Raw genomic sequence first — 57,671 nt, 5'->3', positions numbered from 1 at the left:
GAGCTGCCCGCGAAGCGGGCAAGGTGGGTGACCTTGCCGCTATGCCATACCGGCCGCATCTGCCTTTCGTAAGGCAGGCGCGATTTACGCGGCAGCGGTGGAACAACTTGATCTATGCGTGGTGGCTACCGCGTTGTGCTGGCATATCCGACCGTAGGGCACCGAACCGTACGCGGTGGCCACCCACAGTGGCGTTGCGCTGGCGCCGCTCGTCAATTGGGTGGAAGCTGTTGGCGCGTTCGGCGGTGTGCCAAGGCGCAGGTTGCTATCGAGGCGATGCCGGCCAGTGGCCAGCCTGCGATGGCCACGAGTGTGATCGTGAAGGCTGCGAGGACGAGGAGCAGGACGAGTACGCGGCGGAACCGCCGGTGATCGCGGAGGCAACTGTCTACTATGTGTTTCCACGAAGTCGGCTCTTGAGTCCGGCTCATCGCTTCGCCTCGCCCGGCTCAGCGTGATTCGCTCTGGCGAAGTACTCGGACCTGGGGACATGGTGTACCTCTAGCGTCAGGCAAGCTTTTCGTAGGTGGACTTCGGCGCGCGTTTCGCCTGATCTCGTGGCGCGGGCGCCGAGGATTCCGACGACTGGGTGGGTGAGTGCTCGGGCTACGTCACTCGCCGGTACTGAGCCGTAGCCGCCCCACTGGAGTGTCCAGTGATCTTGGCCTCCCCACAGCTGAATGAAGTCGAATCCGCTCTGCTGGTGATAGGGGCGTGGTATGGGATCGCTAATCAGCCAGCCGACTGCCCATTGTTCCTCCTCGTGCCGACAGGTAAGCCTGGCGACTAAGCCGGCGAGCAAGTCCATGGCGTCCTCGCCCATCGGGGGGATCGTGTCGTGGGCGTTGCGTTCTTGTGGGCCCAGGACGAGGTCACGTCGTAGGCGTCGCCAGTTGGTGGGGAAGAACCATGGTGGCGTTCGCAGCTTAGGCGTGTAATGGCTGTGGTAGCGCATCCGCAACCACGCTGCGGTGGGAAGGTGCTTCATCAGCAGGGCGTCGCCACGTCCCTCCACCCCCACGGGGCGTAATCCGGGGATGCCGTAGATCGAGTCGCCGGTGGTGTCGGCGAGGCACTGCACCAGGTGATCGGGATCCTCAGCGAGGATGCTCAGGTCGTTGTATTGGGGGGAGACGACGACGTTGCTCCACCCGATCCGGGAGGCTCCCGAGCTGCTGGCGAGCTGGGCGTGCGCGTTCCGAAGTCGGATCGGCGCAGTTCCAGCGTTGAGCAAGAACGGTGCGGCGAACGCGCGGAACCGCTTCTGGGCAGGGTTGCAGGTGTCCAAACCCAATGCTGGCGGTGTAGTGCCGGGAGTGATCCGCGGGATAGCGCGTGCAGCGAGTGAGCGAGGTTCGCCAGTGAACTGGCCACGGAGGTCGGCGAAGTGCTTACGGGAAGTTTCAGGCATGGCGCGTCTCCTGCCGCCCAGACTCGACTATAGACACGTGCCAGACATGCTGACGAACCAACACTGATGAATTGCAAGGTGGGTGCCCCACACCCTCTTGCCGCCAGCGGGACCGTCTGGGTAGATCCGCCGCAGCCCCGGCTCCTTGCGCTCCGAGTACTCGGCAAGAGTATACGATCCCGCAATCGGCGAATGCGCGTCGTGCTCATGGGCGTTCGTACGGTGCGTACCTCAACGTCAGGTGGCACCCGTCGAGTGTTATAACCCATTCGGATGACGAGCGCTGTGCGGCAGTGAGATGCGGAACGCCGATAACAGGGGCCGTCAAACACGCGATGAGGTCTTCTGGCGACGGCCAGCCATTCCATCGAAGGTCCCAGGTCGAGCCTTGACCCCACAGCGCGATCTTGCGGCCGCGGCGATACTCCGCGGGACGAGGGCGTAGGAGCGGGTCGTACCACCACATCCCCATTGCCCACTTGCCGGAGGGGTCGCGGGTGTCGAGCCGGGATACAAGCGCCGCGAGAATCCGCTCGATTCCAGAAGACATCGAGGGAATGCGGGACAGGGCCTCGCGTTCAACTTCGGTGAGCGGGTTCTCGGCGCCAACGTAGTGCTCCGCGCTCCAGGTTTCGCGGTATGGGCCGACGCGCTGGATTTCGCTCACGGGCGGAAAGTCCGCCCGGGAGGCGATCACCATCTTCGCGCCGGTGGGCAGGTGGACGAGGTGGTACGTCCTGAAGTCGACGGCAGCGGTTACGCGTAGCCCTGGTACCCCGTACTGAAGGTCACGATCCGTGGGCGAGGCCAAAAGCCGGCCGACGACGTTCTCGACGGCACGAGGCACGACACAGACGAAGGCGTCGAACCACGGCGACACGGCCATGCTGTAGGACAGGAAGGCGTACGCGCTGTGCTGAGCATCGAAAGGCGTGTTGGCCATGTTGGCGTTGAATAGATAGATCGCCAGGAGTGCGCGGAATCGTCGCTGTGGAGGTGAGCAGCGATCGAGCCCGAGGTCGCCCCTGCCTACGCCAGCCTTCGCGCTTGCCTTGTCTTCGCCGGTGTACGAGCGCCGGATGTCTTTGAGCTTGCGACGGGGTGATGAGGGCATGCGTGATCCATTCCGCGTTCCGGCCCGCACATGGTCACGTTCCTGCGATCAGTTTCATCACTGCGCGCAAAGCGGGTGCCCCACACCCTTCGGCATCGCAAGCGGGGGTGCCGGAACCCTGCCGCTCATGCCATCGCAGCCCTTTACGCACGGCCGCGACCTCGCCAGGAGGATGGTATGAGCGTAGCAGAGGTTAGAAGTCACCACGGCCTCTGAGCCCAGACCCGACGTCGTGTCATGTGCTCGGCAGCTTGGGTCTAAGCAGGCCGACGCCGCCGTTCTCGCCAGGCTAGCCGGAGCGAGCTAACCGGGACCACAGGCTGCCGCAAGGCTGCAACTGGACTGACAATTCGAGTGCTCAGCTTCACGGCCTGACAGCCGGCGCAAACTGCGGCGAGCGCGTCAACTCGCCGCAGTTCGGATCCAGACGCTGATTGAGGGCTATCTGGGGCACGTAGCTGGGTGCCCAGTTCGGCATCAATCGGCGAACGGTCAGCAAGATTCTCCATCGCAACGGTGTGCAGATGCGCCGACGGGAGCTGTCGCCTGAGCAAGTCGATGAAACGATCCGTCTTTACTATCTCGGCTGGACCTGGCACGAGTTGGCGAACACTTCGACGTCAACCCGCCACCGTCTTGACCAGGTTGTGGGAGTGCGGTGTCCTGACCCGGGACATCCGTGGGTGGTGGCCACGGTCCTGAGCGGCGAGGTTCGCCTGCTTTCATGGCACCCGCGACCTCCAGTGACGGCCGCTCTGTCGCTCGGCGCCAACTGGACCGTCCTGGCCTATCTAAACGTGGTGCGCCGGATCGGTCTGCGGCGGGTGTCACCATCGAACACTCCCCCTCAGAGCGGCCCATGTGGCGTGTGTGCCGTCCGGCAAGCGGTCGGTACTGGCTCGGTGTAACACCTCGGCCTAAAGGTACGACTCTGTGTAACACCGATCATGGTGATCACACGTTCGGGCTGCGGCTCGGTGCAAGGAGTCGCACAGGTGAAGCTCGTTTCGGTCGAGGCTCGGAACTTCCGCTCGCTGAGGAAGGTGTGCGTGCCGGTCCGTGAGTTCCTGACCGTCGTCATCGGGGAGAACAACGGCGGCAAATCAAACCTCCTCGATGTGATCAGGCTGGTCACAGATCCGCTCGATGGTAGGCGAGACCGCTACTGGGATGCCGACGATGTCGCACGGATGCCGGGTGTCGACGAGGTCTCCTTGACAGCCACTTACGAGGTGACCGCATTCGAGCAGCGGGGCACGTACAGCCAAGGCCTGCTCGAGGACATGAAGTCTGTCCGATACAAGGTCTCGTACAGTCCACCGGTTGGTACAGAGATTCGAGGCAAGGTCCATTGGGTCGCGGGTCATGGCCGCTCGACCGACCGCGATCCGGAACCGGAGGCCCGCGGACGCCTGAGGCACGTATACCTTCCGCCGCTACGGGACGCGCAACGAGAGCTGAACTCCGGTTCGGGAAGCCGGCTGCGGGTGATCCTGAACTACCTCCTGGCGGAACTCAAGGTGGAGGAGCCCGAGTTCGTCGGCGAGATGCGGGAGACACTGGAGGCGATAAGAACCAGTTCTCGGGCCGGTAGCGTTCTCAAGGGAGTGGAGACCGCTGTGCGGACGCCGCTCGCGGACGTTTCGGCCGGTGCCAGTCCGCAAGACGCGGATGTGTCCTTCGCGGACCCGACGCTGCTCTCGATTGCCCGTTCGCTCCGGATTCGGATGGCCGACCAAGGTTTGGCACCGCGCGATATCGTGGGTTCGGGTTTGGGGTACGCGAACCTGCTGTATATCGCGACTGTCGTCGCGGAGTTGCGTGCCGCTCGGGATCATGATCTGACGGTGTTCTTGGTCGAAGAGCCGGAAGCTCACTTGCATCCACAGCTGCAGACGCTCTTGGTCGAATACCTGCGCGACGCTGCGGAAGCCTCGGCCAATGACCCCGTGTCGCCGGACCATGCCGGGCGGATCCAGGTCATCGTCACCACGCATTCGCCGCTCATTACCTCGTCTGTCGCCGTCGAGGACCTCGTTGTAGTCAAACGTAAGCGCCTCGATGCAAGCGCTGAACAGGAATGCCTGGACACTACATCGGCGCTAACGTCTGAGACCGGCCCGTCGCTGGGAGAACTCCTGAGCCTGTTCGAAACCAAGACGATCCCGTTGGCGAAACTGGACCTGGCCGGTGGACACGCGAAGTTGAAGCGTTACCTCGATGCCACGCGCAGCGCGATGCTGTTCGGCCCACGCGTCGTACTCGTCGAAGGCATCGCCGAGTCGCTTCTCCTCCCCGTGTTCGGTAGGCAAGTATTACGACGCCCGCCGGCGACGCCGCTCTTCCCGACCGGCCGCAACGCCAAGACAGTTGGCGACGAGCAGATGGCTCAAGACCGCGCAAGCTGGGCGCGCTTCGTCGGGACCACGGTCGTCGCGATCGATGGTGTCGACTTCGGACCGTACGTGCGAGTGCTGCTGACGGAGTTCGACGAGGGGCGTATCGCCGAGCGGGTCGCGGTGATCACCGACGAGGATCCGGCCGTTCTCGCAGATCGCCGGACACTCCTCGGTGACCTGGCTTCCGAACTCGGCGCCTCCGAGAGACTGAAGGTCTTTATGGCAAAACCGACGCTCGAACCGGAGTTGCTCGCCGCTTCTACGAGCAACAGGGACGTGATCGAAAAAGCATTCAACCGTCAGCGTCCTAAGGTCGGACCCGAAGTCTGGGAAGAGATTAAGAAACTTACGGACGGAGATCAAATCCTTGCGGCCTTCCTCGATGAGTTTCAGAAGAAGAACCTCCGCAAAGGCGACTTCGCCCAGGACATCGCCGAGCTGAGTGCACAGCAGGAAGGGTTCACCGTGCCCTCCTACCTGAAGGAGGCGATCATCTGGATCTCCGAGGCACAGCAGTGACGTCTCTGGAACAGCGACGTGCCGCGGCGCAGGAACAGCAGCGGCGGGCAACCACCCTCCCCGCGCCCCTGTTCGTACAAGCTTGTCCGGGGGCAGGCAAAACCCGGGTGATCGTGGACAGGCACCTCGCAGCGGCCGGTGGCCGCCGCGGCCGGGCCGTGGTGTCCTTCACCAATGTCGCGTGTGACGAAGTCACCAGGCGGTGCCGGGATGCAGGACGACCTCATCTCGCCGACTTCCCGAATTTCGTCGGCACCATCGACTCGTTCCTGTGGCGCTACCTCGTCCGGCCCTTCCTCAGCTCGGACCGGACCTGGAACCGCATCGACTCGTGGGAGCGCATCGGCGCGACGGTCGACGTATGGGACGGACGAAGGAAGCACATTCTGCGGTTGAGCGATTTCCAGTGGACTCGCGCCCCGGGGGCGGAGCATTGTCGGGCGCAACTCCAGTTCAGGACGAAGAACGCGGCGGCGTACAAGATCCTGGAGAGTCTGAGGATGCTCGACGCCGCGGCGGAACGAGCTGTTCGGCGACGTAACGCGCTGGCCAAGCAGGGGCACATTACCGGGCACGAGGCACGTATCCTTGCCCTCCGTGGATTGAGCCAACATCGACGCGACGTGACCTCCATCTTGACGGGACGCTTCGCCGAGGTCGTCATCGACGAGGCCCAAGACTGTTCAGCCCTGGATCTGGCCATCCTGGCCGAGTTGAGGGACGCCGGTATCCCACTGGTCTTCGTCTGCGACCCAGACCAGGCCATCTACGAATTCCGTGGTGCACTGCCCGACCGTGTCCGCTCGTTCGGCCTCACGCTCGGCGTTCGCGTGGACTTGGTGGGTAACTGGCGCAGCAGTCCCGCGATATGCGCGCTGGCCGCGACTCTTCGTCCGGCTCCTTCGAGGACAGCCGATGACCCGGTTGGCCCGAGTCACGACGAACGAGGGGGCGTTGTCCTCATCCGTGGTTCCGAAGCCCTAGGGGAGGAGATCCTCAACGTGTTTAACGAGTACGCCCAAGCCCGGGGCATCGCGCTGGAGCAGCGGCTCGTGCTCGCGCATGCTGCGGCCAAGCTGCCTGGCGGGGTGCGTAACACGGCGGTCATGCCTCCGGACAACCACTCGGCCCGAGCGGAATGGGCCGCACGCGTCCTGGTGTCGGACACCGTCACTCCCGCACAGCGCGAGACCGCCTGCGAGATCCTCGAACGCACGATTCTCCGCTACTGGTTCACCGACGCCGAGGTCGAAAACCGCACCGTGACCACGGCCTGCGAGCAGCTCGGCGTCGACCGTTCAAGGCTTCGACGCCAGGCCGGAAGGATGGCAGACGCATTATCCACCCCGGGCGAGACTCCGTCCGCTGACTGGTGCAAGGCCGCCAACACCTACTTGAAGACCACACCGCCCATTCCTGGAATGTCCCGACGCAGCCACACTGGCAGCCTCCAGGCACGTACCTCGACCACCAGAACTGCGAAGGGGACAAGTAGCGCCGGATCTCCGGCCAGCCCGCGTCCTCGTGCCAGCGTCGTACACCAAGTCAAGGGCGAGGAAGCGGACGCGGTGCTCGTCATCGTGCCCAGCGACAACCGCGCCGACGACCTCATCCGCGCATGGCAGTCTGGGGTGCACCCCGCTGAGACAGCCGAAAGTCTCCGAGTTCTCTATGTCGCGGCCACCAGAGCGCGGCGACTCTTGGCGATCGCGCTCCCCAACGCCCATTGCGACGACATCGCCGCTCATCTCGAAGCCGCGAACGTGTCCTGCGAGATCATCAATGTGGAGACTTATGTCCCAGTCACCGTTGGCAACCCCTAATGCCCTCGCCGTGTGCTGGTCGCCGCGCCGACCGTGACCGTGCACCTGACTCGATCCCATCAAGTCGTCATGACGGGCTCCTCTGGATATTTGAGGTCGCAGTACCAGTCAACCGCCGGGCCACGAGTGGGATCTCGTGAAGCTGTCCTGGCCTGGCCATTTATTCAACGTCTGATGTCGCGTTCCGCGTCGGTGAGGCGTGCGGGCCGGTCGGCGAGCGGACCTCGCGCGTGCAGCAGGGGAGCTCCAGTTTCAAGCGGTTCCGGTGCGACGGTGTACCAGGCGTACTAGTCGGCCGTGGGTTTGCTGGCCGGTCAGAGATCAAGTTGCGAACTGTCAATCGGTGGCGCATACCGGGTCTGTCCATTTTCGACGCTGGCGCCCGGGAGGTCAGTATGCGCTTGGACAGAGAAGATCGGCTCGCGCTCGTGGCGTGTCCGCTATCCCACGGCTTACGGCAGGATCGGGTCGCGTTCTGGCTTCGGTACTAAGAAGTTGGCCGATGACTATGCCAATCAGATTGAGGCCGATCAACGGCGTGGTATCTGGTTGGACCCGCAGGCGGCGAAGACCAGTGTGTCCGCCTGGGTTGCCTTGTGGACCGAGACTCTCGACGTGGAGGTCCGCGCCGAGGAGAACTATCGCAGCCGGGTCCGTACCCAGATCGAGCCGCGGTGGGGGAGTACCGCGGTCGGCGATATCACCGCCTTGGCGGTGACGTTGTGGGTCAAGGAGTTGCGGCGCCGTTACGCCCGGTCGACGGTGGCCGGCATTGTCACGGTGTTCTCGATGATGCTTGACGACGCTGTCGACGAGCGCCTCATCGCCGTCAATCCCGTGCGCAGGAGGGCGCGGCGTGGTCGGCGCCGCGAGCGGTCACCCGTCCCCGCGGAGAACGGGTCTGGGCCACGCCCGAGCAAGTCGTCCGGATCTCCGACAACGCGGAGCTGCTCGGCGGCCGCTGTTATGGGCTGTTGGTGGTGACCGCGGGCTGGACCGGGGCACGCTGGGGCGAACTGGCCGGTCTGCGCCGCGTCAACACGCACCTCGACGACGGCTGCATCGTCATCGATCCGGACACCGGCTGCTTGCATGAGGGCAACCATCGGCTCTGGCTCGGGCCGCCCAAGACGCCCGCATCGGCACGCACCATCACGCTGCCACCGTTCCTGATCGATCAGTTGCGGGATCACATGGACGGTCACGATGGTGACTTCGTGTTCGCCAGTCCGCGTCGCTGCTGGTTGCGCCGCAGTGACTTCGATCGGCGGGTCTTCCGCCCCGCGGTGGACGGAAACCTTCGACACCAGAGCTGCCCGCCAGCGCAGGAAATGCAGATCATCGACGTTCAACAGCCTGACCTGGCAGGCGAGCATGCAGTCCAGGGCGCGATGCGCGAACTGGGCCGTGGTGCCGCGCTGGTGGCCGGGATGACCGAAGCACTCCAGCATCGCCCGATTGAAATCCTTCATGCCGGTGTTGCCGGTCAGCCCGACCCGGCAGACCGGCCAGCGTTCGTGCCCGTCCTCGGTGAACTCGCCGTTCTCGGCGATCTCGCGGAGGTGGAACTGTTTGGCGAAGGCCAGCACCGAGGTCAGCTCGGCAACGTTCCAGCAGGTAGCCACACAGTCCCACTGGCAGCACCGGTTCAACCGGCACGCGGAATCGGCATGTCGCCGACACCACACGAACGGCCCAACATCAACTTGTTTGTCCGTTCGTATCCGACATGTCAGGCTGCCTATGGCTGACCTGCGGCGACCTCATCAACGACCTCCAAGCCGTCCTCGCTCAGCGTGGTCTGGATTGCGAGGGCCTCCTTGGGCGCGAGAGGGGCGTGTGCACCTGCGTTCAGAGCTTCATGCGCCGGGCTGTCAGGTCGGGCGGGTGTATGCCGTTCCGTTGGTCTCGGTGACGCAGACAACGGCGTCGAAACAGTCGAACGCGGGCTGGTCGCAGAAATAGTCCGCCATCCGCATCCGGGTGTACCTCTCAGCGTCGGAGACTGTACTCGCCGCGCGTAGGTCGGCGAGCGTCCATGGCGCGGAGTCCGGGAAAGCCGACTCGATGGCCGCGTCCTCCAGCGGGGGAAGGGACGCTTCCTGGAAAGGGAAGCCAGTGGATCCGGTGAGGTCGCCGCTCGCGACCGCGGTGCGACCGCCACGGGAGGTCACTCCGATGGCCCGGTAGTCCGCGCCGAGTTCGGCGGCGAGGTGGTATCCGGCGGGGAACAGCTCGCCGGTGCCGAATGGTTCCGGAGCCTTCTTCAGGTGCCAGTTGTGCGCGGCTAGGACGATCCGGGCGCTGGAGTCCTGTTCCAACTGGTGCAGCATCGACTCGGCCAGGTAGACGTCGCGGAAGGTCGAAGCGATCTCGATTCCCTCTGCGGACATGGCGCGGTGCACCTGGTCGAGCAGCCACGCCCCACGCAGGTGGTGTGCCGCCACGGCGTGTTCGGCCGCTCGGCCACGGGCACGTTGCCGATGCGCCAGCCGCTGCATCCGCGCGACCAGTTCGGCCAACACCGCGGTCAACGTGTCCCGCTCCGCCTGGTCTGCTGAGGGGTATCCGAACAGGACCTTCATCGGCGCTGGATCGTGGAAGCGTCCGACGAGTTCGCGGGCCCGCGTCAGCGTAGGCAGGGCGTCCGGGTCATAGGCCTCGATGTACGCCGCGATCGCCTCGATCCCCGGCAACGGTGACCCCAGAGAGCCGGGGAGGTCGGCACCGGCGTACCGCACCGGCGCACCGTCGGTCCGCTGGTTGTACGCCCGCAGCCAGCGCAGGACATCGTGCAGTTCCGGCACGTCGCCGAGACTGAGGGCGATCGCGGCGGCCGCGACATCCTCGACCGCACCGGAACCACCACCGAGCCAATCGTCCAGCAACCCGCCCTCGGTGAATGGCGCCTCCACGGCGAAGACGGTGAACCCGCATCGTTCGACGAGGAACCGCAGCATCCGATGACGAACCTGATAGAACTCCCGAACGTGGTGGGAGCTCTCGCCCAGACCGACCACTCGCGCCGAACCGATGATCTCCGCCAACGGGGCGAGGTCGTCCAGGGGCGCCTCCAGGTCGAGTGCCGCGACCGAATGCCCATGAGCACGAATCCAGCCGGCCAGACCACCGTCCGTCATGTCGTCACCACTCCATCACTTCGGCCGCTCCAATGAGCGTACGCCGTACACCTACGCCTGTTAGCGTACACGATATACTTACGGGGATGCCTCGACCACGCTCCCTGACCACCGACACCATCGCGGCAGCCGCGATAGCCGTCGTGGACCGCGACGGCTACGCTGCGTTGTCGATGCGCACGGTCGCCCGTGAGCTGGGTGTGAGCACGATGGCGCTCTACCGCTATCTCGACGACCGCGACGAGCTGGAGCGCCTCATCCTGGACCACATGTGGGCACCGGTCTCCGTGGACGTACCCGCGGACGGCCCATGGAACGAGCAGATCATGGTCCTCACCGGACGCGTGCGGGATGCGGCCAAGGCGCATCCCGAGGCGGTCCCACTCCTACTGCGGCAACGACACAGCTCCCGCCGCTCACTGGAGTGGATCGAGGCCATGCTCGGCGTCCTCACCGGTGCCGGTTTCACCGGCAGCGCACGCGTCGTCGCCCAGCGCACCATCGTGAACTACCTCGTCGGGGCCATCCAAGCCGAACACCTCGCCGCGCTCGACGGCGCTGGGACCACGGCCATGGCGGCCTTGCCCCACACCGAGTTCCCGCACCTGCACGACACCGCGCGCACCGCCGGCGGACTCACGCCCGACACGGAATTCCGACGCGGTCTCGCGATCATCCTGAAAGGTCTGCGCACCTGAGCCGAGCTACCATCCGAAACCTCGCCGGTCGGCGCGGAAAGGACCGCGCGAGCAAAGAATCTCACCGCGATGTCGTATACGACATCGGTACGACATCGTTCGTGAGGTTACGACATCGGCCTGAGAACCTACATGCCAACCGCGGGGCCGCCGACCCGGCCTATCAGCTTCGTCCTCCGCTATCCGCCTAAGTCGGACCCCACGTGTCGGCCGTTCTCGCAGGTCACGCCCCCTGAAGGGGGTAGGCACAAGGTGAACCGGTGGCCGAGGATCAGCCCCTGGCCTCACCGGTGGCGGGGGCGAAGATCACCGTCCAGGCCGGTGCCAGGAGACTCGTTCTGTCCAATTTGGACAAGTCCTTATATTCGGACGGGTTCACGAAGGGGGAGGTGATCAACTACTACTCGCGTATCGCGCCGGTGTTGCTGCCGCATCTGGCCGGGCGTCCGGTGACGTTCATCCGCTTCCCGGACGGTGTGGGCGGTGAGCAGTTCTTCGAGAAGAACGCCCCGCACGGCGCGCCGGCGTGGCTGCCGACCGTCCGGATCGCTCGCAGCGGCAGCCGTGGTTCGGGTGAGCCGATCACGTACGCGTTGCTGGACGAGCTCGCCGCGGTGGTGTGGGCGGCGAACATGGCCGCACTCGAACTCCGCGTTCCACAGTGGACAGTCGACGGCAGCGGTAAGCGCCGTCCGCCGGACCGGCTGGTGTTCGACCTCGATCCCGGGCCGGGAACCTCGATCGTGCACTGCTGCCGTGTCGCCGAACGGCTGCACGACGCCCTGACCGACGACGGGTTGGCGCCGTGGGCGAAGACGTCCGGCTCGAAGGGCATGCAGCTCTACTGCGCCATCACCACCGACGATCCCGCTGCACCGTCGGCGTATGCCAAGAAACTCGCCCAACGCCTGGCCCGGGAGACACCGGACCGGGTGACCGCGGTGATGGCCAAAGCCCAGCGGACCGGGCGGGCATTCATCGACTGGTCCCAGAACAACCCCGCCAAGACCACCGTCGCCCCGTACTCGTTGCGCGGCCGCGACCACCCGACGGTGTCTACCCCGGTCACCTGGGAAGAAGTCCGTGCCTGCCGCCGTCCAGCACAGCTGGTGTTCACCGCCGACGGCGTCCTCGACCGCGTCGACGACCTCGGCGACCTCCTCGCCGATCTCGGCACCACCCGGGCGGCATTGCCGTAACGCGCGGCCGCGGCCCCGTCTCGACGAGCGGGGCGCGAGCCGAGCCGCCCAGGACGAACACCTCAAATGGCTCTCCCAAGCGGGAAAACTGCACCTCGCGCCCGAAAGCAACCGAAAAGCCCTGCGCGATCCCGACCACGACGCTGCCATCCACATCAGCGGCGAGGCCAACCACCTCGTCATGTGGAACGGCGAGTGACGCTACGCCCCGCCGAGCCCCTTGGATCAGGAAACGACCGTCAGCGGCTCGCCGCCGTGATCACCGAACTGGAAAGCCGCGAATACAAGATCGACAACTAACCGAAAGCCCCGGCCGAGTTCGGCCAGGGCTTTCGTGCGTTCAGGGGCGGTTGAGCCGGGTCAGCGGCCGTGGTTGACGAAGCGATGCCACCACGGGCTGGGCTGTTCCTCCTCGTCCGTGACGACGCGCAGTGCCGGGCGGGGCGTGACGTCATCCTCTTCCTCGTCTTCGGGGTGGTCGAGGTCATGCAGTGTGGAGCGGATCGCCAGCAGGGCGGCGGTGACCCAGCCGTCGCCGATTTCCGGGCGCTGGTCGCGGTCGACGTCGATGATGCGCTGCAGGAGCGGGCGCGGCAAGTCCAGTCGTTCGGCCAGACTGAGCAGCGCACCCGGCGAGGGTTAATTGCAGACTCTGCGAGCTTTCTGCAAGCTTTCTGCGAGTAGCTGTGAATACTGTCGCTAGCGCAAGTTCACGACTCTCTTGAGTGAAGGATTCCAAATGCACTTTGGAGTGCGAGTCATATGAGGAAACGTGCAATTCTGACAGGAGCGGCTTCGGCATTTGCCCTAACTGTGGCCATTGCTGGCCCCGCTGGGGCTTCGGCTGGAACCGAGAAATCCGAGGAAGCTTATCGAAATCTTGAATCGCAAGGTGCCACAATAATGGGGTGGCCGACCAACTGTCAGGCAAAGGTTCAACCGAGAGACTACACGGAAGCTTGGTGCTTTGAGCACAACGGCGGGTCGTGGCAGGCAATCGCTGTCTGCAGGAATGATGAAGGGAAGCTAATCCACCGGCATGGCCCGTGGCGGCAAATCGGGTCGTCGTTGGCATATTGCCGAGGAACCGAGAAAGCCGTATATGCAACCTGGAACGAATCCGCAAATAACGAAACTCGTTAAAATGAGCCAGGAATGGGGATATTTGCAATGACGAGAACTTGGGTAAATGTATTATTTTCTGGCTTGGCCGTGGCGTCTGTTGGCCTGCTCTCCCCAGCGGTCTCCGTAGCATCTACGGCAGAACCGCAGGCTCGGCCAGCAGTGTCGCCCCGGCCGTGGCCGGAGGATTGCGTCGATCATCGCGCCAGGCTCTGGGAGGGCTGGGAGGGCGTCTGTCATTCAGGCACAGGTCACTACAAGGCAACAGTGGTTTGTAGGGCTCTGGTCGGCGGCGAACTAATTGACCGGGAGCCACCGAACTGGACGTCGATCGGCAACCGATCCTATATTCGTTGTCCTCCGATGACCGTGGCTGAGTACGGCACACTCCTCATGAAGAACAACTAGCAAACCGTCGTTCGGTGTCGAGGTGCGAACCGTGCTAGCAACGCTGCCGGTTCGCGCCCCGATGTTCGCGAGCAGAGAACAATGATCCCATCAGGCTCGCATCGAACTTTGCGCAAATGGCGACGTCAGGCTCGAATCACTGAACGCCGCGACAGCGACCAAGCTCGAGACACCGCCGCTCAAAGCGGATGCGGTGAGGTCTGGCAGGCGACCAGGGACGCCTATTTCCGCGAACATCGACTCCGGGCGCAATGCCGGTAACCGGCCGCAGTGGCCGACCGCCACCCCGAAACGCTCCCTCGTCGCCCCGGTGGGCGCGATACGCCCGGTGTCCGGCGATCGCTGGGTTCCTTCCGTCCTTCAGTCTGAGTGATGGTTCGGCGGTGTGGATGAAGAGCGCAGCCGCGGCGATGGGCGACTACGATCGCGGAGTGGTGGACTCGACCTACGACTGGCTTCCTGAGCGTCATCTCGGCGTCGCGGCGACGCTGGCGCACGCGGACGAGTTGATCGAGCAGATCAGCGATCTACTCTTCGAGTACCACACGCAGTCCGACGGCGTGTTCTGCCTGCGCGAGGTGCCGGCTGGGCCAGTCAGTCGGACTGTGGTGGATCGCGTGGCCCCTATCCCCCGCAAGGTGCCGCTGCTGGTGGCTGACGCGCTGGTTGCGTTGCGTGCCGCGCTCGAGCACGCGCTGTTCGCCGAGGTCGAGTTCGCAGACGGTGCGCCACTCGACGAGAAGGCGGCTCAGCTCGTGGAGATGCCCGCGTCGCACGCGTACGAGAAGTTCGAGAAATGGAAGAAGAATCGGGTGAGGCACGGACCTTTGTCACTGAGAGCGGGAAGCGAACTTCTTCGGCGCGTAGCTGGCCTGCAGCCCTTCCAACGCCCGGCGGAACCGCAGATGCACCCGCTGGCTCGTCTGGTTCTCCATACGAACCACGCGAAACACAGGACCCCGGTGGTAACGACCGTTCGCTTGGCCGCCATGTACCGCGACGATCAGGTGCTCCGCTCGATCGAGGACCTACCGAAACAACCCGAGAAACCACTATGTGTGGGCGATGTCATCGCGGAGACCCCGATCGGAACCAAGGTCCCCGTCACCCTGTTTCCGACAATCGGGATCAACAGACCACGCACGGATCGGTGGCCCGTACTCATGCAGGAGCTCGACGAGATCTCCCAGTGGGTCCGCTGCCAGGCGCTACCACGCCTGATCACAGGGTCGGAACCGCCCCAGCCGCCACTTCCCGCGCGCTACGAAATCAGTGTCGGACACGAGGATGAACGCCGTGCGGTAGTTGCGGGATCGTTGACGTCAGCTGCGAGCCGCTACAAGCGACGTCTTAGTGCCGCATCGGCGCGGATCAACCTAGTCGAACACCTCGGCCAGATCTACGACTTCCCTAACGGCCAACAGGTGTCGGCATGGCTGGCGCACCTGACCGACGAGGAAGTCCTCGGCAAAATCTCGGCCTTGAAGCAGAACCACAACTACGACCCGCGTGTGATGCGGCACAACGCTGAAGTCCTGGCCCGGCTGCGCGACGAGATCCTGAACTCCCCTCATGAAAACAAGCCTGCCGACGAGCAGTGGACGTGACAGGCGCTAGCTGGCATCTTCCAGCGCTAGTTGACTAGCTAAGGCGGACCCGGTTCAGAGAGTGAATGACTGAACCGTATATACGATCAGCAGCAGCAGAACGACGATCAAGATCGGTGTCGTAGTCGCCCAGCTGCCGATGTTTGACAGCGCGATGGGGACCGACACCACGACCGGGGAGCCCGCGATCAGAGCCAGCGGGATCCGGAAGTTGAGTGTCTGGAGGCCGAACCTGTAGGCGATGCGCATGTTCGAGGCATGCCACCCGATCTGCTTGTGCCGGGGGGCGAGGAGCGGGTCATCGAACCGCGTGCGCAGGTAGTCCGAGGCCATGCCGATCTGCGAATTGGTGAACAGGATGAGGATGCCTAGCAACAGCGACACCAGCGGTGACACCAGCAGGAGCGGTGCGCTCTTGCGGTCGATCCCGAAGCCGAGCACGGCGGAGCTGACCGTCACCGAGCACACCACCAGGGCCGTCCGATGATCCATCTTCTTTACGATCTCATCGCGTAGTGCCTTGTACTCCGCGAGAAGCAGCTCAGTGGCCAAGTCCGGATCGTCTACAGCTTCGGCTGGCATCGGTTCCGAACACTTCGCGTCGTTTCCTGTCACGTCCAGCTCCGTTCCTGTTGCCGTCTGAATACGAGGAACACTCGGGTGCGCTGCTGAGCGTGTTACAGCGGAGCGCCCATACGGACGTCGAGCTCGACGGCAAAGGCGGACTGGCGGCCCCCGCCGTGCCTCGTCGGTCATAGCCTTCGTCGTCGCACACGCGGGGCTGGGGACGGTTCAGATCGACGCGCTGGCGGAGTTCGGGCGGGCGTCGAGCTGGATCGTGATTTCGGCGCGAATGGCTGTCGTGCGACAGAGCGGTGTGCGCCAGGCGGACAGAGCCCTCGGGCGCGAGGTTAGCTCGTCACCTCGGTCCAGGTGGGCATGTCGCGCAGTGTGGAAGCCGGGACGAGGGCACGGCGGGGAGTGCTGCCGAAGGGTTGGTAGTAGGTGGTGTCGTCGGGCAGGACGTACCAGCGGCCGCCGCCGAGAGTGGGCTTGTCGGCGGCTTCGTACACGGTCGCGCCGGTCAGGTCGGGTTCGTCCACTGTGCCTCCCAGGTCACTCTTACGGCCTAGCCTGTTATCAAGTCGAGTCAACCATGCCAGTCGCTGCGATGGTTCACTGGTCGGGGTGGTGTCGGGTTCACTACCTGGTGTTATGTCAGCCACTACTGGTGCAGTGCGCATATTCGAGTGTGCAGTATTCGGCTGCGAGCGGCTGCGTCTCGAACACATGTTTCCTGCTCGGTAGGACGTGGTCGGGCGTGGGAACGGCCGCGGGAGACCCGTGATCGCGAGCTGGAGCCTTGTCGATGCCCGTGTGGTCGCGTGCCGTTTCCGTCACGGCTAGTCGGGTGGCAGTTTGTGACAAGGTGTAACGGTAAAGAGGTGGTTCGGGTTATGCGTGATGTGACCGACACCAGTGCGAGCGAGGCCTTACGGCCCGGGATGCTGACCGATCTCACCGATACCGAGCGAGCCTTGATCAACTCCACTTGCGCCGGTGAGTTACTGAGGTGCAGCGAACTGGACGTCTGCGACCTGCGGGACTCGGATGACCCGGCGCACCAGGTGCGAGCCCGGGTGCTGCGAGAGTTGCTGCTCGGCCGGCACGGTGAGCTCGACCCGCGCGGTGTGCGGCTGGGCGGAGCGCGGATCACTGGCGAATTCGACATGAACCGCATCGAGGCGAGCGTGGGACTCTTGCTCGATCGTTGTGCGGTCGACCAGACCGTCCAGCTCGTGGGCGCCCGACTGCCCTGGCTGCACATGCGGGGCTGCCACGTACCCGCTCTGCGCGGGTACGCGATACGGGTCGAGGGCGACCTGGTTCTACGGGATGGGTTTACCGCCACCGGCCCCGGCGAACGGGGCGCGGTCGACCTGCACGGTGCTCACGTCACCGGGCAGGTGGATCTCTGCGGAGCGCGGCTGGCCAACGAGATCGGGCCCGCGTTGCACGCGCCAAAGCTGCGGGTCGAGGGAGACCTGTTCCTGCGGGATGGGTTCACCGCCACCGGTCGTCACGGCGAGTATGGCGCCGTCGACCTGCGTGGTGCTCGTATCGCCGGGCAGGTGGATCTCTGCGGAGCGCGGCTGGCCAACGAGAACGGGCCCGCGTTGCACGCGAATAGGCTCAGAGTCGAGAGCGACTTGCTCCTGCGGGACGGGTTCACCGCAACCGGCCACCGCGAGCGGGCCGCGGTCGACTTGAACGGTGCGCACATCGCCGGGCAGCTGGCTCTCGACGGGGCGCGGCTGGCCAACGAGATCGGGCCCGCGTTGCACGCGCACGCACTGCGGGTCGAGGGAGACCTGTTCATGCGGGACGGGTTCACCGCAACCGGCCACTGCGAGCGGGCCGCGGTCGACCTGCTCGGTGCTCGGATCAGCGGTGAACTCGACCTCACTAGGGCACAGGTGACCAGCAGCGCCGGCGTGCTGCTGGCCTTGAACGATGTCCACTGCGAGCGGGTCTTCCTGCCCCCCGAGGTGGTCTGTCCGTCCGGCGCCCGCCGGGTCTGCCCGGATTCCCGCCGCACGATGTTCCTGGATGGATTCGTCTACACCGGACTGTCCAGAGTGACGTGGGAGCAGTGGCTGCACCTGCTGCGCCACCACACCGAGGACTACCGGCCCCAGCCCTACCAGCAACTCGCAGCCGCCCGCACCGCCGTCGGACACGACCGTGACACCCGCCGCATTCTCGTCGTCCAGCAACAGGACCGTCGCTCCCGCGGCGACATCGGCAACCGGCTCCGCCGCCTCGCCCACGCCATCTGGGGCGGTTTGGCCGGGTACGGCTACCGCACCGGCCGCACCGCTCTCGCCCTGCTCGCCGTGCTCCTCGTTGCCGGCGCGCTGGGGGTCTGGGCCGGCAACACCCCCACCGCCAACGGACACCACGCCGCCCAACGCACCCAAAACACCCTGCCGCAGCAAGCCAGCCCGCTCACCGGCAATTCAGCCCCACCTCCGCCGATGTGTTCGTTCGTGGAACAGGTCGGCCTGGGCGTCGACCGCGGCCTGCCCCTCGCTTCCACCGGCGTGCGGTCCCGCTGTGACCTGGACACCGCCAGCATCGCCGGGCAATGGTTCACCGTCGCCATCTGGGTCTTGCAGGCTGCGGTGTGGGCGCTGGCCACCCTCGCCGTCGCCGGGTACACCGGCCTGGTCCGCAAGATCCGCTAACCATGACGACGCAGCGGTCGGGACTGTAAAACGCGGGGTGTAACTCCCGACTCGCTCATCCCGTGTTGAAAACCTTGCGATCTGCACAAACACTGCACCGCTAGCTGTTATGACAGATGCGACTCGGCTCAGTCTCGGCTTGACGGGAGCGTGTTCGGCGTTCAGGATCGTCGACAGAGTTCGTGCGTATGTTCGAGTGTTTGTCGCTGGCTTCCCCCCACGGCAGAGCGTGTGGTGTGGAGCTGGTGTGGCGTTCAACAATCCTGCTGTCCCGTGGTCGGAGATCGCCCGTGTGGCCTCCGGCCAGCCGCGCGTCCACGGGGACGGGAATGATTCGCCCGCTTGGTCGCGTAAGCGCGAGGGCTACGCCGGGGCGCCGGTGGGCCTGCGGGTCCGCGAGGGCGACGACGACGGCGGCGCGGTGCCACGGGTTCCGTACGCGGAGTTGCACGCGCATTCGAACTTCAGCTTCCTCGACGGCGCCAGCCACCCCGAGGAGCTGGTCGAGGAGGCCGCCCGCCAGGGTTTGGATGCGATCTTCCTGACCGATCACGACGGCATGTACGGGGCGGTGCGGTTCAACGAGGCCGCCCGCGAGCTCGGTGTCCGCGTGGGTTTCGGTGCGGAGTTGTCGCTGGATCTGCCCGCACCGCAGAACGGCGTCGCGGACCCGGGCGGGGCGCACCTGCTGGTGCTGGCCCGCGGCCTGGAGGGGTACCGCCGGTTGTGCCGGGTGATCTCGCGGGCGCAGCTGGCCGGTGGGGAGAAGGGCCGTCCGGTGTACGACGAGACCGCGCTGGTCGATGATCTGGCGGGGCATGTGCTGGTGCTGACCGGCTGCCGCAAGGGCCGGATCCGCCGCGCCCTGGCCGCCGACGACAAGGTCACGGCGATGTCGGAGCTGATGTCCCTGGTGGACAAGTTCGGACACGACAACGTGGCGGTCGAGTTGATCGATCACAGCCTGCCGCTCGACTCGACCTTCAACGACACGTTGTCGTCGATGGCGTCGATGGCAGGGGTGGTGACAGTGGCGACGAACAACGTCCACTACGCCCACCCCGGCCGGGGCCCGCTCGGCGACGCCGTCGCTGCGGTCCGCGCCCGCCGGTCGCTGGATGACATGGAGGGCTGGCTGTCGGCGGCGCACATGGCGTTCGTGCGCTCGGGCGCCGAACAGGCCGAGGTCTTCGCCCGCTATCCCGGCGCGGTCACCCGCGCCGCTCTGCTCGGCGTCGAATGCGCCTTCGACCTGAACCTCGTCGCACCCGACTTGCCGCCGTTCCCGGTCCCGGCTGGGCATGACGAGATGTCGTTCCTGCGGGAGCTGACGTGGGCGGGGGCGGCGAAACGCTACGGGCACCGCGAGGACTATCCGAAGGCCTACGCCCAACTCGACCACGAGCTGAACATCATCGAGAAGCTCGGGTTCCCGGGCTATTTCCTGGTGGTGTGGGACATCGTCCGGTTCTGCCGCGACGCCAACATCTTGTGCCAGGGCCGGGGATCCGCGGCGAACTCCGCGGTCTGCTACGCGCTGGAGATCTGCCACGCCGACCCCGTGAAATGGGGGCTGCTGTTCGAACGGTTCCTCGCGCCGGAGCGGAACGGGCCGCCGGACATCGACATCGACATCGAGTCCGACCGCCGCGAAGAGGCGATCCAGTACGTCTACGACAAACACGGCCGCTTCCACGCCGCCCAGGTCGCGAACGTGATCACCTACCGGGCGCCGTCGGCGATCCGGGACGCCGCCAAAGCCCTCGGGTATAGCCCCGGCCAGCAGGACGCCTACAGCAAGATCGTCAACCGCTGGGCCGGCGTGAAAACGACCAGCGAGGAAGCCGCGGGGGAGATCCCGGCCGAGATCCTCGAACTCGCCGACGCCCTCGAAGACTTCCCCCGACACTTAGGGATCCACTCCGGAGGGATGGTGATCTCCAAAGAACCGGTGTCGGAGGTGGTGCCGGTCGAATGGGCCCGCATGCCCGGACGCAGCGTCCTGCAGTGGGACAAGGACGACTGCGCCGCCGTCGGCTTGGTGAAGTTCGACCTGCTCGGCCTCGGCATGCTCTCCGCGCTGCACTACATGATCGACCTCATCGCCGAACACCACGGCGAGACGGTCGACATCGGCAAGCTCGACCTCGCCGACTCCCACGTCTACGACATGCTGTGCGCCGCGGATGCGATCGGCGTGTTCCAAGTGGAGTCCCGGGCGCAGCTGGCGACGCTGCCGAGGCTGCGGCCGCGGAAGTTCTACGACCTCGTCGTCGAAGTCGCGCTCATCCGCCCCGGCCCGATCCAGGGCGGCTCCGTCCACCCCTACATCGCCCGCCGCCGAGGAGAGGAAACCTGGAAACACAAGCACCCCCTGCTAGCGCGGAGTCTCGATAGGACACTCGGGGTGCCGCTGTTCCAGGAGCAGGTCATTTACCGGATTAACTGTAAGGCCCTGGAAGGTCTTTTGTAGCCAGGGTTTAGCCGTGCCCGTTGACCATTCTGATGTGTCGCCGCAGCCGGGTGCTGGATGACCTGGCAGAACGATGGCGTTGCGCCATTGTCGTTGGTCTCCGGGTTGTCGTGCGACGTTGGTTCGATCCAGCGGGCGGGTGAATCCGTGGCGGCGGGCCACTGGTCGTCGGCGCGTGGTGCGGCGCCGATAGCGACACCGGCCCGGGCCGCGTGGGACCACCGGCCCGCCGAATCTCACTGAAGCGTGGTCTCCCTCAGAGCCTCAGCGATCAAGGGGAGACGAAGTGGCTCACTGAGGTGCGGCTCCGACTTGGGCGTAGTTGGGGCCGGCCCGGCTGTTACTGGCCCGAAATGCAGAGGATGAAGTCCTCGGCTTCCTTGTTGAGGCAGGTCAGTCCGACAGCCACGTCGAGAACGGGCTTCGCGACGGGGGCGATGTCGAAGATGGTGCAGTAGAAGCCACCGTCGGCCGGGTCGGTGTGGCATCCGTTGTTCCCGAGCGGGCTGGACTGGCGTTCACTGCCAGCCGCCGTGGCTGCGGCGGCTGACGGCGTCATCAGTCCCATGGCCCCGATCGCCAGGCCCGTGGCGGCGAGCGCGGCGGTGACTCGGGCGCGGGTCAGCATGCTTTTACGTTGCGACATTCTTGTCCTTTCAGCAGAGTTCGCGCAGAAAGCGCGCGGACACAGCCTTCCAGCTTGTATCGCACAATGATCAAACAGCAGCGCAAAGTCACCTCATCGTGTGGGCTCACCGTCCGCGCGGGCAGTGAGCCGCCTAACTCGTCGCGGCGACCCGTCATCGTCCTCAGCGTTCAACACTGCGGCAGGTGTAGCCAGGAGTCGAGGTCCGTCGCGGCCAGGTCGGGCCGTAACCGGTGCACCCTGGGCCGCAGCCGGTTGGTGAACTTCGCGACGGAGGCCTCGACTTCGACCTCCAGCGCCACATCGGGCTTCACTGGCCGGAACTTCGTCTGCCCGCGGGACGACCGGTTCGCGAGCCTGACACACCGACTGATGCTCGAGTTCCTGACCGGCAAGGGCAGAGAGCGCAACAAGTCTAATGGTGCAGTGCACGTATCCGAAGCTGCAGGATTCGTCACCGAGGGCTGCCTGGCCGAGATGGTGACGCAACCGTGAGCTCGTCCCAGTAGCAAGGAGGGGAACCGCCCGATCGGTTGGCGGTCACGCCAAACGCGACGCTGGCACCGCGACACCATCACGCAGCGCTGAGCACGACTCCGTCTTCTGGCAGGATTCTCGCGGAGCCACTCTCGCTGCAGGACTCCACGGGGTTCGTCCGCCGGATGGCCGACGTGGTCGGCGACCTGAGCGGGCGGACCGGGTCCTGCCCGCCAGATCAGGTCTGGTCGTGGCTGCACCTGGATTACATCGATGCGCGGAAGACCACCCCGGCGGACGATACACACGGCTGGTTCCACGGCACCGCCATCGCCGATGACGCGATGCACGACAATCCTTGGTCTCCGGTGGTACCCGTCGACGCATCGGACTTCAACTACTGACCTTCCCTTGCCACGAGTCCCGTCGCCGATCCCGTCGGCAACAGTCCCGTACCCGGTGAGCTCTCAGCGTGTGCGCGAGCAGGTTCGTATCGGTGCGGTGTCATGCCCCGATCGCGGCCGCCACGACGGCACCGGTCCGCGCCATGCCTGTCGCGTTGGGATGGAACGGGGTGGCCGGCGAGGTCGGCAGGGTGCCTTCCATCCATTTCTCCGCGATGCTCTCGCAGATGCCGTGACCCATGCTGGGTGTGCGGACATCGACGAACTCCGCGTTGTGCGATCCGGCTTGTGCGGCGAGTGTGGCGTGCAATCGGTCCCAGGTCGCTTGCAGGTAGTCGGCGTCGACGCCCCAGATCAGTTCCTTGGGGTAGCAGCCGCCCGGCTTGAAGTAGGTGGCGTAGCTGACCACGACGACCAGGGCGCCGGGCGAGCGGCGGTGGATCTCATCGAGGACCGCGCCGACCCTGGGGGCGATCGCGGCGATCCGCCCGGCCAACTGGTCCACGCCGCCCGCGGTGTAGCGGGCCTTGCAGGAGGATCCGATCGGCTGTGGGAGCGCGTTGTAGCAGGACGGCACCACGAAGCCGAGTCCGATGTCGTTGGCGCCGACGGTGATCGTGACCAGGTCGGTGTCCGGCCGCAACGCTTCGTACTGGGGCGCGACGAACCCGAGTTGCCTGCCCGCCATGTCGTCGATCGTCGCGGCGTTGCAGCTCACGTCGGTCAACTCCGCGCCGAGTCGCTGTGCGACCACGTTCGGCCAGTTCCGGGTCGACCGCAGACAAGGCGAGAAATCCTGGGGCAAAATCCCGGGCCCTGCCACCGACGAGTCTCCGAGCGCGACATACTTCACCGCCCCGGCCGTGGCAGCCGATGCGGATCCGGCGCCGACGGTCACGGTCAGCGCCAGCGCGGCCGCGATCAGCGCACTACCTAGTCTCATATACGGGTCTCCGTCTGATAGCCGCCGTCTCATCGAGTCAGCGTCGGGGCATGCCTGGTTTCGCACAACGGTCTACTCGGGACTCCAGCATCTGAATCCGGCGATCCGGGCTGTCCTCAGACGGTGATGTGGCTCCGCTGGCGGTCCACCTGACAGCCTCGCAACACGTCGAGCGTGTTGTCGACGCCCCGTTCGAGTGGTCGAACGCGACCTAGGCGGGGTGCTCGACAGGCTGGAGGCAAACCGTACGCGATCGACGCGCAAGGTCACCGGTAACCAGCCTTTCTGCCAACTCCGCAACCTCGATGGGGACTCATCAGCAGCTCAGCGTTCGACCGTCTGACTCGACGACCTGAGTTGGCGGGCAGCCGGTCATCGTGCCGTCTGATCTGGACTTTGACTGCTTGAGGGCCGGCTCGCTCGATGGGGTGACTGGAATGGCTCATCGGCGGCGCGCCTTTCAAGATCATTCGGAATCCGGGTTTCGGGCGGTGGAGGGGTGGGTTGATGGTTGCTCGGCAAGAGGAGCTGCGGATTCCGCATTCCCGGTGCCCGGTCACGGCCGGGCCCGGAATGTGGCCCGCGGGCACTCTGGCCCCGGGTGCCGAGCCGGTGCAGGCGGTGGTGGACGGGACCGCCGATCCCGCTTCGGCGGTGGCGTTCATTCGGCAGTACTACCGCGAATGTGCGCCGGCGGAGACGCCGGAGCCGCGGATCCGGCGAGTGATCGAGGAGATCGACGAGACCGGTACCTACACGCATACCCCCGAGGAGTTGCGGTTCGGGACGAAGGTGGCATGGCGCAACGCGGGGCGGTGCCTGGGCAGGCTGTACTGGCAGAGCCTCGTCGTCCGGGATCTGCGGCATGTCCGCGAGCCCGAGCAGATCGCCGCGGAGTGCGTCGCCCACTTGAAGCAGGCACACAATGGCGGCCGGATCCGGTCGATCGTGTCGGTGTTCGCGCCGGACCGTCCCGGCCGTCCGGGGCCACGGATCCTGTCCGAGCAGCTGATCCGGTACGCCGGCGTCCGCACAGGAGAGAAGACCTGGCGGGGCGATCCGCGCAACGCCGCGCTGACCGACCGTGCGCGTGCCGCGGGATGGACTGCTTCGGTCGACCGGTTCACCCCGTTGCCTTTGCTGATCCAGCCGGAGCCGGCGGCCGCGGTGCGCTGGTTCGGCTTGCCGCCCGGCGCCGTGGTCGAGGTTCCGATCACGCATCCGGTCTACCGCTGGTTCGCCGGGCTCGGAGCACGCTGGTACACGGTGGCCGCGGTGTCGCATCTCGCTTTGGAGATCGGCGGCGTGTGCTATCCGAGCGCGCCGCAGAACGGCTGGTATGTCGTCACCGAGGTGGGGGCGCGCAATCTCGGCGACGAACACCGCTATCACCTGCTCCCCGCCATCGCCGAGCGGCTCGGCCTGGACATCGGCACCGACGCGAGCCTGTGGCGTGACCGCGCGCTGGTGGAGCTGAACCTGGCCGTCCTGCACTCCTTCCGCGCCGCCGGGGTCACGATGGGCGATCACCACACCGAGAGCCGCCGCTTCCTGCAGCATCTGGACCGCGAGCGCCGCGCGGGGCGGACCGTGCCCACAGACTGGAGCTGGACCGTTCCGCCGATCTCCGGTTCGGCCACGCCGGTGTTCCACCGTTACTACGACCCCGTCCCCGCGGATCTACGCCCGGCGTTCGTCGCGCGCACACCGTGGTAGCCGAACTGTCCTGAAAGGACTGTCAACCGTGCCCCAGCAGTACACTTCCGGACATAGGCGTCGACGATTCCTGCAAGGCCTCGTGGCCACGGCGGGCGCCGCAGCACTTCCGGCCATCACCTCGACCGAAGCGCGAGCGCGGTCCACCACGGAGCCGGTGGCGTTCCACGGACGACACCAGGCCGGCGTGGTGACACCACAACAACCGGCAGGCCTGTTCGCCGCGTTCGACGTGCGCGCCACCGGCCGCGCCGAACTGGAGCGCCTGCTGCGGACGCTCACCGGCCGTGCCCGCGCCCTCACCACCGCGGGCGCCGAGGACAGCGGCGGCATGCTCGGCCCGAACCCCGCCGCGGACCACCTCACCGTCACCGTCGGGGTGGGCGCGTCCCTGTTCGACCATCGCTACGGCCTGGCCAGCCATAAACCCCTCGGTCTCACCCCGATGCGCGCGTTCCCGCACGACAGGCTCGACCCCGCTCGTTGCCACGGGGATCTGTCACTGCAGCTGTGCGCCGATCACCACGACACCGTCCTGGCCGCGCTCCGCGACATCACCCGGCACCTCGGCGACCAGATCACCGCGCGCTGGAGCATCGACGGGTTTCTCAACCCACCGCGGCCGACCGGGGTGCAGCGCAACCTCATGGGTTTCAAGGACGGCATCGAAAACCCGGACCCAGCCAGCACGGCGGAGATGGACCGCTTCGTCTGGGTCGACGGCGACGGCCACGAACCCGGCTGGGCGGTCGGCGGCACCTACCAGGTCCTCCGCATCATCCGGATGAACCTCGAACCGTGGGACCGGATGACCCGCGCCGAACAGGAACACGGCTTCGGACGGCGCCACGACACCGGCGCGCCGTTGAGCGGCGGCGGGGAACGTGAGACACCCGATTACACAGGCGATCCACACGGACGCGTCACGCCGCTGGATTCCCATGCGCGTCTCGCCAATCCCCGCACTCCCGAGACCGACCACCAGCGCATCCTGCGCCGCGGCTACAACTACGACCGCGCCCTCGACCACACCGCGACCCACGACCTCGGCGTCGCGTTCTGCTGCTACCAAAAGGACATCCAGCAGCAGTACGAACCCATCCAGACCCGCCTCGACGGTGAACGCCTCGCCACCCTGCTCACCCCGATCGGCGGTGGCTACTTCTACACTCTCCCAGGTCTCCGCGACACCGATGACTGGTACGCATCACGCCTGATGGCCGCGCCACACTGACACTTTCCTGCTGGTACGGCGTTCAGGCTTACGATCACCGGCAGCTCGTGCGCCGGTGCTGTGATCGTCGATCGAGCGCTAGTCAACGACTAAGGCGGTTTGACCACAAGAAACTCTGGAACGAGGCGAGGTCAAGCGGAATGTCACGCGCTCACCACGTCTGCGAGGACGACCAGATCGTCGCACCGGAGCTGTTTCACTTGCCAAAGTCAGGTACGGAGCCAAGAGCGAGCAGACTTTCTCACCCTAGCAATTAGTGCTTGAAGTAGAGCTCGACTGGGTTGAAGCCCGCGGGCTCGGGTACCCGTGGTGGGATTTGCCGGAATCCGGCGCGGCGCAAGGTGTTCCGGACCCGATGGCCGTCGATGTACTTGTCGTGTATTTCGAGCACGATGCGGTCCACCCGGTTCATCCATGGCGCTGTGTCGGCGAAGACGTCGAGTTCGCTGCCTTCGATGTCGACCTTGAGCAAGTCGACGTGGTCGATGCCGTGCCTTTGGAGCAGGGTTTCCATTGTGATGGCCGGGACTTGGATGCTGGGGCGGGCAAGGAGGTTCTCGGGCCGGTATGGGCGGCTGCGTCGTAGGTCGGCAACCGCCGGGACCGCGGTGCAGGTATCCCAGAAGGCGCTCACCGTGAAGTCGGCGGTACCGGTCGTGCCTGTGACTGCTGCCGGTTCGACGAGCCAGTCCATTCCGGACAATGCGGCATTGCGCCGCAGCACGGCGAGATTCTCCGGGATGGGCTCGACCGTCAGCAGCGTCTTCGGTCGATACCGTGCGGTGAGGTAAGCGGCGGCCAGGCCGGTGTTGCCACCCAGGTCCACGATGGTGTCGAGGGTGTCGATGTCTTCGCCGAGACGATAGTGTGCGCCGAGTTCGTAGAACCGGCGCAGGAACACCTGCCACAGGATCAGCAAGTCGCTCTGGTTCTGACGCAGGCAGACCTGAGCCGCGCCGGCCGGAGTGTGCCAGCTCATCAGCAGCGGCCGATCGGTGGCCAGCAGAGTGCCTGCCGCCCCGAGGAAGCGGCGGATCATCCAATATGGACCAGTGACCCGGCTGGTGCCCTGAGCGCGGTAAGCCGCCTGGATCGCATCTCGGCCGCAACTGAGGACCTCTCGCGCCAGGACGCGGTTGAGACTGATATCGAAGGCGCGGTCGGCGTCGCTTCGCAGATATGCCAGGCTCACCGAGGACCCCTTCCCTTTGTCGGTCGTGCTCAACGCTGTATGTGACCGCCGTCCCTGTGCGGTTCCACACCAGCGGAGAACGCTGATGCGAGACCGACAGGAACGGCGGTTTCGGACTTGGTGCGAATCGCACGAAGAATCAGGCTGGTGTGTCGCCTCGACACCTCACCTGGATTTCCGTGGGGGCATCGCCTGCGGACGTTCGGACCGGCTCGGCTCCTGAGCACCAGCGAGGTCACGTATCGACGACGCTCATCGTGGGGTTTGGAGGGGTGCGGGCCAGTGATCGGGATTCGGGCCGCAGTGGGAGAGGATCCAGTGTGCCCAGCGGTCGAGACCGAAGGCCATGCAGGAGCTTTGGGCTGGCTTGTTCTCGGCGGTGAGGTCGAAGGCCCGGCCGATGTGGTCGAAGTGGAAGTTGGCGGAGCCGACGGCGAAGTCGTTGTCGTCGGCGTCGCGGGCGACGATCTCGTATTTGAGATCGAGTGCGTTCTGCAGCGCGATTCGGGCGTCTCGACTGGTGGTGAAGAAGGGGTCGGTGGCTTGCACGATCCGGCAGGGGAGACCGATGTCGCGCATGAGATCCATGCACAGGTCGAGCTGCCGGTCGCGGAAGGCGAGAGTTTGGGTGCGGGAGCCGATGAAGATGATCTCGCGCATGCGGAAGGAGTGGAAGCGGATGGGTTTGGGGGTCCAGGCGAGTTCACGCCTGCTGCAGTGCGCCACGGCGGTGACGAGCTTCCCGGAGCCGACGTCCTGGCCGGCGAACAGAGGGTAGACGTGGTAGCAGGCCGCCGGTGACAGGCAGAGGTCCTGGGGTTGCAGGAGTTCGTCGGCGGCGTCGAGGGTGGTGGTGGCGCCGAGGCGGTCGACGGAGTCGAGGTCGGGCCGGACGTTATAGCAGGCGGTCAGATGCTGCGGGAACGCGGCGACGTAGCCGGCTCGCTGCAGCGAGTCCCACGGAATGAGGTGCGGGACGCTGTATTCCTCGGCGCCCTGCTTCAGGTTGATGCCGAGGAAGAGGGTGTCGAGGCGGCGTAGCAGTTCGGCGACCGCGGCCCGCCCGGCCCAGACCCCTGGCCGGATGGGGATGAACTGGTCGTCGCCGGTGGAGCGGGCCGGGCGTGGTGTGTCCAGCATGTCGAGCAGGACCTTGGCTGGTTCGGTGTGGTCGACGGTGGCTCGTTGGTAGGCCTGGTCGAGCAGACCGTCGATGCGTTGCCGGTCGTGGTCGTCGGTCACGGTGTATTCGACGGTGGTGTGCTGGGAGTCGTTGGTTACGCGGTAGGTGTCGGGGGTGAGGCCGCAGAGGGCGACCATGTCGGCGAAGTCCTTGCGTTCGTCGGGGGTGGTGAGTGCGGGGCGTGTCCAGTTCATGAGCTGCCGGCCTCCAGGGGCGTCGTGGTGAGGGCAGGTGTGGTGGGTGTTTCGAGGGTGTTCTTCAGGTCGCGCAGGAAACCGGTGGCGTCGCGGCCGTTCACGACGCGGTGGTCATAGGTGAGGCTGATCGTGGCGACCTGTTGCGGCAGGGGCGCGCCCTCGGGGGTGAGGGTGAGTTCGGTGCGGGTGCCTGCCAGCGTGACCGCGCAGGTGTGGCCGGGGTGGACGATCGGTCCGGCGAGGACGATGTCGGGGTCGTTGTGCAGTGACAGCACGATGTTCGCGCCGTCCAGGTCGGTCGTGGCGAAGCTGCCGTCGAGGGCTTTGGTCTTGTATCCGGCTAGGGTTTCGGCGATCTGCGGGCAGGTGAGGTTCTCGGCGTCGGGCACGACCGGGATGTAGAGCCCGTGGCCGAGGTCGAGGGTGACGCCGATATCGGCGTTGGCCGCGAGGGTGGCGGTGTGGTCGTCGACGCGGGTGGCGAACAGCAGAGGGTGCGCCCGGCGTTGCACGGCGAGTGCTTTGACGAGCAGGTCGGGCAGCCCGACGAACTGGGTGCTGTGCTTGGTGAGATGGCGCGCGGTGGCCAGCGCCTCTTCGACGCGGACGGTGACTGTGGCGAAGGCCGCGGGGATGGTCTGGTGGGACAGGGCGACCACGGCGGCGACGGCCCGCTGGTTGCGGGAAAACCGGTGCGCCTGCTGCTCGCCGCCCACGTCGGCGTGTTCGGCCATACTGTCGACGTCTGCGGATCGAATCACGGGTTTGCCCAGTGCGAGCAGCCGCTCTTCGGGGATGCCCAGTTCGGTGGCGCGGGCCAGCGCGGGCGCGGTGATGACCGAGGTGTCAGCGGTCTGCTTCCGTTGTGCCGGTACGGGCAGTGGCTCGTCCGGCATGGTGGCCGGGTCGGTGACGCGGCCGATGATGTCGCCGCTGGTGCATTCGGTCCCGGCCTCGATGGTGTGCAGCACGACGCCGTCGCTGGGGCAGGTGATTTCGTGGGTTGCCTTGGAGGTCTCGATCTCGGCGATGGCGTCCCCGTAGCTGGCGGCGGTTCCGCTGGGCACCAGCCAGTCGATCAGGGTGTAGGAGAGGTCGTTGTTGTTGAGCTTGGGGACGACGATGTCGGTCATTGGGAAGTCACCTCTTCCACGGCCTGAACGATGTCTCGGGTGCCGACGAGCACCTCCTGTTCGAGATGAGGAGCCGCCGGGATGATCGCGTCGGCGGAGTGCACCAGGCGAACGGGCGCGGCCAGCCGGTCCCAGAGGGCGGTGTGGATCTGGTGGGCGATGTCGCTGCCCCAGGTGCCCCCGGCGGTGCTTTCCTCGATGACGCAGACCCGGCGGCCGGCGGCCAGGGCGGGCAGCAGCGGCTCGAGGTCGAACGGGTACAGCCGGGACGGCACCAGCACCTCGCACACGATCTCCTGGGACAACAGCAGGGATCGTGCTGCGGCGAGGGCGCGTTCGGCGACACCGCCGGGGGCGATGAGCACGCAGTCCGGTGTGTCCGCGCCGGTGATCGTGAAGCGGGCGCAGGGGTCGGTGGTACCGAGCTGGGCGCGGTGGAAGATCGGGTCGTGGTCGTGCATGCGGCGGGTGTAGAGCACCTTGTCCTCGAACAGGATCGCGGGATGCCCGAGGCCCAGCGCGCGTTCGAGCAACGCGGTGTTGTCGTGGAATGCCGACATCTCGAACAGGGACAGGCCGGGGACTCCGATGAAGTGTTTCTGCGGGCTGCCGCTGTGGGTCGGGCCGTAGCCTCGACCCCCGCCGACCGGGCAGCGGATCACCAGATGCAGCGGAATCCGGCGGCCGTACATCGACACCGAGCGGCTCGCGAAGTTGACGATCTGGTCGAACGCGAGCGCGACGAAGTCACCGAACATCATCTCGACGATCGCCTTGTCCCCGGCCAGCGCGAGCCCCGCGCCGGTACCCACGATCGCGCCCTCGCTGATCGGGGTGGAACGAACTCGCTCGGGGTGAGCCGCGGATAGGCCACGGGTGACCTTGAACGCGCCACCGTAGGGGTCGGCGATGTCCTCACCGAGAACGTAGAGGCGCTCGTCGGCGTCGAGCACCGTGCGCAGTCCGGTGTTGAGGTTCTCCACCACCCGCGCGGTCATCGGCTACCTCGCGCCGTCCACTGCGAGCGGGGCCGGGCGGCCACCTCGCTGACGACCGCGGCGACCGTGGCGCGGAGCCGCTTGTCGGCACGCAGAAAGTGCTCGTCGCCGGTAGCGGTCGCGGCGGCGTACCAGTCGAACGCGGCCGCGGCCGCCACGTCGTCGGGCGAGCGGGTGTCGTCGCCCTTGCTGTGCGGACCCAGTCGGTGGGTCACGAACTCCACCACGAGCGGGCTCGGCCGCCGGCGGGCGGTGTCCACCAGCGGACCGAGCAGGCCCCGGATCCGCGCGAGATCCGTCGATGTCACGCGGATGTGGTCGACGCCGAACGCCGCTGCCCGGCCGGCGATCGACCCGGCCATCTGCGACGTGGTCGGTGTCGACTGTGCGATGCCGTTGTTCTCGACCACCACCAGCAGCGGCAGCCGCCACAACGCCGCGAGGTTCAACGCCTCGTAGACCGCGCCCTCGCCCCACGTGCCGTCACCGATGTGTGCCACGGCGAGCGAGCCGGGCCGCGCACGGGACAGGTGCAGCGCCATCCCCGCAGCCACGGGCAGGCTCTCGCCTTGTACTCCTGTGGACAGGTATCCCTCGCGCAGGATGTGCTGGCTGCCGCCGACTCCGCCGCAGACCGCGCCGTCGCGGCCCATGATCTCGGCCAGCAGTCCGGCCGGATCACCGAAGCGGGCCAGGTAGTGCCCGTGGCCGCGATGGTTGGAGAAGACGAAGTCGTCCTCCCTCAGCAGCGTGCGCAATGCCACCGGAATGTATTCCTGCCCCAGGCAGGTGTGGGTGGTGCCGCTCAGCTCCCCGGAGGCGAACAATTCCAGCAAGCTCTCTTCGACATGCCGGATCAGCAGCAGTGCGTCCAGATCTGCGGCGGTCGCACTCAATACCGGTGCGGTCGTTTCCCGGACATCGCTGCCTGTGCTCACTGCGCGCTGTCCATCGCGGTGGCGAACGCGCCGAGATCCGGCCCGATCAGCATGAGTTGTTTGGGCAACACCAGGCCGAAGTCACGTTCGACGGCGGTGAACAGGCGCACCTGTGCCAGAGAGTCCCAGTTCTCGGTGTCCTCCGGCATCGTCTTCAGGCCGTTGACCGGAGGCGTGCCCATGACGTCGGTGAACACGGCGCGAAGGCGTTCGGCGAGTTCGGTGTTTTCCATAATCCATCCCGCGGGTGAGGTGACAGCGAACAGAAAGAAACCAAGAACGAAGAGCCGGGCAGGCCGGCCGGGGGCGAAGGGTAAACGGTGCTCAGGCGCTGATCGTCGATGTTGGGGCAGAAAGGAATCCGGTCGACCTCAGGTGAGCGACGTAGCGATCCACGGTGGCTGTGTCGACCGTGGGGCACTGCAAACCCATTCCGCGCAGGAGCGCTTCGGTCCGCGGTGCCAGGAATTGCGGGTTGCCGCCGAGGACACGGCTCGCGATGACGGGAAGCAGCCGCATGACCGGGTCGCTGCCGGGTCTGTCACCCAGTTCCTCGAGCGCGGCCGACCACTCCGGCACCGGCAGGACCTTCGTCGGCCGGCCCGCGCTGCCGAGCACGGCCGCGATGTCGGTCATCGGCACCGGACATGGATGATGGATATGCGTGATCGGCCACCCGGCGGGCGGTGCCGTCGCGGCCAGTGCGAGCACCGCGCGGGCAGCGAAATCGACGGGCGTCACATTCACCGACGCCTCCGGGAGCACGCCCGAGTCCAACGCGGTCCGGACCAGCAGCCAGAAGTCATCGCCACGGGGCTGGCATGCCCCTGTGCGGCTGTCCCCGGCGATCCGATCAAGTCGATGCACTACGACCGGGAGCCCGTCGCGGTGAGCCTGCAGCACCAGCAGCTCGCCGGCACGTTTACTCTGTCCGTACCCGGACGTGGGCGCGAAACGGCCCTGCGGCACGGTGTCCTCATCGACGGAGCCATCGGCGTGCCCGAACACCTCCGACGTCGACAGGAAGTGCACCGTCGCGCCACGGTTACCGGCCAGCCGCAGAATCGTCCGGGTGCCCTCCACATTCACCGCGTCCAGCATGCGAGCGGGCAGCACGAGATTGACGTGCGCCGCCGCGTGGAACACCGTCGTGACTTGCTGCGCCAGCGCGGCGAACCGGCGCTGATCGAGCCCTAGATTCCGTGCCGTCAGGTCACCGGGCACCGCCTCGATCCGGTCCCAGTCCGGCTCGTCGAGCCCATAGACGGCTTGTGCCTGGCGAAGACGGTCGATGACCGCGACGCGCGATGCTGCACGAACAACGCAGTGTACCCGCGACGGTGTGCTTGTCAGCAGCTCGGCCAAGAGGAACGCCCCGATGAAACCGGTAGCCCCGGTGAGCAGGACATCGGCATCGGTGATGTCCGAGTTCCCCGCGGTCACCCTTGGCGACTTGATCATGACTTGAAGTTAACAGCGCCGCCGCGGTGCGCGAACCCGTCGTTCGCCGCCGTACCCGTTCGTGTGGCCCGGCTCATCATCGGTTCATAGCCACGCCGGGCACCGCGGAGGCGTGGGCGGGGGTGGAATCGCGGAGCGCTATGACTGCGTATGCGCCAGATTTCGCACTACGACACCCATCCGTCCTAATAGGACTCTTCAATGTCGCGCACTTCTCGCGGTGTCACCGTGAAGCGCGAATCCGCTCCAAGGTCGTGCCGAAATCACGCCGCCGCTTGTAGTGTCGGCGGCATGGCACCTCTCGATGCTGACACTGTGCTCGTCGATCTGCCCACGGCCGCGGAACAACTTCCCGCGGCCTTCATGGACGCCTTCAATACCGGCGACGCCCAGCGGCTCGGAACCCTTTACGCCTCCTCAGCCATCCTCGTTCCCAGCCGCGACCATCCCGTCGCGGGGAGCGAACTGCACGCCGCAAACCAACGCCTCCTCGACTACGGCCTTCCCATAGAAATACGGCTGCGGCACGCCTACGTCACGGACGACATCGCACTACTCATCGCGGACTGGGCACTGCGCGGTGTCACCCGCAACGGCGACACCGTCGACCTCTCCGGAACCGCAACCGATGTCGCCCAGCGCAGCACCGACGGACGGTGGCGCTACCTCATCGACAACCCCTACGGCACGCAGTAGAACACTGTCATAGCCTGGCGTCGGGCATGCCGATGGTGCGGAACGCCGCGGCCCGCGCATTGGCCTCCGCGACCTGCGGGGTCCGATGGTGTCGGCCTTCTCCGCCTGCTGCCCGCCACACGCGGTGAGCAGGCACGCGGCGGTGAGTCCCGCCGCGAGCCGCATGGCATACCGTTGCGCAGGCGATGTTTCGCGACCCCGCCCTTTTCTTCAGCCTGGCGCCGGTGGTGAAGGTCGCATCGCGCGAGGGACGGCTGCTCCGCTCTCTAACGCTGCGCCCCCAAGGCTGTTCGACGCACGCGCCTACAAGGAGGCTAGACGGTTCTTTGCGCCGCCTGAATTCGGCGCTAGTCGCCTGTGGACGTAGCCGGGCAATGTCGTTTGCAGCATGCTTTCGGTTAGCCGTGCGGGAACCGATCGGTGATGACGGGCATGCCGAGGTTCACCGGCTGCGGGTCTCGGCGGACGAGCGTCTTGTCGAGTGTGACGAGTTTGCGGGTGGCTTCGTGCAGGCTTGTTTGCAAGCCTTGGACTTCTCCGAGCCACCCGTTGAGTGTGGCTTCGGTGATCCGATCGCCGAGGTTGCTGATGATCGCGGTGAGCCGGGGGCGTTGTGCTGGCGCGATGCGCAGCATCGGGCAGCGGACGCAGGCGTGTTCGTGCTGGCATGGCGTCCCGTAGGGGCGTGCGCAGTCGCCGAGTTCGACCTTGCGCTGGTGAAAGTGCTGCTGGAAGTCCCGCCATTCCTCGCTCGTGGGGTTTCGGTACTCCTCGGCAGGACGCGTGGCTCGGCGTCGTTCGAGGAAGCCGCGGTAGGTGCGGATCAAGTCGTCCTGGAAGACGGCCAGGTATGCCTCGGTAGTGGCGATGCTTGAGTGGCCGAGCAGACGCGCCGCGATGTGCACAGGCAGGCCACCGGTGACCGCTTCGGTGGCGAACATGCGCCGGAAGTCGTGCGGGGTGTACCGCAGCGGCTGCCCGGCGGCGTCGACGACAGCGGCCTCGTCCAGCACCGTGGTGATCAGGTCGTACACGGTGCGGGGGCTCAGGACTTGCCATCGTGTGCCGACGCGCCGCTGGAACAGGTGCGGCAGAGGCGGGCCGGTGAGGCGTTCGTGCGGGTCGTAACGGCACACGAGCGGCACGCGTCCTGCCGCGGTGGCGCGCAAGCGGCCGATCACGGTGGCCAGCACACTCGCCAGCTCCGGGCTGACCAGCAGCAGCCGCTCCTCGTTGCCTTTGGACGGCACGATCTGCAGAAGTGGAACCGTCTCCCCGGTGTCCTGCATCGCGTAGGCGACAAGTGCCAGGTGGGTGAGTTCGAGCAGTTCCTCGAGCCGGATGCCGGTGTGACGGAAGGTTTCCACTACTGCCCACGCCCAGAACGCGTCGTCCTCGAGCCGGGTCACGTTCACGTCCTGCCCCGTGGTGAGGTCTTCTACGATGATCGGGGCCGGTCCCTGGTTGCGCTGGGTCTGCCGCGCTGTCGTGCGATCGTGTCGGCGGTACCGGCGTCCGGCGTGCGGGAAGACCTCGCCAGCGGAGGCTTCGGCGGCTGTGGTGAGCAGCGCGGCCGATGATTCACGACAGCGTTCCGCAGCGTCGGCGACCGCGGGCAGGTGGGGCAGCCGTTCGCGGACGCGCTGATGCATCGCGGCGCGAATCTGCTTCTGGTGTTTGCTCCACCCTTGGAGGTCCCGCTTGCGCACCGGTGATGGGACTGCCCAGCGGACCCAGCTGGGGTCCTCGAGCGCCCACTGCTGAATGTCGAGATACAGCGCGCGGACCCGGACGAGCACGGTGTGGGTGTTGCGCCGCGGTCGTGTCTGGCCATCCGCGTCGACGAGCGTGGCCAGCCGCGCTTTCCAAGCCTCCGCGACAGGCTCGTCGAGCTGCAGGGAGTCGATGCCCGGGTGGTGCTGTTCCAGATCAGCCCAGAACGTTCCGGCGAGCATGCCCGCCAGGCTCCGGAATGAGCTGTGGTCCAGGGATGGCCTGCGTTCGTCGAGATAACGCACCAACAGGTCCCGGACGTCGCCGCAACGGATGTCGTAGTCGCCGACGAGTTCTACGGTGGTACGCGGCCCCTCGCGCAACGCTTCCCGCAAGGGCAGATCCGCTGGAGTCACGCCGATGACGGCCAGCAAGTCCCACGCGGTGTACAGCCCGGCGCCCGCCCTACCTTCTCGAGCGTGATCCCAGGCGTAGAGCTCGAAGACGTCGTCGAGATCGAGGTCCTGGAGTTCTTTGCCGGTGTGCAGCAGAATCCTTGCCAGGACTGACATTGCGAGGGACTGGTGCCGTCCGCTCATGCCCTGGTCGGCCACGTGCTGGCGGATCTGGTCGAAGCAGGCGGCACTTCCGGCGAGCTGCACCCGGTCGAAGAGGCGGCACGACTTGTAACGGGCCAGAAAGTCGTAGCTGGGAAGGACGGTCTTGCACAGCAGCAGCGCGGCGAGCCCTTGCATGTGTTCGGTCCGGCGGGTTCCCGCACTGCGCGTGTCCTCGGGTGCCAGGCTGTCGACCCAGCCGAGGCCGTGATCGGCGCCGGCTCGCAGCCACCGTTGCTGCCAACCACTACCCGGATATGCGCTCAACCAGTTCAGAATCGTGGCGGCCCCCCTCGCGGTCAGATTCTGCTGGGTCACGGTGCCCGGCCAATCCGGCAGCGTCGGCAACAGAGCCAGCACCTCATCGGCCGAACTCGTGTCGATCGGCCCGACGTGCCGACGGTTCAGCAGATGGCTGAAGTCTCGAAGGTAGGGCTGTGCCCGTTGTCGTCGCTCGATCTGCACCGCAGTCAACTTCACGGTTGAAACCCTCCGAACAGGACGGACAGATCCGAACTGTCGTAGCCGAGCGCGAGCGGTTCAGCCGGCTGCTCGGGACGGTGCTGACGGTCCGCCAAGTGAGTCGCGACGCGGCGGACGACAGCCTCGTCTTCTTCCCAGAGATAGACGTCCGCGGTGGTCGACAGGTGCGCGTGGCCGAGAATGACCTGGACGTCCTTGAGCGTGAGATGCTGGTCGCGGGCCATCCGCAGCGCGGCGGTGTGCCGGAGATCGTGCATGGTCCAGTTCGTTTCCAGCAAGGCGTTGACCCGTCGGAATACCGCCCGGAGCGCCTCGTAGTTCAGCGGGTGCCGGCGCAGCCCATCACCACGGTCACGGCGCCGCAGCGTCCACCACAAGGGCTCCCTCAGCCCGGGTGTCTCACCCAACGCAGCCAGGTAGAGCCGAATCCACATAAACGCGTCCGGGCTGGCCGGCAACCACTGCTCAGCACCTGTGCCCTTCCTCACGACCCGGACGAGCTGTTCGCCCCAGTTCAGATCAGCCCCGCACACGCCGAGCAACTCCGCCGCACGCGCACCGTTGCTGACCGCGAGCGACACGATGGCACGGTCACGATCAGAACGCAGCCCGGCGAAGAACGAGTTCCAGCCTTCATCGGGCATCTCCCGAGGCCTGCGCTTGGGCAGTCTCGGGTTGTACCGGATCCTGCCCTCCGCGGTATGCCGCTCCAGCGGGTTGTGATGGGCGTGCGCCCGCCGGCCCGGGCGTGCGAGCGGAACGGGGTTGATCACAGGTCCCTCGCCGGTCTCTAGCCAAAACTCATAGAAGCTCCGTAACACCGCGTTCGAATGCCGGATCGTGCGCGGCTTGTAGCGGTCGTCCAGATACTGCTTGCGAGTACGTGGGTTCACCTTTCCCGCTGTGGCTGCCGAGATCGTGCGGGCCGATACCCGCTCCTTTGGCGCTTGCTGTAGCCAGAGGACGAGGTCACGGGTTTCCTCGCTCGTCGCGTGATCCCATTCCACCTCGACTACTCGCAACCATCGCCACCAACGCAGCAGAACGTAGGCGTAGCTGCGAATCGACCCCGTCCGATTGTCTCTCGCCACGAAGTCGGTCAAGAACCGGCGGATCGGTTCCACCGGCTGCCCGTTGCCGTCGACCACCAGCCACGGCACGACACCCTCCGCAGGAGCGACCTTCCCCCACTGCGGCAACCGCAGCAGGCCGATATCCCGTGCTACCACCCCAACCGCCTTCCGCGATCCGTCATGGAAGGCAGGTCTACCCCTGCACAGCCTCAACGCTTCCCGCCAGCACGGCGTGTCACGAGTTAGTCCGGTCAACAGGTATGCAGATGGCCGTCGACGTCGCCTCCTTCACCCCAGCTGAAGCCGACTTGTTGCGGCGGGCGATGGGCGCGAAACGCTCCAGCGCCAAAATGCGGAAACTCGCCAAGAGGTTCTTCGACGGCGCCGCGGCGAACGGGGTCGACCGCGACACCGCGGTCAGCGTGTTCGAGCAGATCCACGCCTTCTCCGGCTACGGCTTCCCCGAAGCCCACTCCATGTCCTTCGCCCTGCTCGTCTACGCCTCCGCGCATCTCAAGTACTACTGGCCGGCGGCGTTCTGCGCGGGCCTGTTGCGGGCGCAGCCGATGGGGTTCTACTCGCCGCAATCGCTGGTCGCCGATGCCCGTCGCCACGGCGTCATCGTGCGTGAGCCGGACATCAACGCCAGCCTCCCGCACGCCACCCTCGAACCCGAGCCCGAAAGCACCGGCGGCCACGCCATCCGCCTCGGCCTCGCCGCGATCAGGAACGTCGGCGACAACGCCGCCGAAGAGATCGTCGCCGAACGCCAAGCCAACGGCCCGTACACCAGTATCGGGGAGCTGACCGAACGCGTCCGGCTGAAGAAGCCCGCGATCGAGGCGCTGGCCACCGCCGGCGCGTTCACCAGCCTCGGCCCCGAGCGACGCCAAGCACTCTGGGCCGCAGGTGCCGCGGCCACCACCCGGCCCGAGCACCTCCCCGGTCTCGCGCCCGGCCTGGACGCACCGGCGCTACCGGGGATGACGCGGTTCGAGGTCACCGCCGCCGACCTGTGGGCCACCGGCATCTCACCCGGCACCCACCCCGTCGAATACCTCCGGACCTGGCTCACCGAGCGCGGCGCCGTCAGCGCCGCCCAGCTCGGCCAGGCTGAGGATGGTGCGCGGGTGTGGATCGGGGGAGCGGTCACCCATCGGCAACGCCCCGCGACCGCGGGCGGGATCACCTTCTTCAACCTCGAGGACGAGACCGGCATGGCCAACGTTCTCGTTTCCCCGGGACTGTTTCACCGGAGTAGGAGAGTGTTGCTGGCGAGCAACGCCTTGCTGATCCGTGGCATCGCTCAGGTGACCGAGGGAACGTGCACGGTGGTCGCGGATCAGGTGCGGCCGTTGGATCTGCAGGGTTTGGTGTCGAAGTCGCGTGATTTCCGGTGACTGGGGCGAACCGGGAGTGGCGGACGCTGGAGGTGCCGATCCGGCCAGGCTCGGGTGCCCCGAAGCGGTGCCCGTGGGGGCATGAGTTGGCGGTCGGTGGCGTGCGGCAGGGCTGGTCGCAGGACTATCGGGCTCCGGAATGGCTGTGCGAGGCCTGCCACGCGTTGACCGGTGAAGGCGGTGTCTGGGCGATGATCGACACCGCTGTCGCGCGGCAGGTGATGGAAACCGGTGTGGACGAGTACGGGCTGCGCCTGGTCGTCCTGCCGCCACCGGTGTCCGCCGGGATCGGCGCCATCCAGCTTCGCCTAGGGCGCACGGTCTTCGGCGAGGTGCGCTTGTCGCTGTGCCCGGTCGACCGGCGCGCGATCCTCGTCCATGTCGAGGTCGAGGAGAAGCATCGACGTCGTGGCGCGGGCCGTGTGCTGGTGCACGCCGCCATGGAGCGGGGCGCCAGATTCGACTGGTCGATGCTGCCCATCGGGCGCGACCCGGTCGCTGTCGCGTTCTGGGCCCGGGTCGGAGCGGCCGGGTCGGCGAGCCCGCATCCCTGCACGCATCAGGTCGACGCGAAGGTGGTCCCCGCCGAGTCGCGGTGGACGAAGTGGTGGTGAGCCGTTCACTCGGCTGATGATCGCGGCCTACGGCGGCAGCGTCACATTCCTCGGAATCCGTCCGGCCTCCCGGAGAAGCTGGTCATCCGGTGTGAGCGGCGAGGTCATGTCGGGAGGTGGCTCCGGTTTTGCGGAGAGCGTGGGCGATGTGTTGTTCGACGGTGCGGATGGACAACCCGAGGCGGTGGGCGATGTGGGCGTTGGTGTGTCCGTCGCAGGCTAGTGCGGCGACTTCGGCTTCGCGGGGTGATAGTTGCGGGCCGTAGCCAGGGCGGCCGCGTTTGCGGGGGGTCCTGCTTTTTAGCAGGTTCTGGCAGCGGCGTTGAGAGGTGGTGGCGCCGAGGGTGCCGAAGATGTCGGCGGCGATGGCGAGGTCGTTGGTGTCGTGGTGGAGGACCGTGTGGGCGTAGCGGTCCCGCAGAACGTGGATGGTGGCGATCCATTGGGGACGGGGCAGTTCGGTGTAACAGGCCAAGGCGTGGTCGTAGGCGTCGAGGACTGTGGTGGGCGGGCTTTGTGTGAAGTCGTGAGTCATCGCCCGGGCCAGGGCGAGTCCGGCTTTCGCTGAGGGAGCGTCGGTGTTGTTGAGGTCGGCGGTCGTGGTGTCGAGCAGTTGCTGTAGTTCCCGCGTGCGTGCTGCGTGAGGGAGCAATTCGGCGGCGACGGGCAGAATGTCGCTGGCCCACACCGACATTCCGGTATCGGCGATGACACCGAGGGCGGCGTCGAGATGGCGCATGGCGGTTGTCTTCGCGCCGCGGTGGTAGTGGTGACGGGCCAGTAGTGCGGCGGCGGTGGCGCTGATCGGGGGTGCGGCCGTGGTGTCGGGGTGTGCCGCGCTGATGTCGGTGAGGTGAGCGATGGCGGCGGCGGTGTCGCCAAGTTCGAACGCGAGGGCTCCGGCGACCAGACGGCATTCGGAGGCGACCAGGGGCAGGGCGGCATAGCGGGTGATCAGTGTTTCGGCGGTGTCGCGGAGGTTGGTCCAGTCGCCGCTCAACCAGTCCAGCAGCACGGCGGCGACATGCAGTTGTTCGGTGAGGTAGGCAGCGCCCAGTTGCCGGGACCAGAGTCGGCCGCGGCTGAGGTAGCGGCGGGCGGCGGTGTAGTGGCCGAGCCAGCTGGCGCTGTCGGTGAGGTTAAGACAGCCGCGAAGCCGTTGCCGGGCCAGTCCTGGGTCGTCGGTGTCCTCGGTCAGCAAGCTGGCCGCGTGCCAGGCCTTCGGTGAGCCGATGCTCATGAGCGTGGTCAGTTTGTTGACGTGGATGGTTTCGGCGGTGAGCGGGTCGGGTCGGATCGCAGGGTCGGTGAGGCCGGCCTCTACCCGGTCGAGCCAGGCGAGGTGGGTGCTGATGTGACGTCGGCCGGTGTAGGGAATCGCTAAGGAGGACATGACTTTCAGCGCGAGCGCTGGATTGCTCTGTTCGAGTTCGCCGGCGGCGTGTTCGAGTTCGTGGTATCCGCCGACGTGGTCACCGGCCTGGCTGAGCAGAAGGATGCCCAAGTTGTTCCGAAGTTCACCGCGGACCGCCTCCGGCAGGGGAACCGCGCTGAGGATGTCGCGGACGGTGGCGATGATGTGCTCGTTGTCCAATCCGTCGAACGCCGCCCGGCTGAGTGTCATCGCCAGATGAACGCGTTCGTCGGTGGCGAGTTCGGCCCGCCACAGCACCTCGCGCAGCAGTTGGACGGCGGTGCTCCAGTCACCGGCGCCGATGGCGGTCTCTGCGCTGTGTTCGCTATGTATGCGCCAGCGGTCGAGATCGCCAGCCTGGAACAGGTGGTGGGCTGTGCGGATGGGGTCGTCCGGCCACAGCGTCGCGGCGGTGCGGTGAAGTCGTCGGCGAAGGACAACAGGTGTCGCATCGTGGATGGCTTGCCGGGCGAGCTCACGGTGACAACCGAACCGGTTCGGCCGGATTTCGCGAAGGATTCCAGTAGCGAGAGCTATCGGAAGGGCGGTGCTGATCGCGGCCTCGCTCAATCCCGACAAGCCCTTCAGCTCGGCTTCAGTGGCTCCGTCGACGCAGACGGCAGCAGCACGCACCAGGCCGCGGAGATCACGGTTCTGCTGCTGCAGCGGTTCGAGGTAAGCGTCCCGCAAGGCGGCGGGGAGGGTGGGGTGACGCTGGGCGGAGAGCGCGAAGGCGTCCCTGACCAAGGCGGTGATCGCGAGCGGGATCCCCTCGGTCAGCGGGAGAAGTGCTCGCGTGTCCTGAGGCAGTGGGGCACCTTCGCAGAGGCGCTCCGCCAAGACGACAGTGTCGCCGTCGTCGAGCGGCTCGAGCAGGATGTGTTTCACCGGGAAGCCCGAGGTGCCCCGGTGCATGAGGTACATGGGGTGCTCGTACGGCCGATAGGTCAGGACCATTGCCAGGTTGACGGGTGGGCGGCGCGCGAAGTACTGGAGGAGCGCGCGGGTGCCGTCATCGGCCCAGTGCACGTCGTCGAGAAGCAGGACCGCGGGCTCGGGTGACGAGAACAGGACGTGAAGTGCACGCAGGCGGCGAGCGAGGTCTGCGCGCGGGTCGGAAAGCGACGGGAGCGACGGCGGTAGCCGGTCGGCGAGTTCAGGTAGCGACGACACCAACGCGCCGAGCACCGGATTCCCCTGCTGGGGGACGAGGTCGGGAGCTGCGAGCACAGCTTCCAGCACTGGCTGAAGCGGGCCGCATCCCGGTGTGCAGTGCCCGGGCACCATCGTGCGCGTCATGCTCGCGGTCGAGGCTCTGATCCGGTCGAGCAGGTGTGACTTTCCCACGCCGAGTTCACCTTCGACCAGCGCAACGGCCGAGGTGTGCTTGAGGAGAGCGACAATCTGGTCCTCGACCTTCCGCCTAGTCACGGACGTCACGCCAGCTTGGCGGCTGGCGGTGCTCGCCGCTGCACCACCTGTAGTCATCGGCACACCGTAAGCACAGTCGCAACGGCGATCAACCCGCAGAAAGTCCGGTCATTCTCGTTCCCCGGCGGCCTCTCCGGACCGCGCTTTCACGGCGATGCTGGGATACGCGCCGTGGGCTTTTGTGCGTGTCGCAAGGGGGTTTTCGTGCGTGGCGGCACGGATTGATAGTGCTCTGCGACGTGAGGATCGTCGTGGGCCGAGAGGAACGGACGTTTCCTCGAGGAGGTTCCCCGCCATGACACCAACCCGGCTTTGCCTCGGGACGAGAACCGCGGCCGTACTGGCGTTCGCGGTAGCAGCCACCACCCTGTCGACCCAGGGATCGTCGGCGACACCGCTGTCCGGCACGCACGTCGCCGACAGCGTCCGCGCCTACCTGGTGCTGACCGATCCCGGCAACTCCGACTCCGCCGCGAGAGCGGTCACCGCCAACGGCGGAACGGTGCGGAACACCTTCGCCCCGATCGGTGTCGTTCTCGCGCATTCGGGAGCCGACGACTTCGCGGCCAAGATGCGCAACGTGACCGGAGTGCAGAAGGTCGGTGACACGCGAGGCGGTTACGACGTCCCGCCGGAAGGAATTCGTCCCGCGCGCGCGGGACAGGACTCGACCGCGCGCCGCTACCTCGAACCTCAGCTGGGTTCGGCGATCGCGGCGCCTGCGGAGCCTGTCGACTGGAACATGCAGCAGATGGGCGCGGACAAGGCCTGGGCGATCAACCCGGGCAGCCGCAACGTCACCGTCGGGATCCTCGACACCGGCGTCCAGGGCACCCACGAGGACCTTCGGGACAACTTCGACGCTGCGAACTCGGTGTCCTGCCTCTACGGCAGACCCAACACCGCTCCCGGCGCCTGGGAGCCGGACGCCGGCGCTCCCGCGGCGGGCCACGGTACGTCGGTCGCCGGGATCGTCGCAGCGGCGAAGAACGGCAAGGGTGTCATCGGTGTCGCGCCGAACGTGCGGATCGCGTCGGTCAAGGTGATGGAGCCGTCGGGGAACATGTTCCCCGAGAACGTGGTCTGCGGCCTGATGTGGTCGGCCGATCACGGTTTCAAGGTCACCAACAACAGCTACTACGTCGACCCCGTCATGTACAACAACCCGAACGATCCCGATCAGGCCGCGGTGATCGAGGGTGTCCGACGCGCCGTCGACTACGCCCGGGGCAAGGGTGGCGTCACCGTCGCTGCCGCCGGGAACTACTCCACCAACCTCGACACCGAGCCCGGCCTGTTCCTGCCCGGCGACCTGCCCAACGCCGTTTCGGTCACCGCGGACACCATCGACAAGAAGCTGGCCTCCTACTCCAACTACGGTCTCGACACCGTCGAGCTGACCGCGCCCGGCGGCGAAGGCTCGGCGATGATCAACACCACCGCGCTGGGCGGTGGGTACACGACCTTCAACGGAACGTCCGCGTCCTCCCCGCACGCCGCCGGGGTCGTCGCCCTCCTCGCGTCCGCACATCCGCAGGCCACCGTCGATCAGCTGCGCACGATGCTGCTCACCCAGGCCATCGACACCGCCTGCCCGGCCGGGGACAGCCGCTGCACCGGCACCACGGCGAAGAACTCCCACTTCGGTGAGGGCATCGCCAACGCACTGGCCGCGGTCTCCGGCGGAAAACCCGACCCCGATCCCGAACCGGATCCGGAGACACCCGTCTACACCTCGGACTTCGAGAACCCGACGGCCTGGACGATCAACCCCGGAGGCACGGACACCGCGACCGCCGGCCGCTTCGAGGTGGCCGCGCCGTCGGCCACCAACTACAACTCGCTGACCATGCAGCGCGGCGACACCACCAGCGGCACACGCGCCCTGGTCACCGGCGCGGCCGCAGGGGCTTCGGTGGGTGACAACGACCTCGACGGCGGCGTCACGAGCGCACTGTCCGGCCCGGTCCAGCTGCCTGCCAGCGGCACGCTGTCGCTCAAGCTGTCCTGGTTCCTGGGCTACCTGTCCAACTCAACGGGCGCGGACTACCTCCGCGTCCGGGCCATCACTCCCGACGGAGCGACGGTTCTGTTCGACAAGAAGACCGGCTCCATTGACACCGCGGCGCAGTGGTCCACCGCGACCGCCGACCTGACCGCGCTGGCGGGCAAGACGATCCGGATCGCCGTCGAGGCCGCCGACGCGGCGGGCGGAAGCCTTGTCGAAGCCGGAGTGGACGACCTCCGCATCACCCGTCGCTGAGCCACCACCCCCGCCGAGTGACACCGGGGTCCCCGTCTGAGGCGGGGACCCCTCCCTCCCCTTCGCCTGGAGAAAGTCATGCACATTCGCACTCTCACGACCCTCGCTTCCGGTGCCGCTTTCGCCCTCGCTCTTTTGCCGCCCCTGCCGGCGTCGGCTGTCTCGCCGCCGCCCGGGTCCCCACCCACCGCGCTCGTCGACGCGCTCAGCCGCGATCTGGGAATCAGCCGGGACGCGGCGCGGAACCGCCTGCTGGCCCAGGACACCGCCGAAGCGATCGCCCGTACCCTTCCCGCCCAGGTCCGTGAACAAAGCCCGGGATCCTGGCTCGACGACACCACTGGCAGGCTCATGGTCGCCGTCACCGACACCGCAGGGGCCGCGCAAGTCGCCGCCTCCGGCGCCACACCGGTGACCGTGTCCCGCGGCCGCGCCGAACTGCAGCGCCTGCGTACCGAAGTCGCGCGCCTCGCCACCGGGATCCCCGGGGTGACCGGCTGGGGCATCGACCCGATCAGCGACACCGTCACCGTCCGGATCGCCGCCGCGGCCGACGATCACGCCACCGAACAGTTCGCCAAAGACATCATCAGGCTCGGGAACGGCGTCCGCATCACCCACGTCGCCGACCGCCTCACACCACAAGGCGGGGACGTGCGCCCCGGAGGACGCTGGCTCCCTGGCGCCGAGGCCAACTGCTCCATCGGCTTCCCCGCCACCGACGCCACCGGAGGCAGGCATTTCCTGACCGCCGGCCACTGCACCAACGACCCCAACCAGCCCGCCTGGGGCAGCAGCGGCCAGCAAGACCGGATCGGCACCTCCAACGTCGGCGGCACCCACAGCGTGTTCGGCCGAGAAGGAGACATGGGCGTCGTCAACGTCACCGAACCGACATGGCAACTCTCCCCGTCGGTCAACACCTACGGCGGCCCCGCCGTTGACGTCACCGGCTCGACCGAACCACTGGTCAACCAAGCCGTCTGCCATTCCGGCGTCGCCTCAGGCTGGCAATGCGGCAAGGTCACCGCCATCGACCAAACCGTCGTCTACACCGTGGCCACCATCGAAGGCGTCTCCTTCACCACCGCCTGCTCCATCGCCGGGGACTCCGGCGGAGCTTGGCTCGCCGGAACCAAAGCCGTCGGCCTGCACTCCGGAGGTCAATCCTCCTGCTCACCAGGAGGAGCCCGCGATCAGTCCACCTTCCAGCCGATCAACGAACCTCTGCGCAAGTGGGGCCTGACCCTGCAGACCCGCCCGGGGCACAGCGACACCCAGGCACCCACCACACCGGCAGCCGTCCGCGTCACCGCCGTCACCGCGACCACCGCGACCCTCACCTGGGACGCCTCCACCGACAACACCGCCGTCACCGGCTACCAGATCTATACCGGCGACACTCTCGCCGCCACCTCCACCACCACAAGCACGACCGTGACCGGCCTGGCGCCCGGCGCGAGCTACACCGTCACCGTCAAAGCCGTCGACGCCGCGGGCAACACCTCTCGCGCCAGCACACCCATCACCATCACCACCAGCACCGGTGACACCGCACGAACCTTCACCAACAGCACCAGCACACCCATCCGCGACTACCAGACCAGCCGCAGCACCATCACTTCGACAGCGCCAGGAAACACCATCACCCCGATCACCGTCGCGATCACAGCGGACCACACCTGCGTCGAAGACCTCGACATCACCCTCACCAGCCCCGCCGGACGCAGCTACCCACTGCACAGCTACGGCGGCACCACCTGCCACCTGCTCACCGGAACCACGAGCCACACCGTCTCCACCACCGAAACCGCCCGCGGCACCTGGACGCTGTCCATCCACGACGGCGGACCCGGCGACACCGGCACCCTCCATCGCTGGAGCCTCACACTCTGACCGCACACTCCGACCGCCGAGGCGGCGTCTGGACGAACACGACGAGCCAGACTCCGCCTCGCCTCTACTACCTCGTGGCACACGGGGAATCCGCATCGGCTACAATGCGGACCCCAGCCAGGGCGCTCGGCTGGAACTCGTCAAAACCCTGGACGAGGCGTCATATCGACAGGCCATCGAGGCGATGACCGTCCCCGACGCTATACACGTACGGGGCTGGTCGACCTGTCCGACCTCGGGTCGTTGCCGCTGTGGGCTCAGCAGAACAGCGAGATCGTCAGGTTGCTGGATGCCACGCGCTTGGGGCCTCTGCGTGAGCAGGGCAAACGCCGAGCTTGAAATCCTCCGCTACTGGTCGATCGGGCGGCCTATCCCGCTCGGGTCAGGCAGTGGGGCACAAGGTATCGGCGCTTCATCTCGGCCTGTTCAATCACTGGATCAGGTGACTCACCGGCGCCGCTCCAGGTGCGCGGCTAGGGGCGCCCCGAGCCCCTGCCGGAGTACACCCTTGTGCCACGGTGGATGGCCTAAGGGATTCGGATGCTCGTCGACCTTGCCGAACAGACGTCCGTCCTCCGGCCCGTTCGAGAGTGATCAGGCTGTGAGGCGTTCGGCGATGATCGCCCGCGCGGCCTCGCCCGTTCGGGTGGGTAGCAGCGGGTAGACATGCACGAGCCCCTTCTCCTCGTGGAACTCCATCTCGACCCCTGCCGTTTTGGCGTGGTCCCGCAGCAGGTGCGCGTCCGGGTTGAGGATGTCGTGGGTGCCGGTGAAGACGGTGAGCGGACCGAGCCCCGTCAGGTCCCCGGCCAGGGGGCTCACGCGGGGGTCGTCGACGGGCAGCTCGCCGCGCCAGCGGTCCGCGAACACGCGGATGCCGGGCACTGCCAACCAGGGATCGCTGGGCTGGACCTGCGGGATCCGGGGATTCGAGCAGGTGAGGTCCAGGGCCGGCGAGATGAGCAGGGTCCTCGGCAGGGTGACGTTGTACTGGTCGCGCAGAACCATGGCGGCGGACAGGGTGATCTGGCCTCCGGCGGAGTCCCCGGCGAGTCGTACCTCCCCGTGCTGTTCGCTCGCCTCGCGGGCGAGGTCGACGACGGCGTCCAGCACGGCGTCCGCCGTGCCGAGCGGGACCAGCGGGTATATCGGCACCACGACTGTGGTCCGGGCTTTGGCGGCGATCTGGGCCACCAGCCGCCAGTGCTCTGCGGATATTTCGTTCACCCAACCTCCGCCGTGGGTGTACACGACGGATCCTCGGGGTGCGGCGTCCGCGGGGCGCACACGGTAAACCGGCCAGCCGTCGCGACGCGAGACGTCGATGGTCACCGGAAATCCGAGCCGACGCGGCGGTGCGTAAGGGCGAGGCCGCAGCGCCAGGTCGTCGATATGCGCTTGTGCGTTTTTGGCGGAACGGAACGCGCGATTCCTGCCGGCGGCGCGGAGATACCAGGGGATGACCTGTTCGGGAAGGCGCATCAGAGTCTGCTCCAGGGGTGTCGACAACGCGAATTCGCGTTGCTGGGGGGCGGACGATCGCTGACCGTACCTATCGGACGGCATTCCGGCAGAGTTTGGCCTTCGGCCGCTGCTAGAAGTTGCTTAGGGGAACTCACTGGTCGGGGACCCGTGTTGACAAACGCGTACACCGTCGGCACGTGGGCTCGGGCTATACGTCACTGAGGGGCCATGGGCTTGAAGGGGCACTGCTGTTGGCGCGGACGCTTGTAGGTCCTTAAGGGCGTTTTGCCTGGTCGAGGTAGTCGTGCACCGGTGTCGCGGGGGCGAGGGTGAGATCGGTCAGGATGTGGGAGGCTGAGATGACCTGGTGTACGGGCAGGTCGGCCAGTGGTGCCATGACGTGTTCGGCAAGGTGCAGTCGCGCTGGGCCTTGCCAGGCCCACTTGATGTCGATGTCAGTGATCTGTGTGCGGATCAGGTCGCAGACGCGCAGGCCGCCGGTGTAGTCCGGGATCGCCTTGATCGCGAAGGTGGCGTACTGACCGTCGGCGCGCATGCTCGCCGACGATGCCACGACCAGCGTGGCCGCGATCGCGGCGGAGGTAGATGTGTACCGCCGTACGTCGGATGTGGAACGACGACACGGATTTGCGTCGCGTAGTCGTGCACTACCGGACGGGGATACACGAGCTCGTTGATGAGCAACCGCGTCGGTGCCGCTCGGGCCCGCTGAGGACGGTCTGGTCCAGGATGCTGCCAGTTCGATGGGCTCCCCGTCCGGGCAGTCCATCGAACTGACTTGCCTAGTCGGTGGCGTTGACCGCCGCCCCGTCATAGAGAACCGTGCCGGCACTGTCGTAGACCCTGACTTTGACTTGCTCTATTTCCCTGCGCCCGTCCGCCAGGATCTTTTCGAACTCGGCGCGGCTCTCTTCGGACGCGGCCTCGTGAGCTTCGAGTCTTCCGCGCGCGTCGCGGAGACTGACCATGTCCACCACTATTTCAGCGGCGAAGGTCCCCTCCACGACATCGGCTTCGGCCACAGTGTGGCCAGCGATCAGCTCCAGTCGGACCGCTTCGGGGGCGAGGGCTCCGAGCACCCAAACGGTGTCCCCGTTGAAGGCCGGCCGCCATTGCCAGACCGAATATGGACGCCGAGTAAAATCCCGGTCGTGGCCAGCTGGTGCCAGATTCAACCATGTCCCTTGGCTGTTTTCGAGATTGCAGATTCCGTCGGCTCCGTTGTCGTTGTAGGCGAGGAGCGCGCCACGTTCGGCGGTGGCTCCGACTCTGGCCCCGGGGTGCCATCCCTGAGTGGGAAGCAGATCCTTTGTGCAGCCTCGTGCGGCCTTCTCCTCCAAGGTCGCGGTGAGAGCGGTTTCGAGCTGCTCAGCGGGTGAAGTCACTGTGTGCTGTCCTCCTCTTGTCGCGAGCGCAAAACGATCATGTTTCACTCTCGCGGTGGTCGGTGGCGGGCGCATCAGGGAGATTCCCCGAGTTTCGAGTCGCGCCTAGGTTCGGAAGTAAGCGCTTACTGGGCGCGCGGAATTGCGGTGCTGCTTCTCGCAAACCCATCCTCTGGTGACAAAGGACGTCCATTCGTTGTTGTAATGCCCGGTCGGGTTGGGCAAGTCGGCCTCTCCCTTGCCTGCGTGGTGACAACAGGCCGGGTGGCTCGCTCCGCGGCCGTACGCACAGCCTTAATCGGTCGGATTGCGTCGCGGCGAGTGCCCAATTCGTCTCATGATGTACGTCGTACGAGTCTATCGCGGTAGGGGCGGCGGGAGCCAGGGCGCATCTGGCGGCGAGGGCCGCGGTACCCGCTCCGTGTCAACGGTCATCGTGACATCCCGCAGGGCACCGGGGTGGCGTCGGTGATCCACTGATCACGGGTCGTGAGTGGTACGGGTGGTTCTGGCCGACCTGTATTTTGGTCACCTGCGGCGGAATCCGCGGTGCTGGCGAAACAAGGGCGGCCCTTGTCACCTCTAGCGCAACTCCGGCGGTCCGGCCCTCGCCGTGCGAATCCCGATGAGCATGGCCCCGTAGGTCACCAAATATCGCCGGTTCTCACCGCCCGCAACACTCACGACCCCTTACTCGGTGTCGGCGTGGATGGCGGTCAGGATCGGCGTCTGGGCCGCTTTGCGGGCGGGCCAGAGCGAGGCCAGGATGCCGATCGCGACGGTCAGCAGCACGAAGACGCCCAGCCGGTCCCAAGGCAGTACCAGCGTCAGCTTCCCGACGCTCAGCACCACGGCCGCGCCGAGCGCACAGCCCGCGACTAGCCCGATGAGCGCGCCCAGCATCGCGATGATCACCGACTCCAGCCGGAGCACCGAGCCGACCTGCTTGCGGCCGAGGCCGACCGCGCGCAGCAGGCCGATCTCGCGCACTCGCTCCAAAGTGGACATCGTCATCGTGTTCACCACGCCGAGCGCGCCGATTAGCACCGAAACGCTCAGCAACGCGTACAGGATGTTCAGGAAGACCGCCGCCTTCGCGCCCGCCGCCTCGGCGACCTCGGCTTTCGTCTGGACCACCAGTGTCGGGTTGGCGAGTGCGTGCTGGATCGCCTTGCTGACCGTCGACGCGTCCTGGGCCGTTTTCACCAGGATCTTCTGTGGCGCGGCGTCCTTCGGCACGGCGATCAGTGCCCGCTCGCCTGACTCCGAGGCCTCGTAGATGGCCACGATCGGCAGTGATGCCGGTGAGTCGCCGGAGTTCGCCTTGAAAGTGCCGGAAACTACCGAGCCGATGGTCCAGCCGTATGCGGCCGCCAGCTGCTCCGAGACCGCGAGGCCCGTCGCCAGCTGGTCGAGTGTGCCCTGCTTGATCTTGAGCGGGAAGAAGTCGGTGACGCTCCGGGGATCCACGCCGGTGGGGTTGAGGAACCCGCCGTCGTCCAGCTGGATGGCGACCGGGGACAGCGGAGTGACCGACTGGACGCCTGGCACCTTGGCGATGTCCGTGGCGGTCTTCGCGGACAGGTCGGCCCAGTCGATCGTGGTGACTTCGATGTCGGCCTTGTCGACGGTCGCCGACATCTTCGCGCTCGCCGCGGCGACCGAGGCGATGGGCACGGTGACCGCGGCGCACACGGACAGGCCGATCATCAGCGACGCCGCGGTGGCGGCGGTCCGGCGCGGGTTGCGGCGGGTGTTCTCCACGGCCAGCGTGCCGCGCATCCCGGCCAGCCGGGTGAGTGGCCCGCGCAGGATCTTGGTCAGGCCGAGGCTGAACCACGGCGTCAGGATGATCAGGCCGAGCATGGTCACCGGCGCGCCCAGGTAGATCAGGTCCTCGGCCTGGATGCCTGCCACGGTGATCGCGGCGCCCAGCAGCGTGCCGACGAGGCCGATGATGTTCCTGCGGCGCAACGACTTCGCGGTCGGCGAGACCCCCGTGCGCAGTGCCGCGATCGGCGGGATCGCGGCCGCTCGCCGTGCGGGGATGTACGCGGTGACCGTGGTCACGCCGACGCCGACCCCGATGGCCGCGCACAGCGCGCCGATGCTGAACACCTGCAGCGGCACGCCGGGTCCGTTGATGACCGCGAACGCGCGGTTGAGCAGGAGCGCGGCGCCGATGCCGAGCAGGTACCCGAGCACCGTAGCGATCAGGCCGAGCACGGTCGCCTCGGCGAGCACCGTGCGCAGCACGTACTTCCGCGACGCGCCGACCGCGCGCAGGAGCGCGTTCTCGCGGGCGCGGGCCGCGGCGAGCATGGTGAACGTGTTCGCCACCAGGAAGACCGCGACGAACAGGGCCACGGCCGCGAAGATCAGCAGGATCTCGGTGATCTTGTTGTCGCTGCGCGGGGTGTTGAGCTGGTTGCCCGTCTCGATCGAGAACTGCTTCTCCGGCAGGATCGCGGTGACACTGTTGGCGAGCGTGTCCTGGCTGACGCCGGGCGCGGCCACCAGGTCGATCGCCGAGTAGCTACCCGGAACGTGCGCGAACTGCGCCACCGCGGTCTTCATCTCGAACGCGACGAGCGTGCCGCCCGAGGCCAGCCGCGCGTCGTCGCCCGCGAACACCCCGACGAGCCGCACTTGGCGCACCACGCCCTTGACGATCACGCTCACCTGATCGCCGGCTCCGAGGCTGGCCTTCTTGGCGGCGAGTTCGTCGACGGCGACCTCGTCGGGACCGGCCGGCGCCTTCCCGGCGCGCAGCGGGAAGCGGGCGGGGTCGTAGCTGACGCCGACCGCGCGGTCGGGCAGCCCGACGAGCGCGCCGTCCTTGCCGACGAGGAACGCGCGGCCGTCGGCGATCGGCCGGACCGCGGCGACTCCTGGCAGGCCTTGGAGTTGACCGACGACGTCGTCACCCATCGGCGTGCTGTAGCGCTCCGGCGCCACCTTGACCGCGACGTCGGCCTGCGCGCGGAGCTGGGCGCGTTCGATCGAGGACTTGACCGCGTCGCCGTAGAGCAGCGAGCCGACGACGAACGCGACCCCGAGCACCACGCCGAGCGCGGGCAACAGGTACCTGGCCTTGTGCGCCAGTATCGAGCGGAATGCCAGCCGGAACATCAGCCCACCGCCTGCGTGTCGAACCGGCGCATGCGGTCGAGCACCCGGCCGGGTGTCGGCTGGGTCATCTCGTCGACCAGGCGGCCGTCGGCGAGGAACAGCACGCGGTCCGCGTAGCCAGCGGCGATCGGGTCGTGTGTGACCATCAGCACCGTCTGCTGCCACTGCCGTGCGCAGCGCTGCAGCAGCGAGAGGATCTGCGCGCCTGACCGGGAATCCAGGTTGCCGGTCGGCTCATCTGCGACGACGATCTCCGGCCGCGTGATCAGCGCACGCGCGCACGCGACACGCTGCTGCTGACCGCCCGAAAGCTGCGCCGGCCGGTGGTCGAGCCGGTCCTTGAGGCCCATCGCCTCGATGACCTGGTCGGTCCAGGCACGGTCGGGTTTCTTGCCGGACAACGACAACGGCAGCGTGATGTTCTCCCAGGCGCTCAACGTGGGCAGCAGGTTGAACGACTGGAAGACGAACCCGATCTTCTCGCGGCGGACCTGGGTCAGCTGCTCGTCGTTCAGCGAGCCGAGGTCGACACCCGCGATACGGGCCTTGCCGGAGGTGGGCGTGTCCAGCCCGGCGAGGCAATGCATGAAAGTGGACTTGCCGGAGCCGGACGGGCCCATGATCGCGGCGAATTCGCCACGGCGGAAGCGCACCGACACCTCGGACAGCGCGACCACGGCGGCACCGCCGGTGCCATAGACCTTGCTGAGTTGCTCCACTTCGGCGACAGCGTGTTCGTTCATGGTCCACATGGTTCGCGGTCGGCAGAGTTTTCCGGCTCAACCAAACTGCCGAGTGAACCTGGACGTGCTCGGCCGAACGAATGAGGACTGTCCTTGGAGAACTGTCCTAACGTGGCAGCCATGCTGGCGACATTCGCAAGGCTCACCTGGATTCAGCGCGGCGCGCTGGCGCTGGGGCTGCTCACGGCGGCCACGCTCGCGGTGCTCGAAGGCACCAGCGCGGAAACCCCGGCCACCGGGATCGGACTGGCCATCTGCGGGCTGGTGCAGGTGGCCGTGCTGGCCATGCCCACGCTGCGCCCGGTCGTGCTCGTCGAAGCGTGCGGTGTCTCGATCGCCTTCACGCTGCTCTGCGCGGCACTGCCGGACGGCTTGGACAACACCTACGGCCTGGTCGAGACGATCGCGCTCGCCTGCCTGATGACACGGGTGATCATCGAACTGCCACCCCGGCGCTCGGCGCTGCTCGTCCCGTTGCAGGCCTTGACGATCGTGACGCTGCCGACCCGGTGCTACACGATCGAAAAGCCCGAGCTCGAGGTCTTCGTCATCCTGACCTCCTTGGCGACGGCCGTGGTGGTCCTGCTCGGGTTGTACCTGCGCTTGCACGACCAGCGCCGCGCCGACGGCCACGAGCTGGCCAAACAGCTGCAGCGCCTCACCTACGCCCGCGATCTGCACGACTTCGTCGCCCACCATGTGACCGCGATCGTCGCGCAGGCGCAGGCCGTCCGCTACACCACGGCAGCCGGGAACCGGCCGACCCCGGAGGCGCTCGACGCGATGCTGGCCGGCATCGAGAAGGCGGGCTCGCAGGCGCTGGCGTCGATGCGCGGGATGATCGCGGTGCTGCGCGACGACCAGCCGATCCCGGTGCGAAAGCCACTCGGCGCGGTGCTGTCCGAGCCGGCCCGCGACTTCGTCGGCCCGCCAGTACGGGTGGAGATCGACGAGGCGCTCGCCACAACCCACCTCGTCCCGCACGTGCTCAACGCCGTGCACCACGTCGTCCAGGAATCGCTCACGAATGTGTTGCGGCACGCGGAAGGCACCACCGGGGTCGAGGTCGGCGCGCGCACGCTGCCCGACGACATGCTGGAGATCGTGGTGCGCAACGATGGCGCGGCCAAACCCGGTTCGTCCGGCGGCGGGTTCGGTCTCGTCGGACTGGGCGAGCGCGTCGAGGCGGTCGGCGGGACGCTGACCTCCGGGCCGGTGGACGACGGCTGGCGCGTGGCCGCGACGCTGCCGTTGACCTCGGCTCTGCCATCATGACGCGGATGAGCACCCGTGTGTTGATCGCCGACGACCAGGAGATGATGCGCTCGGCGTTCGGGATGATCCTGGCTTCCCAACCGGACATCGAGGTCGTCGCCTCGGTCGGCGACGGCCAGTCCGCCGTCGACGAGGCGCGCAGGCTGCGCCCGGACGTCTGCCTGCTCGACATCCGGATGCCCAAGCTCGACGGCCTGCAGGCGACCCGGCTGCTGGCAGGCCCCGGCGTACTCAACCCGTTGAACGTCCTCATCGCGACCACGTTCGACCTCGACGAGTACGTCTACCGCGCGCTGCGCAACGGTGCCTGCGGCTTCCTGCTCAAGGACATGTCGCCCGCGCTGCTGGTGGAGGCCGTCCGCGCCACGTCGGCGGGCGCGACGTTGATCTCCCCGACGGTGACCACCCGCCTGCTGGCCCACTTCGCGCTCGACCGCACGGACAAGGCCACCCCCGACGCCGCGCCTGCCGAACCGCTGACCGAGCGCGAACTCGACGTGGTCCGCCAGGTGGCGCAGGGCCGGACGAACAGCGAGATCGCCACCGACCTGTTCGTGAGCCAGGCGACGGTCAAGACGCACCTGGCGAACGTGCAGCGCAAACTCGCGGTGCGCAATCGCGTGGAGATCGCGGCCTGGGCATGGCGCACAGGCTTGTGCGTTTGACAGGGTCGTGAGCGTTGCGGACGATTGTAATAAGTGAGGGGAACGTCTTCGGGCCGAGGTACTGCGCTCCCGCAACAGTGCCGGGGGGTTAGCCGCGGCAACAGGGGCATGCCGTGCGCACCACCCCAAGAGAGAGTCGAATCTGTCCGACGCTATGTGCACGGCGCCTCAATCTCTACAACGGTTGGTGCGCCCTTGATGCCCCCAGGTGAATCGGGCGAAGGACATCAAGGGCAGTGGTTCAGGATTTCTTACGAGGCGCACGCTTGCGCTTAGTGGGGGCCTGTTCGGCGGCTGGTTCGGCTGGGGTCGACTCCGCGCTGTCGAACGCTTCGTAGATCTCTTTCGGGATGCGGCCGCGTTCGGCGATCGCGTAGCCGTTGGCCGACGCCCAGACACGGACTCGCTGATTACGCTCACGGTCGGTGGGCTTCGCAGTGCCACCGGCCACGGTGGACTGTCCAGTTGCGACTTTCACCTTGCGTCCGCCGACTCGCCTGCTGGCGTCGATGAAGCGCTCGAGCTCTTCGCGCAGGGCGCCGGCATTGTCATCGGAGAGGTCGATCTCGTAGGTGACGCCGTCGAGCGCGAAGGGCACGGTCTGGGTGGCTTCGCCACCGTCGATGTCGTCGACGATTTGGACGGATACCTTTTGTGCCATCGAAAGTGCCTTCCGCTAGGTCATGCCGCGCCACCTCGGACTGGCGCAGTGTCAATAAGTCTAGGCGTACGACGTGTCCGGCGTGGAGACGACATCGCTACGGTGGTGTTGCGCGGCGTCAAGTGGCAACCATTGAGTAGCTTCCTGGTTCCGTGAGCGGACTGCGGGGAGCTTGCGCCGTTGATCACGTTGGGCTCGTCCTCGTCCTCGTCCTCGACGTCGAGGAACGCGTCTCCGCCTGTCGCTCCGAGTCGTTGGCGGAGATGCGCGCCGTGAAGATCATGGCTGTGGCCGAGGAACCGCCGGTGCTGGTTCCCGCACCGGCTCCGCAGATTGGCGGTAGAAAGTAGTGCATGGCGGAGTCGCACAACGAGATCGGTGGAGAAGTCCCTGGCTTCGTGCTGCAAGCGAGGGATGTCTACGTCGCCGGGGCGGTGCCTGCCGCGTTGGCCGGACTGCCGCCAGCCAATGCGGACTTCACCGGCCGGACGGCCGACCTCAGTCGGATAGCGGATGTACTGCGGCCGTCGCCGGAAGGCGCGCCGGTCGCGGTGTCTTCGGTAGCCGGCCTCGCTGGGGTCGGCAAGACCACGCTCGCGGTCAAGTCGGCACACGATGCCGTCGGTGCAGGGTGGTTTCCTGGAGGTGCGCTGTTCGTCGACATGCAGGGCTATTCGGCGGGCAACCGGCTCGATCCCGGTGAGGCGTTGTCGATGCTCCTGCAGGCTCTCGGCGTCGCTGCCAAGCACATCCCACCGGCGTTGCCGGCGCGTGAGGTGCTGTACCGATCCCAGCTCGCCGGGCGGAAGGCCCGGGTGCTCGTCGTTGTCGACAACGCGTCGTCTGCCGACCAGGTTCGGCCGCTGGTGCCGAGTGCCCCTCACAGTGTGCTGGTGACCAGCAGACACAAACTCGGTGATCTGCACGGGGCCAGGAAGATCGATCTCGACGTCCTGCCCGAGACGGAAGCGGTGGCGATGCTTGACGCAGCCGTGCGCACGGCGAATCCGGGGGAAACCTCCGGCCGTGTCATGACAACCGT

43 protein-coding genes and 3 pseudogenes are annotated in these 57,671 nt (G+C 66.7%); 21 read left to right on the top strand and 25 right to left on the bottom strand.

Features of this window, described 5'->3' with window-relative positions:
• Positions 1-427: 427 nt before the first annotated feature.
• Complete coding sequence (locus AVR91_RS00445; RefSeq protein WP_143253834.1) at positions 428-1,411, bottom strand: hypothetical protein; 984 nt, start codon at positions 1,409-1,411, stop codon at positions 428-430.
• A gap of 205 nt (positions 1,412-1,616) precedes the next feature.
• Entirely contained in the window at positions 1,617-2,525 is a 909-nt protein-coding gene (locus AVR91_RS00440; RefSeq protein ID WP_143253833.1) for a hypothetical protein, read from the bottom strand.
• A gap of 995 nt (positions 2,526-3,520) precedes the next feature.
• On the opposite strand from AVR91_RS00440, the gene AVR91_RS00430 reads away from it, so the two are divergent.
• The 4 genes from AVR91_RS00430 to AVR91_RS43080 all read left to right on the top strand — a co-directional run bounded on the left by AVR91_RS00430 (position 3,521) and on the right by AVR91_RS43080 (position 9,017).
• On the top strand, positions 3,521-5,443 hold the full coding sequence (locus tag AVR91_RS00430) for an ATP-dependent nuclease (protein WP_063271694.1): 1,923 nt from the start codon (positions 3,521-3,523) through the stop codon (positions 5,441-5,443).
• Positions 5,440-7,266, top strand: coding sequence for a UvrD-helicase domain-containing protein (locus AVR91_RS00425; protein WP_063271695.1), 1,827 nt, complete (start codon positions 5,440-5,442; stop codon positions 7,264-7,266). Before AVR91_RS00430 ends, AVR91_RS00425 begins: the two co-directional genes overlap by 4 nt.
• A gap of 495 nt (positions 7,267-7,761) precedes the next feature.
• The gene (locus tag AVR91_RS43085) at positions 7,762-8,250 is read left to right on the top strand and encodes a hypothetical protein (protein WP_158077377.1); all 489 of its coding nucleotides are present in this window, start codon (positions 7,762-7,764) and stop codon (positions 8,248-8,250) included.
• The gene (locus AVR91_RS43080; protein ID WP_211282599.1) at positions 8,241-9,017 is read left to right on the top strand and encodes a site-specific integrase; all 777 of its coding nucleotides are present in this window, start codon (positions 8,241-8,243) and stop codon (positions 9,015-9,017) included. The genes AVR91_RS43085 and AVR91_RS43080 overlap by 10 nt, the downstream gene beginning before the upstream one ends.
• A 123-nt stretch (positions 9,018-9,140) precedes the next feature.
• Here AVR91_RS43080 and AVR91_RS00415 read toward each other — a convergent pair whose 3' ends face one another.
• Positions 9,141-10,406, bottom strand: a complete 1,266-nt coding sequence (locus AVR91_RS00415; RefSeq protein ID WP_063271697.1) for an erythromycin esterase family protein — start codon at positions 10,404-10,406, stop codon at positions 9,141-9,143.
• An 86-nt stretch (positions 10,407-10,492) separates the two neighbouring features.
• Here AVR91_RS00415 and AVR91_RS00410 point away from each other — a divergent pair, with 86 nt between their 5' ends.
• Positions 10,493-11,104: a TetR/AcrR family transcriptional regulator gene (locus tag AVR91_RS00410; RefSeq protein WP_063271698.1), complete on the top strand. Its 612-nt coding sequence runs from the start codon at positions 10,493-10,495 to the stop codon at positions 11,102-11,104.
• Between the two features lie 260 nt (positions 11,105-11,364).
• Positions 11,365-12,303, top strand: coding sequence for a non-homologous end-joining DNA ligase (ligD, locus tag AVR91_RS00405; RefSeq protein ID WP_228709093.1), 939 nt, complete (start codon positions 11,365-11,367; stop codon positions 12,301-12,303).
• 360 nt (positions 12,304-12,663) lie between these two features.
• Here the strand turns inward: ligD and AVR91_RS00400 are convergent, their stop codons facing one another.
• Positions 12,664-12,900, bottom strand: a complete 237-nt coding sequence (locus AVR91_RS00400) for a hypothetical protein (RefSeq protein WP_063271699.1) — start codon at positions 12,898-12,900, stop codon at positions 12,664-12,666.
• 1,322 nt (positions 12,901-14,222) lie between these two features.
• Here AVR91_RS00400 and AVR91_RS00395 point away from each other — a divergent pair.
• Positions 14,223-15,440, top strand: a complete 1,218-nt coding sequence (locus AVR91_RS00395; protein ID WP_228709092.1) for a hypothetical protein — start codon at positions 14,223-14,225, stop codon at positions 15,438-15,440.
• A gap of 54 nt (positions 15,441-15,494) precedes the next feature.
• On the opposite strand, the gene AVR91_RS00390 is transcribed toward AVR91_RS00395, so the two are convergent.
• Both AVR91_RS00390 and AVR91_RS00385 read right to left on the bottom strand, forming a co-directional pair.
• The gene (locus AVR91_RS00390; RefSeq protein WP_063271700.1) at positions 15,495-16,055 is read right to left on the bottom strand and encodes a hypothetical protein; all 561 of its coding nucleotides are present in this window, start codon (positions 16,053-16,055) and stop codon (positions 15,495-15,497) included.
• Positions 16,056-16,351: 296 nt separating this feature from the next.
• Positions 16,352-16,543, bottom strand: coding sequence for a hypothetical protein (locus AVR91_RS00385; RefSeq protein WP_063271701.1), 192 nt, complete (start codon positions 16,541-16,543; stop codon positions 16,352-16,354).
• A 354-nt stretch (positions 16,544-16,897) separates the two neighbouring features.
• Between AVR91_RS00385 and AVR91_RS00380 the strand changes: the two genes are divergently transcribed.
• Both AVR91_RS00380 and AVR91_RS00375 read left to right on the top strand, forming a co-directional pair.
• Positions 16,898-18,688, top strand: a complete 1,791-nt coding sequence (locus tag AVR91_RS00380) for a hypothetical protein (RefSeq protein ID WP_158077375.1) — start codon at positions 16,898-16,900, stop codon at positions 18,686-18,688.
• A gap of 247 nt (positions 18,689-18,935) precedes the next feature.
• Positions 18,936-21,122: pseudogene (locus AVR91_RS00375) on the top strand (error-prone DNA polymerase); the annotation flags it as partial.
• A 379-nt stretch (positions 21,123-21,501) separates the two neighbouring features.
• On the opposite strand, the gene AVR91_RS00370 reads toward AVR91_RS00375, so the two are convergent.
• Entirely contained in the window at positions 21,502-21,789 is a 288-nt protein-coding gene (locus AVR91_RS00370) for a hypothetical protein (RefSeq protein ID WP_063271703.1), read from the bottom strand.
• Between the two features lie 188 nt (positions 21,790-21,977).
• Complete coding sequence (locus AVR91_RS43075) at positions 21,978-22,121, bottom strand: hypothetical protein (protein ID WP_158077374.1); 144 nt, start codon at positions 22,119-22,121, stop codon at positions 21,978-21,980.
• A 58-nt stretch (positions 22,122-22,179) separates the two neighbouring features.
• On the opposite strand from AVR91_RS43075, the gene AVR91_RS44210 reads away from it, so the two are divergent.
• Together AVR91_RS44210 and AVR91_RS00365 are read left to right on the top strand one after the other, a co-directional pair.
• Entirely contained in the window at positions 22,180-22,302 is a 123-nt protein-coding gene (locus AVR91_RS44210; protein ID WP_267284085.1) for a hypothetical protein, read from the top strand.
• Between the two features lie 167 nt (positions 22,303-22,469).
• Positions 22,470-22,688: a hypothetical protein gene (locus AVR91_RS00365; RefSeq protein ID WP_063271704.1), complete on the top strand. Its 219-nt coding sequence runs from the start codon at positions 22,470-22,472 to the stop codon at positions 22,686-22,688.
• Between the two features lie 100 nt (positions 22,689-22,788).
• On the opposite strand, the gene AVR91_RS00360 is transcribed toward AVR91_RS00365, so the two are convergent.
• Positions 22,789-23,631, bottom strand: coding sequence for an SGNH/GDSL hydrolase family protein (locus AVR91_RS00360; RefSeq protein WP_063823101.1), 843 nt, complete (start codon positions 23,629-23,631; stop codon positions 22,789-22,791).
• A gap of 507 nt (positions 23,632-24,138) precedes the next feature.
• On the opposite strand from AVR91_RS00360, the gene AVR91_RS00355 reads away from it, so the two are divergent.
• A complete protein-coding gene (locus AVR91_RS00355) occupies positions 24,139-25,347 on the top strand; it encodes a nitric oxide synthase oxygenase (protein ID WP_228709091.1) in 1,209 nt (402 codons plus the stop codon).
• A 28-nt stretch (positions 25,348-25,375) separates the two neighbouring features.
• The gene (locus AVR91_RS00350) at positions 25,376-26,581 is read left to right on the top strand and encodes a Dyp-type peroxidase (RefSeq protein WP_076857224.1); all 1,206 of its coding nucleotides are present in this window, start codon (positions 25,376-25,378) and stop codon (positions 26,579-26,581) included.
• A 253-nt stretch (positions 26,582-26,834) separates the two neighbouring features.
• On the opposite strand, the gene AVR91_RS00345 is transcribed toward AVR91_RS00350, so the two are convergent.
• The 7 genes from AVR91_RS00345 to AVR91_RS00315 form a co-directional block, all read right to left on the bottom strand.
• Positions 26,835-27,806 (bottom strand): FkbM family methyltransferase, encoded by a 972-nt coding sequence (locus AVR91_RS00345; RefSeq protein ID WP_143253829.1) that lies wholly within the window; start codon positions 27,804-27,806, stop codon positions 26,835-26,837.
• 219 nt (positions 27,807-28,025) lie between these two features.
• On the bottom strand, positions 28,026-29,150 hold the full coding sequence (locus AVR91_RS00340; RefSeq protein WP_063271707.1) for a class-II aminoacyl-tRNA synthetase family protein: 1,125 nt from the start codon (positions 29,148-29,150) through the stop codon (positions 28,026-28,028).
• Positions 29,147-30,286, bottom strand: coding sequence for a 2-oxo acid dehydrogenase subunit E2 (locus AVR91_RS00335; protein ID WP_063271708.1), 1,140 nt, complete (start codon positions 30,284-30,286; stop codon positions 29,147-29,149). Before AVR91_RS00335 ends, AVR91_RS00340 begins: the two co-directional genes overlap by 4 nt.
• Positions 30,283-31,284 (bottom strand): alpha-ketoacid dehydrogenase subunit beta, encoded by a 1,002-nt coding sequence (locus tag AVR91_RS00330; RefSeq protein WP_063271709.1) that lies wholly within the window; start codon positions 31,282-31,284, stop codon positions 30,283-30,285. The genes AVR91_RS00335 and AVR91_RS00330 overlap by 4 nt, the downstream gene beginning before the upstream one ends.
• Positions 31,281-32,222, bottom strand: coding sequence for a thiamine pyrophosphate-dependent dehydrogenase E1 component subunit alpha (locus AVR91_RS00325; RefSeq protein WP_063271710.1), 942 nt, complete (start codon positions 32,220-32,222; stop codon positions 31,281-31,283). Before AVR91_RS00325 ends, AVR91_RS00330 begins: the two co-directional genes overlap by 4 nt.
• On the bottom strand, positions 32,219-32,455 hold the full coding sequence (locus AVR91_RS00320; RefSeq protein ID WP_063271711.1) for an acyl carrier protein: 237 nt from the start codon (positions 32,453-32,455) through the stop codon (positions 32,219-32,221). The genes AVR91_RS00325 and AVR91_RS00320 overlap by 4 nt, the downstream gene beginning before the upstream one ends.
• Positions 32,456-32,546: 91 nt before the next feature.
• Entirely contained in the window at positions 32,547-33,665 is a 1,119-nt protein-coding gene (locus AVR91_RS00315; RefSeq protein WP_063271712.1) for a thioester reductase domain-containing protein, read from the bottom strand.
• 333 nt (positions 33,666-33,998) lie between these two features.
• On the opposite strand from AVR91_RS00315, the gene AVR91_RS00310 reads away from it, so the two are divergent.
• Positions 33,999-34,379 (top strand): YybH family protein, encoded by a 381-nt coding sequence (locus tag AVR91_RS00310; RefSeq protein ID WP_211282597.1) that lies wholly within the window; start codon positions 33,999-34,001, stop codon positions 34,377-34,379.
• A 398-nt stretch (positions 34,380-34,777) separates the two neighbouring features.
• On the opposite strand, the gene AVR91_RS00305 is transcribed toward AVR91_RS00310, so the two are convergent.
• Both AVR91_RS00305 and AVR91_RS00300 read right to left on the bottom strand, forming a co-directional pair.
• Positions 34,778-37,189 carry a site-specific integrase gene (locus AVR91_RS00305; RefSeq protein ID WP_076857223.1) on the bottom strand — a complete coding sequence of 804 codons (2,412 nt, stop codon included), beginning with the start codon at positions 37,187-37,189 and terminating at the stop codon, positions 34,778-34,780.
• On the bottom strand, positions 37,186-38,352 hold the full coding sequence (locus AVR91_RS00300) for a tyrosine-type recombinase/integrase (protein ID WP_083737274.1): 1,167 nt from the start codon (positions 38,350-38,352) through the stop codon (positions 37,186-37,188). Before AVR91_RS00300 ends, AVR91_RS00305 begins: the two co-directional genes overlap by 4 nt.
• 179 nt (positions 38,353-38,531) lie before the next feature.
• On the opposite strand from AVR91_RS00300, the gene AVR91_RS00295 reads away from it, so the two are divergent.
• Both AVR91_RS00295 and AVR91_RS00290 read left to right on the top strand, forming a co-directional pair.
• Positions 38,532-39,665: a helix-hairpin-helix domain-containing protein gene (locus tag AVR91_RS00295; RefSeq protein WP_228709090.1), complete on the top strand. Its 1,134-nt coding sequence runs from the start codon at positions 38,532-38,534 to the stop codon at positions 39,663-39,665.
• Positions 39,662-40,279, top strand: a complete 618-nt coding sequence (locus tag AVR91_RS00290) for a GNAT family protein (protein ID WP_143253828.1) — start codon at positions 39,662-39,664, stop codon at positions 40,277-40,279. Before AVR91_RS00295 ends, AVR91_RS00290 begins: the two co-directional genes overlap by 4 nt.
• 82 nt (positions 40,280-40,361) lie before the next feature.
• On the opposite strand, the gene AVR91_RS00285 is transcribed toward AVR91_RS00290, so the two are convergent.
• Positions 40,362-43,181 (bottom strand): ATP-binding protein, encoded by a 2,820-nt coding sequence (locus AVR91_RS00285; protein WP_083737272.1) that lies wholly within the window; start codon positions 43,179-43,181, stop codon positions 40,362-40,364.
• 238 nt (positions 43,182-43,419) lie between these two features.
• Between AVR91_RS00285 and AVR91_RS00280 the strand changes: the two genes are divergently transcribed.
• The gene (locus AVR91_RS00280; RefSeq protein ID WP_063271717.1) at positions 43,420-45,387 is read left to right on the top strand and encodes a S8 family peptidase; all 1,968 of its coding nucleotides are present in this window, start codon (positions 43,420-43,422) and stop codon (positions 45,385-45,387) included.
• 78 nt (positions 45,388-45,465) lie between these two features.
• Positions 45,466-47,283, top strand: a complete 1,818-nt coding sequence (locus AVR91_RS00275; RefSeq protein WP_063271718.1) for a proprotein convertase P-domain-containing protein — start codon at positions 45,466-45,468, stop codon at positions 47,281-47,283.
• Positions 47,284-47,877: 594 nt separating this feature from the next.
• Here AVR91_RS00275 and AVR91_RS00270 read toward each other — a convergent pair.
• The 5 genes and pseudogenes from AVR91_RS00270 to AVR91_RS00250 all read right to left on the bottom strand — a co-directional run bounded on the left by AVR91_RS00270 (position 47,878) and on the right by AVR91_RS00250 (position 54,037).
• Entirely contained in the window at positions 47,878-48,765 is an 888-nt protein-coding gene (locus AVR91_RS00270) for an alpha/beta hydrolase fold domain-containing protein (RefSeq protein WP_063271719.1), read from the bottom strand.
• Positions 48,766-49,021: 256 nt separating this feature from the next.
• Positions 49,022-49,279: pseudogene (locus AVR91_RS44385) on the bottom strand (acetoacetate decarboxylase family protein); the annotation flags it as partial.
• A 271-nt stretch (positions 49,280-49,550) separates the two neighbouring features.
• Positions 49,551-50,153, bottom strand: coding sequence for a hypothetical protein (locus tag AVR91_RS42570; protein WP_143253827.1), 603 nt, complete (start codon positions 50,151-50,153; stop codon positions 49,551-49,553).
• A gap of 690 nt (positions 50,154-50,843) precedes the next feature.
• Positions 50,844-53,285, bottom strand: coding sequence for an FtsX-like permease family protein (locus AVR91_RS00255; RefSeq protein ID WP_063271721.1), 2,442 nt, complete (start codon positions 53,283-53,285; stop codon positions 50,844-50,846).
• Positions 53,285-54,037, bottom strand: a complete 753-nt coding sequence (locus AVR91_RS00250) for an ABC transporter ATP-binding protein (RefSeq protein ID WP_211282595.1) — start codon at positions 54,035-54,037, stop codon at positions 53,285-53,287. Before AVR91_RS00250 ends, AVR91_RS00255 begins: the two co-directional genes overlap by 1 nt.
• Before the next feature lie 111 nt (positions 54,038-54,148).
• On the opposite strand from AVR91_RS00250, the gene AVR91_RS00245 reads away from it, so the two are divergent.
• Positions 54,149-55,303, top strand: coding sequence for a sensor histidine kinase (locus AVR91_RS00245; protein ID WP_063271722.1), 1,155 nt, complete (start codon positions 54,149-54,151; stop codon positions 55,301-55,303).
• A gap of 5 nt (positions 55,304-55,308) precedes the next feature.
• On the top strand, positions 55,309-55,968 hold the full coding sequence (locus AVR91_RS00240) for a response regulator (RefSeq protein WP_063271723.1): 660 nt from the start codon (positions 55,309-55,311) through the stop codon (positions 55,966-55,968).
• 241 nt (positions 55,969-56,209) lie between these two features.
• Here AVR91_RS00240 and AVR91_RS00235 read toward each other — a convergent pair whose 3' ends face one another.
• On the bottom strand, positions 56,210-56,629 hold the full coding sequence (locus AVR91_RS00235; RefSeq protein WP_063271724.1) for a histone-like nucleoid-structuring protein Lsr2: 420 nt from the start codon (positions 56,627-56,629) through the stop codon (positions 56,210-56,212).
• A gap of 353 nt (positions 56,630-56,982) precedes the next feature.
• Here AVR91_RS00235 and AVR91_RS00225 point away from each other — a divergent pair.
• A pseudogene (locus AVR91_RS00225) lies at positions 56,983-57,671 on the top strand (hypothetical protein); the annotation flags it as partial.

It is taken from the genome of Amycolatopsis keratiniphila subsp. keratiniphila (assembly GCF_001620365.2).
Lineage (GTDB): Bacteria > Actinomycetota > Actinomycetes > Mycobacteriales > Pseudonocardiaceae > Amycolatopsis > Amycolatopsis keratiniphila.
This window is presented reverse-complemented; position numbering and strand designations above follow the sequence as displayed.

What these genes read in the sequence shown, in the direction of transcription:
- AVR91_RS00445 (WP_143253834.1), bottom strand. Translation starts at nt 1,411, where the DNA reads ATGCCTGAAACTTCCCGTAAGCACTTCGCCGACCTCCGTGGCCAGTTC.
- AVR91_RS00440 (WP_143253833.1), bottom strand. Translation starts at nt 2,525, where the DNA reads ATGCCCTCATCACCCCGTCGCAAGCTCAAAGACATCCGGCGCTCGTAC.
- AVR91_RS00415 (WP_063271697.1), bottom strand. Translation starts at nt 10,406, where the DNA reads ATGACGGACGGTGGTCTGGCCGGCTGGATTCGTGCTCATGGGCATTCG.
- AVR91_RS00410 (WP_063271698.1), top strand. Translation starts at nt 10,493, where the DNA reads ATGCCTCGACCACGCTCCCTGACCACCGACACCATCGCGGCAGCCGCG.
- AVR91_RS00395 (WP_228709092.1), top strand. Translation starts at nt 14,223, where the DNA reads ATGAAGAGCGCAGCCGCGGCGATGGGCGACTACGATCGCGGAGTGGTG.
- AVR91_RS00380 (WP_158077375.1), top strand. Translation starts at nt 16,898, where the DNA reads ATGCGTGATGTGACCGACACCAGTGCGAGCGAGGCCTTACGGCCCGGG.
- AVR91_RS00370 (WP_063271703.1), bottom strand. Translation starts at nt 21,789, where the DNA reads ATGCTGACCCGCGCCCGAGTCACCGCCGCGCTCGCCGCCACGGGCCTG.
- AVR91_RS44210 (WP_267284085.1), top strand. Translation starts at nt 22,180, where the DNA reads ATGCTCGAGTTCCTGACCGGCAAGGGCAGAGAGCGCAACAAGTCTAAT.
- AVR91_RS00365 (WP_063271704.1), top strand. Translation starts at nt 22,470, where the DNA reads ATGGCCGACGTGGTCGGCGACCTGAGCGGGCGGACCGGGTCCTGCCCG.
- AVR91_RS00360 (WP_063823101.1), bottom strand. Translation starts at nt 23,631, where the DNA reads ATGAGACTAGGTAGTGCGCTGATCGCGGCCGCGCTGGCGCTGACCGTG.
- AVR91_RS00355 (WP_228709091.1), top strand. Translation starts at nt 24,139, where the DNA reads ATGGTTGCTCGGCAAGAGGAGCTGCGGATTCCGCATTCCCGGTGCCCG.
- AVR91_RS00340 (WP_063271707.1), bottom strand. Translation starts at nt 29,150, where the DNA reads ATGAACTGGACACGCCCCGCACTCACCACCCCCGACGAACGCAAGGAC.
- AVR91_RS00335 (WP_063271708.1), bottom strand. Translation starts at nt 30,286, where the DNA reads ATGACCGACATCGTCGTCCCCAAGCTCAACAACAACGACCTCTCCTAC.
- AVR91_RS00330 (WP_063271709.1), bottom strand. Translation starts at nt 31,284, where the DNA reads ATGACCGCGCGGGTGGTGGAGAACCTCAACACCGGACTGCGCACGGTG.
- AVR91_RS00320 (WP_063271711.1), bottom strand. Translation starts at nt 32,455, where the DNA reads ATGGAAAACACCGAACTCGCCGAACGCCTTCGCGCCGTGTTCACCGAC.
- AVR91_RS00295 (WP_228709090.1), top strand. Translation starts at nt 38,532, where the DNA reads ATGGCCGTCGACGTCGCCTCCTTCACCCCAGCTGAAGCCGACTTGTTG.
- AVR91_RS00285 (WP_083737272.1), bottom strand. Translation starts at nt 43,181, where the DNA reads ATGACTACAGGTGGTGCAGCGGCGAGCACCGCCAGCCGCCAAGCTGGC.
- AVR91_RS00280 (WP_063271717.1), top strand. Translation starts at nt 43,420, where the DNA reads ATGACACCAACCCGGCTTTGCCTCGGGACGAGAACCGCGGCCGTACTG.
- AVR91_RS00275 (WP_063271718.1), top strand. Translation starts at nt 45,466, where the DNA reads ATGCACATTCGCACTCTCACGACCCTCGCTTCCGGTGCCGCTTTCGCC.
- AVR91_RS00270 (WP_063271719.1), bottom strand. Translation starts at nt 48,765, where the DNA reads ATGCGCCTTCCCGAACAGGTCATCCCCTGGTATCTCCGCGCCGCCGGC.
- AVR91_RS00255 (WP_063271721.1), bottom strand. Translation starts at nt 53,285, where the DNA reads ATGTTCCGGCTGGCATTCCGCTCGATACTGGCGCACAAGGCCAGGTAC.
- AVR91_RS00250 (WP_211282595.1), bottom strand. Translation starts at nt 54,037, where the DNA reads ATGTGGACCATGAACGAACACGCTGTCGCCGAAGTGGAGCAACTCAGC.
- AVR91_RS00245 (WP_063271722.1), top strand. Translation starts at nt 54,149, where the DNA reads ATGCTGGCGACATTCGCAAGGCTCACCTGGATTCAGCGCGGCGCGCTG.
- AVR91_RS00240 (WP_063271723.1), top strand. Translation starts at nt 55,309, where the DNA reads ATGAGCACCCGTGTGTTGATCGCCGACGACCAGGAGATGATGCGCTCG.
- AVR91_RS00235 (WP_063271724.1), bottom strand. Translation starts at nt 56,629, where the DNA reads ATGGCACAAAAGGTATCCGTCCAAATCGTCGACGACATCGACGGTGGC.